The sequence below is a fragment of the Paraburkholderia sp. SECH2 genome (assembly GCF_030464795.1).
Lineage (GTDB): Bacteria > Pseudomonadota > Gammaproteobacteria > Burkholderiales > Burkholderiaceae > Paraburkholderia > Paraburkholderia aspalathi.
On the sequence record NZ_JALPRH010000005.1, the window covers coordinates 344,052 to 395,423 of the forward strand.

Genomic DNA, 51,372 nt, shown 5'->3' on the forward strand with positions numbered 1-51,372 from the left:
CACCAGAAAGACAACAATCGGCATCCCCGTCGAATACCCAACTGCATAGACCAGACCATCAAATCCGCTACTGAACACCAAAGCTGTCAGGCCAAGGAACGCACCGGCCGACATGAAGTCACCCGCGATTGCAAGACCATTCTGAAACGCCGTTATCTCGCCGCCAGCCGCGTAGAAATCATCGGTCGATCTGGTGCGCTTCGCGGCCCAGTAGGTAATAGCCAGTGTCGCAAGAACGAAGGCAAGAAAGAACACTATTGCGACGCCGTTCCCGTTACCGACGCCGCTTCCAGCGGCAAAGGATTCGGTGCTCACAACGCACATGGAAAATGACAGCGCGAGCAAAGCGCCACACCGATGAATAGTCATAGCAGGTCACCAGGTAATCAACGGATAACTTTCGGCTGTGTCGACACGAAATCTCGCGAGTCTGCGGCGTTTTCGATCAGTACGTACAACCCGATAAGCAGCACGCCTGCGACCAGAATTACTATTCCGTACAGAAACGCAAGCGTAATCTTTGACCCCTCTACCACTGGCGAAGCGAGCGTTGCCGGCGACGCGGCGGCAAGCGTAATGAATCCAAAAAACATCAACACCTCCACAAGCGTCAGGACTATTGCCAGCCCCACCCTCTCACGTCCGGTGTCGACACTGTCTACCTCCATCGTTGCTCCACTCATATCTCCTCCATATTTTTTGTACTACGTATTATTTAGCTCAAAGAACCTGCTTCTCATAGAAGCCTGAAATGACCGAACTTATGGCTTCGTCATATGGCCTATCGCCGCCGCATACATCTGAAACGCTGGCCGCCGGACGCGACGTCGGCGGAACGCAGAGGAAGTCCTTAACGCGAAATTTCGCGCGGCTATCCTGCGGATTTCTTGAAGTCCTCCCCATTGATCCGACTGGAAATGCTGATATTTTCAGCCGGATGTTCATGCAAAATCACGTTAATGATCTTCGGATCCGACCCGATCGAGTCGTGCGTGACCTGGATGATGTCCCTGATAAGTTGTTCACGTCGTTGATGCGTGAGACCGGTCTTGATATGGCATTCGATGAAAGGCATGATGGCTCTCCGGTAGTTCTATTTAAGACGCTCAATAAGTTCTTTGTCGTTCGCCGCACCCTCGACATATTCGGGAAGATGCTCACCGTGCTCGACGAAGTTGATTCCGCGTCCTTCGCGAATCACGAGAAAAATGTCGTTCTTCGTCTCGCCCGTCGCGGCGCTGACCACCCGGAGTAATCCGGCAGCAAGCAGTCGCTTCTGTTCGTCGGTCCGACCAAAACGCATGTCACAAGAAATGAGTGCCATATATATCTCCTAAAAATCTCTCTGGACTATTGAATCCCCGGATGCATAACCGGGAATCGTGGTTCAGGACTTACCTTCACCAAAATGGTCATCAACTCTTCAATTGACTGTTGCTCCAGCGTTGAAACCAGATCGATGATCTGATTTCGAAGCACCTGGTCCGCGTACTGTTCGCTCAACCAGTTGAATTTCTCGACGGTACGTTCCCACGTGAACGGGTTATCCAATCCGCCTTCGAAACCCACATGCTCCTCGGCCAGCACACGACCATCCTTGCATTTGATCGTCACACGCGTGTTTAGCTCGCGCGGATACTGCGCCGAGAATTCAGCATCAGGCTTCACAGTCACTCGCCTGAGCAACGCCTGTGCATCGGCAGCCTGTACACGCTCGGGCTCGAGCTGAGCCGGGCCAACCTGATCGTCAAGCAACGCTGCTGCGATCAGGTACTTGAGGTTGTAGTCCGCCTGCTCTTTAGTCTGCGGGTTATCCTTTGGGCCGAAGCTGCCGCCGCCGGCAATTTCAAATCCAGTCTGAAAGATGTCGCATTGGACTTCATCCACGTCACTGCCCTTCAAACCATGTTTGCGCTTTAACGCGAGCGTAGCTTCGAGAACGGGCTGACCGTGAATAAGCGAGCAGTATTTCTTCATGACCGTCTGGTGAACGACCTCGAGCCGCTGGTCTTCCCAATCGACTTCGAGCGGTTGGTCAAACATTCGCACCAGACCATTGGGACCCTCAAAAAGGCGCAGAGGGCCTGTAAAGCCACGCTTGGCAAGAGACGCTGAATAAACGGCTCTCATACCCGTGATACCGGGAGAAAAGCCCTTCCACTGCGAAACCGGTTCGGAATGCACACACGACAGCGAAATGTTGTCGATCGTCGCGATTGCAATCGCGTTTGCGATCTGATCGGCATCGAGACCGAACAGCTTTCCCGACCCTGCCGCGGCAGACATCGCCAACTGGATTGCGTGATTGAACCCCTTGGCCATAACGGGAACGATCGCCGTAATGCGGCAGCCAATTTCGTAGGACGTTGCCAATGCCAGCATGAACTCCTCACCACTTGCGGACGCATGTTCAGCAGCGGCCAGAATGGTTCCGAAGTTATCGCTTGGATGACAGAGTCCGCCAGGAGACATGTAGCTATCCAGCAGGTCGACGTACCTGACCAAACCCGTGTTGTACAACGCGGCCTGATCGGGCGAAGTCTTGCCGCCTCCAATCAATGAACAGGTCCCCGAGCCACGGTACTCGTCGAACTGATCGCGAAGCGCCTTGAACGGCTTACCTGGCAGCGCTGCTATGGCGCAACCCAGGCTGTCGAGAATATTCCGCTTGAAGATTGCCCTTGTGCCGGGCGTAAGATGCTCCGCGCGTGCGTCGTATGCAAAACGGCCGATACGCTGAGCAGTCGTAGGTGTACTCATTTGAAGTCTGTCCCTCCAAAAAAACCGGATCGCCTCGAATGGCAATCCAATTGTTTCCTCACCCTGATGTCGAGTTCAATGTGACATTGTGGTTCTCAATCCAGTAATACAAACTCGCACCGTTTGAGCCGAACATCAAGCGAAGGTATTACATACCGCTATCTATCCCAGAGATAACTCTGCCACACCAGGATCCTCGTTAGTGCGGTCGCTGCGCCAACGGACCCGCACAAAAGAGTCTGCTCGCTTGCCCCGGTTTTTGCTGTTTCTCAACGGCCAATAGTTTCCGGGACTATTTCGTCGCCGGAATCGAGCTATCTGGTTCGGTCTCAATCACAAACAGCCTCTACGCTGATGGCTTCAGACGCGGACGCAATGTACGCCTTACGGTTCGCGCCGCGCTCGGCTGCGTCGCAGGTCCAGCACTGCGTTTATCGACTCCTGCCGACGACCGGGAATCACTTGAATAGGCGAACCTGCTGAAATGAAACCGGTTTTGGATACGCTTAAATAAACACCAGAGTAGCCGCTCATCATCATGTGTTTGGCTGCGCGTACATATCCCATCACGGCGTTAAACTTGTAGCAGGGATTCCGGGGTGACTCGACGCGAAATTCGACGTCACCCATCAACATTCGGTCCCCAACCCAGAGCTGGGTTTCGAGCAGCCCGCACGTCGTCAAATTCTCTCCCACCGCGGCAAACGGCAGCGGATCGTCGGCACCCGCAACGCCCGCTTCCAGCCGGCGCTCCCGCCACCATTCGTAGTGTTCGACCGGATACATATACACAGCCTTCTCAAGGCCCCCATGCACACTAAGGTCTACCTGCTCATCGCCGACCAGGCCTAGCCTGCGAACCTCGATAGAAGCCTGGTTGTGAAGCGAGCTGACAGGGGTTTTGCGTATTCCGGAGTTAACTACCATCCCTTGCGACGCGCTCCCCACATCCAATGGGGCACTCGAACCCACGCTAACAGCGAGCAGCCGGGCGGCGGTTACGTTGATGATGTCACCGTCCTATTTTTCGCGTAAAGCGAGTAGCCAAGTATCGTGTCCATTTCCCTGACGATGTTTTCAACTATCAATCTGGCCGACAGCACATCGTGGATCAAGGCAGCAGATTCGCCCGCGATCACGGCAGCGGTGTCGTAGTCGTGATTCTCACGAGCACTCGCATACCTCGCCCGCTGCTCATGTATTTGCTGAAAGAGTTCGCGTTCACGCCCAGCCCACTTTTCGGAGAACTCGTTTCGCAGCACCCGGCCCGTGTACGGTGCCGGCCAAACGTTATCGCGCGCTATATCAAACAGAATCCCACGGATGGTTTGCTCACCGCCCGTACAGTCGACGATCCGTCGTTTGGCATCGTCGTGCCCGATCGCCTCCTCGCTTGCGTACATGCGGGTTCCTAACACGATGCCCGAGGCGCCAAGCGTAAGAGACGCTGCAAAACCCCTACCGTCGGCGATGCCGCCGGCAGCAACCACGGGCACCCTCTCACCCACAGCGTCCACAACGGCTGGAACAAGTGAGATCGTGCCGCAGGCAACGCCATGACCGCCGCCTTCTGCACCTTGAGCGACGATAATATCCGCGCCCTGGCTAACCGCCTCACGTGCCATCGCAACAGTCTGAACCTGGCAGATCGCGAGAATTCCTGCCTTCTTCGTTCGCTCGATATGTTTGCTCGCGTCACCGAACGAAAACATGATCGCGGCGGGTGAATGTTCAATGCAGACATCGATAAGGTGCGGTTGCCTGGATAGACTCCATGTAATGAACCCCACCCCGATCCGGGCCCCACGTGCTGCGGCAAACTGCTCCCGCAGCCACGTCTCGTCGCCGTACCCGCCACCTATTATTCCGAACCCGCCTGCGTCAGTGACCGCTGCGGCAAGCCTGCCGCCGGCCACCCGGTCCATCGGCGCAAGCAGTATCGGATGATCCACACCAAGTATCGATTTAAGTTGCTCGTATCGCTCAAACATCGTCGTCTCCTCGCTTTTTTCGTCAACGAATCTGTCTCGTCTGCAATCACAGGTGTAATACTGCTACTCAGATCGCAGCACAAGAAACGATTTGTTTTGATACCAGTAATCTCTTAGATAGATAGGGTGCAGTGAATGGTCGCAAACGCCCGCCGTTGGGGGTGAGACACGCTCGCCAGGCGTGTTTATCAGTTGTTGGTGCCTCCGGGCTCCGAGTACATCGCAGTCTGAAGAAATTGAAGCAGCTCTTTGTAAGCGCTGCTCTCATAGCTCGCTTGTGCAACCAGATACGTATCGATCGTGGCGAATTTCTGCGCGCAAATATCCATCGGAACACACTGCAAATCCAGAATGGACCTCGGGCAAAGTGCGAAACACGAACCCGCCGCAACGCTGGCCAGAATGGCGTGATACGAAACAAGCTCCGTGACTTTCCAGCCACCGCCCGTCTCCAGACCAGTGATGCCCAACCATTGCTCGAGTACGTTCCGATAGGCACAACCATCGGAAAAAGCGGCCAGCGTTTTGATCCTGAGATCCGTAGGCCGGTTTACCGTTGGATGGTTGGGCGGCAACACAAGCAGTAGATCCTCCCGGTATGCGCGCGTTGCGCGTAGCCCGCGCGCAGCGAACTTTGGTCGCGGATCGCGTGTGCCCGGAAAACTACTATCCGCGACAAAAACGCAGTCGAGATGTCCTCTCTCCACATCATCGACCAGTGAACGTGACGTACCGATCGAAATCTCCAGCCCGACCTGCGGCCACCTGCTGTGGTACTTCGAGAGCAGGGCCGGAAGGCGCGCCGCTGCCGTGCTTTCCATAGCGCCGATGCTCAATCGTCCGGGCTGCTGCTCCGGACTCATCGCAAGCCTCGCTTCTTCTGCGAGGTACAAGAGCCGTTGCGCATAGCCCAGCATTGTTCGGCCACTCGGCGTCAAGCTCATCCGTTTTCCACTTCTGGAAAAAAGCTGGACCTGCAACTCCTCTTCCAGTTGTTGCACGCGCATCGTTACATTGGACTGAACACGGGCCAGATGACGAGCCGCCCGGGTCACACTCTGTTCGGTGGCGACAGCACAAAATATTTCTAACGATGAGAAATTCATATCGCCCCCAATCTGATTCTCGCTCTGGAATACAACCTATACGAGTGTTCAGTTCGGCTGGACGTACCGTCAACCGGTGGGCGGGAAAAACTCTCTTTCCATCGTGGCGTAAATCTATGTCAAGGTACCGGGTTCAAAGTGCCGATTGCAGACCGGGCGTTTAACTCATTGCCCGGCCACGACTTCACACAAAGAAAAACGCCGCACCGTGCTGCGTGCGGCGTCCAATCACATGCCATGCCAGTTAGCCTACTTCGCCGTAGGCATTGCAAATTCGGCACCCTTTTCCGTGCTTTCCGGCCAGCGTTGCATGATCGACTTCTGCTTTGTATAGAAGCGAACACCTTCTTCGCCGTATGCGTGCGTATCGCCGAACAGGCTGCGCTTCCAGCCACCGAAACCATGCCAGGCCATCGGAACCGGAATGGGCACGTTGATTCCGACCATCCCTACTTCGATGCGCCGACCGAATTCGCGAGCGATGTGCCCGTCCCGCGTGTAGCACGCCACACCATTGCCAAACTCATGAGCATTGATCAGATCGACCGCTTCCGAGAAGTCCTTCACACGGACGCAGGCAAGCACGGGTCCAAAGATTTCTTCCTTGTAAATCCGCATCTCCGGCGTGACGTTGTCGAACAGCGTGCCGCCCGTGAAGAAACCGCCCTCGAAGCCGTCTACCTTAAGGCCGCGACCGTCAACAACCAGCTTTGCACCTTCGTCGACGCCAATCGCGATGTACCCTTCGATGCGTTCGAGCGCCTGTTGCGTAACTATTGGCCCCATTTCCGCATCGGGCTCCATGCCGTTCTTCACAATGAGACTGCGCGCACGCTCGGCAAGCTTCGGAATGATTTTGTCAGCAACATCGCCTACGAGAACAGCAACCGAAATAGCCATGCAACGCTCGCCGGCAGAACCGTACCCGGCACCAACCAGTGCGTCGACAGCTTGATCGATATCGGCATCGGGCATGACTACCATATGGTTCTTGGCGCCGCCCAGCGCCTGCACGCGCTTGCCGTTCCTCGCGCCCGTTTCGTAGATGTAGTTGGCGATCGGCGTCGATCCAACAAAACTCACCGCCTTCACATCCGGATGCGCAAGCAACGCATCGACTGCAACCTTGTCGCCCTGAACCACGTTGAAAATGCCATCGGGCAGGCCTGCCTCCTTCATCAGCCTTGCCATGAACAACGACGCCGACGGGTCCCGCTCGCTTGGCTTCAGAATGAATGCGTTGCCCGCCGCAATTGCAACAGGAAACATCCAGCAGGGCACCATGCACGGGAAGTTGAACGGCGTAATGCCTGCGACAACGCCTAGCGCCTGACGTACTGTCCAGTTGTCCATGCCGGTTGAAACCTGCTCCGTGTAGTCCCCCTTAAGCAGTTGCGGAATGCCACACGCGAATTCGATGACATCGATACCGCGCGCCACCTCGCCTTGAGCATCAGAGAAGACTTTTCCGTGTTCCGCTGTGATGATTGCAGCCAGCTCATCACGATGCCTGTTCATCAACTCAAGAAACCGCAGCATGACGCGAGCCCGGCGAATCGGCGGCGTATTGCTCCACTTCGGAAATGCAGCCTTGGCGCTTGCCACAGCGGCGTCAACATCTGCGACGTCGCCCAGCACAAGTTTGCGTGGCCGTTCGCCCGTGGCAGGATTGAAAATCGCCTGGGTACGCACGCCTGATCCACGTACTCGCTCGCCATGAATAAAGTGGGTGACGTCGGCTGTGTCATTGAACGCTTGCATCTCGATTCCTTGGTTGATGGGTGGTGAATGAAGTTTAGGAGTCTCCATTGCCCATGCAAAGACGCTAAGATTGAAATGATTGTTTTCAATGGTGAACAAAAAGCACATGAACACGCAAAAGGTTGAAAGCCTTTGGACGCATTTGCACTGGTTGACGGTTCTTGCCGAACAAGGCACGTACACCGCGGCGGCTGCTCGCCTTGGTGTGAGCAAAGCCGCAATGAGCCAGCGCATCGCGGAACTGGAGCGAGCCGCAGGCGTCGCACTGGTGCAACGTACCACCCGCAGCGTACGACTCACCGAAGCCGGGCAGCGGCTCGTCGACAACACGCGTCTGGAGTATGAGCATATTGCAACGAGCTTTGCGACGGTACGGGAGATGGCGGGCGTTGCACGCGGGTTGATCCGGGTAACGGCGCCGGTGGCGTTCACGCGGCAGCAGTTGGTACCGAGAATGTCTGCGTTTCTACGGGCAAATCCCGAAGTACGCGTACAACTTGAAGCGTCTGACCGTCTGAGTTCGATCACCACCGAGGGCTTCGATCTCGCCATCAGACACAGCGCCCAGGTTCCAGAGACTCATGTCGCATGGAAGCTGTGCGAGACGCAATCTGTGATCGTCGCGACAGCCGCTTACCTGAAGCGTCGAGGCCTGCCTGAATCACCCGCGGATCTTTCCGCTCACGATTGCCTGTTTTACCCTCGTGCGTTAGGGTCTGGAATCTGGTCGTTCGAACGCAGAACAGCGCGACGCACGCACTCCGCTCCTCTGATGATCACGGTAAACGGCCCTCTTTCCGCTAACAATAGCGAAGCATTGAGAGACGCCGCCCTTGACGATCTGGGCATCGCGTTACTACCCGATTTCACGGCACAGGCCGCGATTCAATCGGGGAAATTTGTCGTTCTCCTGCCCGATTGGCGACCAATAGGCACCTTTGCCGAACAACTCTATGTGGTTCGGCCATACACCCCGCACGTACCACGCGCTGTCGAACTGTTTGTCGCCTATCTGAGGGAAACTTTCGCCGCAGGCTTTCCGCCATAACATCCCGATACGCTTTCACGAGAACCCCGTAGATTTCGAAACGGATTCCCAGGCATCAATTTCGCGGCTCAATGCGGATATTTTGTCCCGGACCACGCGTAATGCGTCATCGCCCAGCACGAGGTGGACCGGCGGGTCATCCTCGTCGATCAGGTCCAGCAGGACCCTCGCCGCTTTAGCCGGGTCCCCCGGTTGCTTCCCGTCTTTCGCCAAACGGGCACGGCGGATCGGCGCAAACACCGTATCGTAGTCGTCGATGCTGTGCTCCGTACGCACCATCGATCTCCCAGCCCAATCTGTTCGAAACGCGCCCGGCGCGACGGCCGTCACCTTGATACCGAAGCTGCGTACTTCCTGCTCCAGGGCTTCCGATATCCCTTCAAGCGCGAATTTGCTACCGCAGTAGTATGAGATGCCGGGAAATGTAACGAGCCCCGCCATCGACGTGATATTGATGATGTGACCCGTGCGCCGTATTCGCATTGACGGGAGCACGGCCTTGATCATCGCCACGGCGCCGAACACGTTCACATCAAACTGTCGACGCAGTTCCTCCAGCGGTGATTCTTCGAGAATGCCTTCATGACCGTATCCCGCGCTATTCACGAGAACGTCGATCAGGCCGACGCGCTGGGCGACTTCATTGATCGCGGCATCGATGGAATCGAAATCTGACACGTCGAGGAGTACGCCGTGCGCATGGTTCGCATGCAATCCCTCAAATTCAACTTTCGCGGGATGGTTTCTTACCGTACCGATCACAATGTTGCCGGCGGCCAATGCGGCTTTCGCCAAAGCACGGCCAAACCCGGAGCTTGCACCGGTAATCAAAAAAATCCGCTGGGCGGTTTTGCTCACGATTGAAACCTCGCTTTGGGTAAACTTCGAATTGCCAGAACCACTTCCTCCGCGCCTCAGCTCAACTCAAGCAGGCTGAATTCGCGGATCGAAGTCGAACTCAAGTCTGATGCCGCCCGGTTCGTACACCATCGTGTGACGCTTGGGTCCTTCGCCCAGGTTCTCCGGTGCGAACTCAACCACTACACCTGGCCATGCGGAAACCTGCGCGAAAATGGCGTCGAGCGCCTCCTGACTGCCAACCCGCAGCGCGAGGTGATGTAGACCGACATTCGCCTTGCGGTCAAACTCCACACGATTCGCCAGATCCTTGACCTCCCAGAGTGTCAGCATGACGCGCCCGTCGGACACAAAAGCGGCCGGATAGGCTGGTCTTTCACCAACCTGCGTCCAGCCCAGGGCGTTGACGAAAAAGTCCCGAGTGACGTTCAAATTCCGGACCGTCAAGCCGACATGGTCGATGCCAAGTGTTAGAGGTGCAGCAGCCATCGCAATCTCTCCTTTCAAACTCAGACAATATTAGCCAGCGCCGAAATGGCCTCGCATGTACGTACTATGCAGGGGAAGCAGGAAGTGCGTTTGCGAAAATCGCAGGTCGTCCCTTACGCCGCCGCCATCAAAGGCCCGAGCGCCGAGCGCGACACCTCGACGAAAGCACGCATGGCACTCGAAATGTAGGCGTCATGCCGTCGGATGAAAAGCGTCTCGACACCAGCTTTCTCGGGCGAGATCTCATGGATCGCAACGATATCCTGCTGCGCTGCCACCGCGACCACGCCCCGCGGCAGCAACGTGATTCCTATACCGGCCGCCACACACGCGATGATTGCGTCCAGCGAGCCGAACTCGAGCGCCGTCACGAGAATTCCCCTCTCCAGAAGCAGCGCATCCAGCTGATGCCGATACGAGCAGCCCACGCGAAACACAATCGTCTTCAGGTGCGGGATCGACGTCAAAGACTCCAGTGAGAATATGCTGCGAGGCGTCACCAGCACCAGCTCTTCACGGAAAATGGTCTCGCTGTGAAGCTCCGGGTGGTCGAGCGGACCTGCTATGAACGCCCCATCCAGACGGCATTCCGCGACATCCACCGCGAGGCTGCGGCTGGTTCCAGTTGTCAGCGACAGCCTGACCTGCGGATACATCCGCGCGAAGTTGCTTACTATCGGCGAGAGCCGCAGAGCCGCTGCGGTTTCCATGGTTCCCAGCACCAGGGAACCGCGCGGCGGACCGTCGTCCATGGCCGCCACGCGGGCGTCGGCAACGAGCTTGGCAATTCGCGCCGCGTACGGAAGCATGCGCTGACCCGCCGGCGTCATACTCACACCGCGGACATGCCGCTGAAAGAGCGCTACACCCACTTCTCTTTCCAGTGAACGGATCCTGGCCGTTACGTTGGACTGAACAGTATGCAACTCGACGGCCGCCCTGTTCATGCTCCCGTGGCGAGCAACCGCTTCAAATGCCTTGAGATCGGCAACATCCATAACACTGTCCTGTCAAAAAGGCGCCTGTTTCAGCGTTAGCCGAATCGCGAATGCTTGCCCTCCAGATGCCGCACGATGGCGTTTCGGTCGCGATCGGAATGCCTCGTATTCTGGACGAGCTTCGACGCGAAATTATTGCAGTCAGTGGCAATTCAATTGTTCCTGGGCGTCACATATGCGTCAGCGCAGTGCGGACTCAAACGTGGTGCGATAGGCAAACAGCGAAGGCGTCCCCCCACTCATGAGAAACAGAACTTTTTGTCCCGCACCGAATATTCCGTTCTCGATGCTCTGGATCAGACCCGCGAACGCTTTGCCGCTATATACCGGGTCTAGTAGAAGACCTTCCTGGCTGGCCAAAAGCGTAACTGCCCGGCGCATTGAACTGGTAGGTAACCCGTAGCCGTTCCCGAGCTGATCACCATGGAGAACAATGTCGTCGCTGGAAACCGTGAGGCCTGATTCAATCAGGTCAAGCGTTTGCTGCGCTTTTTCAAAAGTCGTGGCATAAGCTTTTTCGAGCGGCGCAAGAACCGTATACCCCACCACTTTCGTTGGCGACACACCAGCAGCGATAGCACCGGCCACAAGCCCCGCTTGCATGCCTCCGCTGCCGTTCGCAACGACAATATGGTCGAAGAGAATGCCGCTTTTCGTGGACTGGTCGAGAATCTCAAGTGCACAGGAAACATAGCCCAAACAGCCTACCGGGCTCGATCCACCGAGCGGACACACATAAACTTTTCGTCCCTCGCCGCGCAACGTTGCGGCTCGTTCCTCCGCAACCTGCAGTGCGCTAACGTTTCCTGGAATGTCGTGAATGAGTGCGCCAAAGAGACGATCCAGCACCACATTGCCATTTTCGACGTAGTCGTCGTCTTCGATCGGAACCAGCCTTGAGAGCACCAGTTCACATTTCATTCCTACGCGCGCGGCCGCCGCTGCTGTCAACCGAGCATGGTTTGACTGCCGGCCGCCGACCGTGATGATCGTGTCCGCGCCGGCCGCCTGCGCCTCACCGATCAGAAATTCAAGTTTGCGCAGCTTGTTGCCTCCGCCCCCAAGGCCGTCAACGTCCTCTCGTTTGACATAGATTTCAGCGCCGCCCAAGTGCTGGCTCAATCTTGGGAGCGCCACAATCGGTGAAGGTCCGTCGCGCAATTGCGCTTTGGGATACCGGGAAAGGTCGGGCACTCGTAATGTCATTTAATCGCTCCACAAGTTGGCTGATCGTTCAGCCCGGATTGGAATTGTCGAAGTTGCCTCGCCTGCAATAGATTGCCGATCCATTGCTTGCGATTGCTATTCGGCCGCCAATAGCGCATGGACTTCCGACACTACAGCAGCCCCCTCCCCGACGGCGGATGCGACGCGCTTGATCGACGTCGAGCGCACGTCGCCGATTGCAAAAACGCCTGGAACACTTGTCTGGAAGGCGAAGCGGGCGAGCGCCGACTCCGTCGAACCCGTGCGGCCGGTTATGACGAAACCTTTGTCATCAACTTCCACGCCGCAGCCACGTAGCCAGCCGGTGGCTGGATCAGCGCCGGTAAAAAGGAAGAGGTGGCGAGTCGGGATTCGCGTGCAACTCCCAGTCGAGCAGAAATGAACCTCCGTCAGGCCGTCCTCGTCAGACACGATAGACTCGATGACGGCATTATTATGAATCGTCACGTTGGCGATCGAGCTTACGCGATCGATCAAATACCTCGACATGGTGTCGCGCAAGCTCTCGCGTCGAATCAGCACATGTACATGTGCTGCATAGCTCGCCAGGAAGACGATTGCCTGTCCAGCGGAATTTCCCCCTCCCACAAGCACGATTTCCGAGCCTTGACAGAGGCGCCCCTCGATCGACGACGCCCAAAAGTTGACACCATGAATCCCATGCTCATCTAAACCCTTAATCTGCGGGCGGCGATAGGCGGCACCGGATGCTATAACGACCGTCTTCGCTCGCGCGCACCGCCCATCGCGGAGTTCGACCTTCAAGGGCGATTCCGTGCAGTGCAGTTTTGCCACTTCGGTAGGTATGACGATTTCCGCTCCGAATTTAACCGCCTGCTCAAATGCGCGGCTCACGAGAACGTGACCGGAAATGCCGGTTGGAAACCCAAAATAATTTTCGATCCTGGCGCTTGCACCGGCCTGTCCGCCAAACCCCTTTGAATCGAAAACCAGCACGGATAGCCCCTCTGACGCTGCGTACACGGCTGCTGCAAGTCCGGCTGGACCGGCGCCAACAATAACGACATCGTACGTGTCAGCTTCATCGAAGCCGCACAGGAGACCAAGCTTCGACGCGAGGAGTGTTTCGTCAGGATTGTGCAGGATAGCGCCATCAACCAGCACGGCCAGTGGCATCTTTCCTTCTACGTACGGTGTTTTCGAAAGGAAATCGCGAGCCTCGTCGTCCGTGACCGGATCAAGAATCCGATGCGGGTGATTGGTGCGTCGTAGCATATCCGCGAGGACGATGAGTCTCGGATCGGTTGAGGCCCCTAGCAGGATCGGACCACTACCGTCCTGAATCAATCCGACGCGTCGCAGAATAAACGCGCGCATGATCTCCGAGCCAAGCTGAGCTTCCGCAATCAGAAGCGACCGGAGTTGCTCAGGCGAGATGAGGAACGCGTCGACGTCAGTGATGGCAATCGCATCGACGAGGTAGGGTTTGCCGCTGAGGGTTGCCGTCTCCCCGAGAAAGTGTCCCTCACTGACCTCCTGAAAAAGGTGAGACTGGCCGAACCCGTTTCGTACGATCAGATGGACCGTCCCACGCGTCAGGATTCTCATGCCTTCGCTCTGCTCTCCAGCGCGAAACATAACGTCGCCGGCCTTCCAATGTTCCGTCGTCCCGAAGCGAGCCGCCTTGGCTATCCGCGCTTCCGTCAAACGGGGGTACATCTGATACCGGCGTCGTTCAATCTGGGTACGTTGTGCTGCCTCGACGGTTTTGTAGTCTTCAGGCGTGACACGGCCCCCTGATACACCGTCTTTCAATGTCATGGGAGTGTCCTTACCATCAGTTGACGGCTCGCGATGAGACAACGGACCATTTTCGCCATCGTTCAAATTTGAGTTCACGGTCGCAGTCGCATTTGAAAGCAGGCTGCGCGATGATCTCAGGCCGCTGTTAGCGTGCGCTCAGCGCTGCGGCCCAAGGGTTGTGAAATCGTCGCGATCTCATTGGGGATATTTCGGGCCCCCGAGCGAAAAAACTCCGTGCAGAAGTCAACGAAATTCCTGAGTCTTGCAGGAAGCAGTTCGCGGTGTGAGTAGAACAGGCATATCTCGACACCGCTTTCTGAGGTGGAACACTGCGGCAAGATGTGCGTGAGATGCCCGGTGGCAATGTCTTCCCGAACCATCGCTTCAGGTAAGCTCGCGATGCCAGTACCTGTAAGCGCTGTCGCCCGAAGCAGCACTTCGTTACCGTCCATGGACGACATTGGGAGCACACTCACGCTTTTCCCGTTTTCCAGCAGATCGATGAAATTCGTGCCCTTCTGCCTCGAGGCGGGGTCCACCAGAAGGAAATGTGCGGCCAAATGCGAAGCGGTCTCGGGTGTACCGCATTGTTCAAGGTAACCCGGTGCAGCAACGAAAATGTGCGATGACGTGGATAACGTACGGCGAATGACCGCAGACTGCTCGACAAGATGAGGTGGAAGAATCGCCACGTCGAAATGGCCGTCATACAGATTCACAGCTCCCTCCTGAACGGAGATCATGAGGTTCACGTTCGGAGCGATAGCGTGATAGTTCGACACAAGTCGAGAGAGCGTCTTGCTCACCAGCATCGGGTGCACAACGAGTCGCAATCTTCCGCTGTCGATTTCACGCTCCTGCGCAATGCGGCGATTTGCTTCGTCAAGTTCTTCGAGGAGACGGCAGCAACTCAGATAGTACGACTGCGCCGCGTCTGTCACCGAAACAGTTCGAGTTGTTCTATACAGAACCCGCGTCTGGATACTCGCTTCGAGTCTTGTGATGGCTTTGGAGATCGAGCCGGTGGTCACGCCCAACGACGCGGCAGCCTTGCTAAAGCTTCGATGCTGTACGACTGCAACGAAAGTCCGCAACATGTATAGCTGGTCCATCTCCTACCTCGCTGATAGATTCACAAAGCGAACATCCCCCGTGACCGGGACTGTCGCGGATGCAAAAATCCGGCGGCTGCCATCATCGCTGATGGTCCCATCGAAAGTCCGACGGACCCAATGGCGGCGTTCGTACGTTCGGGTTGCTGACGTATCACGTAGGAGAACAGCTTAGCAATGTTTCCAGAACGCACAGGCGGTTTGTCGCGATAGGGGTATCGCAAAAGTAGATAGCCACGAGACGTCGCCCCACGTCATGCCGCGCGTTGCATGTCAGTGAACGCGTGACTGTGCTGATAGAGGCCAGAAACAACATCGGCCTGGGTCATCATCCCGACGAGCCGGCCATGAGAGTCGACAACGGGTATGTGGTGATGTCCGTGCTTCGCGAACATCGGCACAACCGTTATCAATAATGTTCCAGCTTCGACAGTCTCCGGCGGAGTTGTCATTAAACTATCGACTAGCGTCTCCTGATTGCGAACAGTCCCGCGCTCGATACACCGATCGCAGGTCTCAGCAATGCAAGCGGTTTCTTCACATCCACGAACATCCGCCCGCGTGACAATGCCAATGACCCGGTCCGATTCGTCGGTTACCGGAAGCGCTTTAATGCTATGTCTAAGTAAAATGTCATGTGCTGCTTTGACCGAGGTCCTGGTTGGTATGTAGATGGCCGGGCGCGACATGACGTCACCACATGTCAGTTCGCTGAAGCTGCGCGCGTAAGCCAGCATCTGTACTTCCTGCAGTAGCGAGGCAAGATCGTCGGTGCCGATATCGAGGAGTTCCCCGTGTCGGCGTAAGGCGGACTCCAGTTCAACGCGGGAGATCCCTCGGCGCGACTCGCCGGGGTCGTTTGTGGCACTGCTGTCGTGCCGGGTATGGGGATAACGGTGTCCGGTGAGCGCGTGATAGACAATCGCACACGCTAGCATGATCAAAGATTGCACAGCGATCGGCGCGAACACGAAGCCATATCCGAGAGCGTGAACGTTAGCTCCTCCCAACACGGCCGTGAGCGCGACGGCGCCAGAAGGAGGATGCACACATCTGAACGCGAACATCGCGCATAGCGCAAACGCGATTGCAGCAGCTGCCGCGAGGACGGGGTCAGAGATAAATTGCGAGCAGGTCACGCCAATCGTGGCGGAAATCAGATTCCCGCCAACGAACGACCAAGGCTGAGCGATTGGACTTGCCGGCACGGCGAAGAGCAAGACTGCCGACGCACCCATAGGGGCGACCAGGAATGGCACCAATGCACCGCTCTGATTGAAGCTGCGCATGGTGATGCCGGTGATCGTAATGCCGATCAGCGCTCCCACGCACGAACGAATACGCTCGGACCAGCTTACCGAAATGGGCGACGGAATGAAGCGGCTAAGCCAGTCGATCATGGGCCTTCCACGGGCCCTCAGCCCGGTTTGCTTCCCCGCTGCCTGCGATACTCGTCTACCGGCAGCCCACCCCAGCCCCAGTTCTCCGTTTCCACTTCCTCGATGACAACAAACGTCGCGTCGAGAGGTTTGCTTAGTACGTCGAGCAGCAGGTGACTGACACCTTTGATCAAGCGGGCTTTTTCTTCCGCCGTGACCGAAGTTGTGCCGGGCGTGGTCCCCTCGCGGGTGATCTGAATCGTAACAATAGGCATGTCTTTCCGCCTTACGGTGATTGACGCAAAGGAGCACCGGCCAGCGGCGCTGATATATGGTGAATCCTAGGCTCGCTGCCATCGCGTTTGAATACCCGCCGAGGACAAACACTCTTGCCCGGTTAGAACAAGTCAGGCGTGTCTGTTCGTAGAGACGGGATGCATCCAGATAAGCATCATTGATGCGTAATGGGTCCAATTCCGGATCTCTTCTTCCCATCTGGAAAGACTGATATTCCGGCGACGAGTTGCTTGCGACGCACATGTCGCATATTCTTGCTCGCGAAATGCGATCGTTCCAGTTCCAGGCAGTGGACTTTTAGTCACCGAAATCAACAGGAAAGCCCGTATGTCTATCGAGAAAATGCCCGCGCTTGTCAAAGCCGTCGATCTTTACTTCCAGGCGCTGCACGAGTGCGATCTGGAAAAATTTGATCGGGTCTTCCACACAAGTTGCAGTCTGTTTGACACAGACGATGGAAAACTGACCGTCGTCCCGATTGCCGACTACCGCCGCGTGATCGCCGAACGTGTGTCGCCAATGAGCAAGGGTCAACCGCGTGACGACACCTTGATCTCCGCAGACTTTCTGTCAGCCGATACTTCGGTCACCAAGGTTCGCCTGCGCATTCACGACAAGGTTTTTATCGATCACTTGAACTGGGCGTATGTCGACGGCTCCTTCATGATTGTGGCCAAGCTGTGGCACGACATTTCGGTAGCGTGATGCACCACGTCGACAGGATGCAGGCAATGCATCGGGTGCTCGCGTTTATTCTCTTTGCGGCATGAAGGGAGTCTCCTCCTAACCCTGCCCTTCTGTTGTCGCGGCGCACGCTCTCGGACGTGCGCCTTTTTTCGGCTATTCGACTGTCACCGAAGTTGCCAGTCCGCGATGGAGGAAATACGATCTACCTCCCGTCAAATTCACGAAGCCCGCGCCGCCGCGATTGCGTCGTCCAGCATCGGAGTTCCAATCAGCGCACCGTGAATTCCGATAACACTGGCAATTTCGACAGTCTCGATGATTTCTTCGGCAGTTGCCCCATGGCGAATTGCGTTGCGCATATGGATCTTGATGCCCGGCTTGTAAAGATGCGTGGCGGCGATATCGAGCGCACACAGCACCAGCTCCTTGACCTTCGGCGCGAGCACACCGGTCTGCCACGGAACCGAAGAGAACTCGAGATACGCTTCAAAGAAATCCGGATCGAGTGCCAGCGCACCGTCCCATATGGGATCCCAATACCCTTGTACTTCGGTGAAACGCCGCTTCAACGCTTGACGGCGGCTATCGTCAGACCCCGCCGGCTTTCGCAGACCTTCTTCCTGAAGCACCTCGGCGAGAATGGGCATCGCCACGTTCGAAGCGTGAATACCGACCGTACTGGTCAACTCGAGCACCTCCATCAGTTCTTCACGTGTAGCGCCAAAATCCAGCGCCGCTTTCAGATGCATCTGGATGCCGGGAGCGAAGAGGTGCGTCGAGGATGCATTGACGGCAATGTAGATGAACTCCTTGACCTTGTCCTCAAGACGGTTGTGCGACAGCGGTACGGCTGAGAGCTTCAGGTAAGCGTGAAGGAAATCGCAGTCGTTGCGAAGAATACTTTCCCACTGCGGTGCCCAGGTATTGCGCACACGAATGAACTCATCCTTGATCGATTGTTGTCTGGTGGTAAGCGTCATCACTTCTCCGTTAGGGATAGGCATACATAGTCTGACTAACCGCTAAGGCAATCCGCGTTTGCCCAATACTTCAGCGAAGACCCATCACATCGTCCATGCGGTCAGGAGCATGATCAACGTCCCACCCTCGCACCGTTTTGCACGCTTAACAAGCGAAGAGAAAATATACGGCTATCTGTTTGGCAGATAACAACCACCGTGAGAAACCATGCAGCGTCAATTTGATGACCTCCTTGTAGGCAGTATCGAACTGTTCTGTCTGGCAGCTGAATTGGGTAGTTTTACTGTCGCTGCGAACGCCGCAAGCGTTACACCTGCAGCCGTCAGCCGTGCGGTGGCGCGTCTCGAGAAACGACTCGGTGCACGCCTGTTTGTCCGAACCACGCGGCAGATCCGGCTGACCGACGTGGGGAGCCGGTACTTCGAGCAGTGTCGGCTGGCGCTAAGTCATCTCGTGGATGCAGAACGAGAAGCTACCGGGCAACAGACAACGCCGGCGGGTGTGCTGCGAATCAGCATGCCAACGCCGTACGGTCACTATCGCGTCCTTCCCCTTTTGGCAGACTTCCATGAGCGCTACCCGGAGGTCACCGTCGAAACGCATCTGAGCAACCGTAACATCGACTTTGCGGACGAACCATTCGATCTGGCAATCCGGGGTCGTACTCCACGGGACTCGAGTCTGATTGCCCGAAAACTCGAAGACGCGGAAACGGTAGTCGTGGCATCACCGGCTTATCTGCGAAAAGCGGCCAAACTGGAAACGCCGGACGATTTAATCAATCACAACTGCATCCAGTTCGAGTTACCGAGCACCGGCCGCAACCTGCCCTGGGTATTCAATCGAGATGGCGAACTCGACGAGATCACTACGCACGGCCGTCGTGGATCATCGGGCGATGCGCTTGCCGGCGTCACCCTGGCGCGCCATGGAGCAGGCGTGTTTCATACCTATCGGTTCATCGTAGAGAAAGACATAGCTGACGGAACGCTCAAGGAAATGCTCAAGCCGTATGGCGGATGTTCGCGACCGTTCATCCTGCTATATCCGCACGGCCGCCATCTGTCGTCACGTGTGCGCTGTTTCGTGGACTTCCTGATGGAGAAACTAGGCGCATAGTGGCACTTGCGCCCATCCCACGTTACTAACGAAAAACCATGACCTATCGATGGCGGAATACAGGAGCGCGCTTGGCAAGGAATGCGTACATGCCTTCCTTTTGACCTTCGGTCGCAAACGCGGCGTGGAAGAGCCGGCGCTCATGCAGAACACCCTCTTTCAACGGCGTCTCGAATGCCCGATTGACGGCCTCCTTTGCAAGCCGTACGGCAGGCAGGTTGTAACCGGCGATGGTGTGCGCTGTCTCGAGCGCCGTTTGCAGCAAGTCGGTCGAGGGAACCACGCGCGCAACGAGACCGGCTGCAAGTGCTTCATCAGCGCGCAAGTTCCGGCCCGTGAGGATCAGGTCCATTGCAAGCGACTTTCCGACCGCACGCGTCAAGCGCTGCGAACCGCCAATACCTGGCGGAATTCCGAGCTTGATTTCCGGCTGGCCGAATTGAGCATCATGGGCCGCAATGATGAAATCGCACGCCATCGCCAGTTCGCATCCGCCGCCGAGGGCATAGCCACCCACAGCCGCGATGATGGGCTTCGAAATCGTCGCAATGCGGTCCCACTCGGCGAAAAGATCTTTCGCGTGCCAGTCGGCGAAGGACTTGTCGACCATTTCCTCGATGTCCGCCCCTGCCGCAAAAGCGCGCCCATTGCCGGTGATCACGATGGCGCCAATTCCGTCGTCCTGGTCAAAAGCTGTAAGCGCTGCGAGCACTTCGCGTGACATCTGAACGTTGAGCGCGTTCAGGTTCTTCGGGCGATAGAGCGTGATCAGACCGACGCGCTCCCTTCGGTCGATCTTGATGGTTTCGTACGTACCGTTTTCCGACGTGGCCCCTGCGGTATCGGCATTCGCGTCGATCACTTGCACGCTGGTTTGTTTAGCGGATGCGCCACGCACTGCTGAAACATCGTTCGACATATTTTCACCTGTCAGTTCAAATGTGAGGCGTTATGCGGGAAGGCTTATCGAGCGCTTCAAAGGATCGTTGTCTGATTCAGCATCCGCTTGCGACGCATAGGCGCCTGATGAAGCCATCAACTCAGCCAGAATTGCTTCGCGATGCTCGTCCACCGCCGGCGCTTTTCTGACTACCGTGACGTCCTCATCGGGTGAGGTACTCATCTTGACCGGATTGCCGGCCGTTTTCACTTTCCGCTCGGATTTGCCCTGAACATGAATGAACATGTTGCGCGCGTGCAGTTGCGGATGTTCGATGACCTTGTCGATCGTGTTGATCGGCGCACAGGGCACCCCAGCCTCGTTCAGCTTATCGAGCCAAACGCTGACCGGTGCTGAGCGGGTCACCCGCTCAACGGTCTCGATCATGACGGGCCGGTTTTGCACGCGGAGATCATTGGTCAGGAACAGCGGGTCGAGCGCCACTTCCGGCACGCCCAAGGCATCGGCCATCAACAGGAAAAGCTGATCGTTCCCCGCGGCGATAATGAATCGGCCATCCTGCGCAGCAAAGCTTTCGAACGGCGCGAGCGAGGGATGGGCGTCGCCAGTCCTCGTGGGCACCTTTGCTTCGACGTCAAATCTTGCAAACGCCGTTTCCATCAACGCCGCCTGACAATCGAGCATCGCGATGTCCACGTGCGTGCCTTGTGCGTCTTTAGAGCGCTTATATAGCCCCGCCAGGATGCCAATCACGGCAAATAGTGCGGCGCCGAGATCGCCGAACGCAGTACCCACGCGCGCCGGTTGATTGTCGGGCCATCCCGTCAGACTCATGACGCCGCCCATGGCCTGCACGACGGTGTCATAGCCGGGCAGATCCTTGAACGGGCCGCTGTGGCCAAAGCCCGAAATCGAGGCATAGACAATGTGCGGATGCGTCCTTGCCAATTGCTCGGGGCCGTAGCCGAGCCGCTCCATCACGCCGGGCCGAAAGTTCTCGACCACCACGTCCGCCTTATCCAGCAGGCGCTCGAGAAGTTCGCGGTCACGTGGAGACTTGAAGTCGAGCGCAATGCTTTCCTTTCCGCGGTTGAAGCACATGAAGTACGCCGATTCATTGTCGACGAACGGACCGAACGCGCGCGTATCGTCTCCGGTGCCTACACGCTCGATCTTGATGACGCGTGCCCCAAGGTCAGCCAGCGTCATCGCGCAATACGGTCCGGACAGCACACGCGAAAAATCGACAACCGTTATTCCTTCGAGGGGCAAGCGCCTCTTCACCCCGGGTTTGTTCTCAGCCATAGCCAGTTCCTGGTTGAATTAGGTCAAACGCCTTCTTGAATCCAGTGCGAAGCTTTCTCGGCGATCATCATCGTCGGGCAGCTCGTATTGCCGCTGGTGATCGTGGGCATCACACTCGCGTCCACCACACGAAGTCCTGCAACGCCGCGCACGCGCAGATGGCTGTCGACAACGACATTCGGATCCGCTAACGTGCCCATCCGAACCGTACCGACGGGATGGAAGATCGTGGTGGCGATGTCCCCGGCCAGCTTCATGAGTTCGGCGTCGGACTCGTATTGCGCGCCCGGCTTGTACTCTTGCGGGCGGTATTTCGCGAGCGCCGCCTGGCTCGCAATGCGTCGCGTCAGGCGAAGGCCATCTACAGCGACTTTCCGATCGTCTTCCGTACTGAGGTAGTTCGGCGCAATGGCCGGCGCATCCTCAAAGTTGCCGCTCTTGATGTGCACCGTGCCCCGGCTCGTCGGGTTCACGTTGGCAACACTTGCGGTGAACGCCGGAAACGTGTGCAGCGGCTGCCCGAAAGCGTCGAGACTCAGCGGCTGCACGTGATACTCGATGTTTGCGTGCTTCCTTGACGGATCGCTTCTGGCAAAGGCCCCGAGCTGGGAGGGCGCCATACTCATCGGGCCGGATCGGTGCAGCGCATATTCAAGGCCGATCTTCGCCTTGCCGAGCATGTTCGAGGCAAGAACGTTCAACGTGTCGCAGTTTTCAACCTTATAGACCGCGCGAATCTGCAGGTGATCCTGCAGATTTTCGCCGACGCCAGGTGTGTGTTGAACAATATCGATGCCGTGCTTTTTCAATAGAGATGCCGAACCAATCCCCGAGTGCTGCAGAATGTGCGGCGATCCGATCGCACCCGCGCTAAGCACGACTTCGCGGGCGGCATTCACCGACACAAGCTCGCCATTGCGAACGATTTCCGCGCCGGTGCAACGCAGCGCACCGTTACTGTCGCGTTCGATGTTGAGCTTCTTCACGTGGGCGTCAGTCCACGTCGTGAGATTCGAGCGGTGTTTGATCGGACGCAGGAAAGCCTTTGACGTATTCCAGCGCCAACCGTTTTTCTGCGTGACATTAAAGTAGCTCACGCCGAAATTGTCGCCCTTGTTGAAATCGTCGATGATCGGAATGCCGGCCTGCTCCGCTGCTTCGGCAAACGCATCAAGAATTTCCCACCTGAGACGCTGCTTTTCGACACGCCACTCACCGCCGCTTCCGTGAATCTTTGCAATCGCCTCGGCATTGGCGTTCAGCCGTTCGTGCTGGCTCGGATCGAGTTTGTAGAAGTCTTCGTGAGCCTTGAAGTCCTTCAATGAGTTGTTCCATGTCCATTCCGGATTATCAGTCAGCTCGGCCCATTGGTCGTAGTCGCGCGCCTGGCCACGCATGTAGATCATCCCGTTGATACTGGAGCATCCGCCCAGCGTTTTGCCGCGCGGATAAAGGATCTGCCGGCCGTTGAGTCCTTTGTCCGGCTCGGTGCGGAATTGCCAGTCCGTGCGCGGATTGTCGATGCAATACAAATAGCCGACGGGGATATGAATCCACATGTAATCGTCACTACCGCCCGCCTCCACCAGAAGGACATTCCGGGTCTTGTCAGCACTCAGGCGATTCGCGAGCAGGCTGCCGGCAGAACCGGCGCCAATAACAATAAAGTCAAATGTCGTACTTTCCATTTGCATCCCATTTACCCTCGCGAGCGTTTTCATCGCTGCCGACATAAATTAGACCGATCGTCTATTTAAATAGAAAAAAAACGGCGCTAACCCAGCCCGGCGAAAAAACCGTCCGCGAAAATGTGCAACGCTTCAGGGCCGCCTTCGAGCTTTGCCCTCAACACTGCGCCTTCCCAGCCGATCCAGAAGAACGCCGCAAGTTTCGAACAATCGGCCCCTTCCGCAATCTCGCCGGCCGCCTGCGCTTCCTTCAGACACCTTGCCGTGCGAGCTTCCCAGTCGGCGAAAACCTCGCGCAACCGTATGCAATGACTCTCCGGAAGTACCGCAATTTCCTGCCCGAGATTACCGACCAGACACCCACGCCGAAAGCTGTAGCGTTTCATCCCTGCTTCCGCATCCGCGACAAAATCGTGGAAGCGCTGCAGCGGTGATTTCGATTTGTCCGTGAAAAACCAGTTTAGCTTTCTCGCGAAATACGCAGCGTAGCGGTCGATCAATTCGAGGCCGAATTCTTCCTTGCTTCCGAAGTAGTGATAGAACGAGCCCTTTGGCACATTCACGCTGCGCAAGATCTCGTCGATACCCGTGGCGGAAAAACCTTTTTCCGTGAGCGCAGCAACGCCCGCCCGCACGAGAATCTCCCGGGTTTCGCTGTGGCCCGCGAGGTCCTTCGGTGGGCGCCCTCGACGGCGCGGAGCTGTATGCATGTCCATACAGCCGATATTAGACCGTCCGTCTACAAAATTCAACGTGAAGCGGCGTGTTGTTACAGATTGGCGCAACTCGCAGCGGGACAGGCCCTGCAGGTCGCCAGGCGCACGGCGACCTGCAACCGGTCGAACCGGATTGCGGCTTAGACGAGCGTCAGCGTAACGTCAATGTTGTTACGCGTTGCGTTCGAATAGGGGCACACAATATGAGCTCTGTTGATGAAGTCCTGAGCCGCTTCGCGTGCCATGCCCGGCAACGAAATCTTCAACTCGACTTCGATGCCGAAACCATTGGGAATGGGACCGATACCCACGATTCCGTTGATCGATACATCAGCAGGGATAGCGATTTTGTCGCGCGCAGCAACGAATTGCATGGCACCGATAAAACACGCGCTGTAACCGGCAGCAAAAAGCTCTTCGGGGTTGGTGCCTTTCTCGCCCTTCCCGCCCAATCCCTTCGGCCTCGTCAGCTTCAGGTCAAGTCCGCCTTCCGGCGCCACGGCGCGGCCTTCGCGGCCTCCGGTAACTTCAGCGTGTGCACGGTACAGGACGTTTTCTATCGACATAGTCAGCTCCTTATTGATGATTCAGATAACGGGCGCAACCAGTAGCGCCCCCCGTGTTGCCTTAGTGCCCAGCGCTCTGACCGCCGTCGACGTGCAGAATTTCGCCCGTCACGAACGGCGCCGAGTCCAGATACAGGATCGCGTTGACGATGTCGCTCATCTCGCCCATATGGCCCATCGGATGGAGTGCGCCGAGTGCCCCGTGCGTTTCGGGGGCGTGCATCGGCGACTTGATGATGCCGGGAGCAACCGCGTTCGCGCGGATACCGCGCTTCGCATATTCGATTGCGAGTGACTTGGTGGCTGCGTTCAAACCGCCTTTAGTCAGCGACGCCAGTACCGACGGCACACCGTCGATGGCGTGGTCGATCAGGCTGGTCGTGATGCTGACCACGTGGCCGCTGTTGTTCTTCTCCATTTCGGCGATCGCCAACTGCGTGATGTAGAAGAAACCGTTCAGATTCACGCCCGTCACCGAAGCGTAGTCTTCAGACGTATAACCGGTGAACGGCTTGGCGATGAAAACACCGGCGTTGTTGATCAGCGTGTCGATGCGGCCGAAGCGTGCCACGCCCTCGGCAATCACGCGACGCGCCGTTGCCGGATCAGCGATGTCACCCGCCACTGTCACGATGTTGGGATCTTCGGACGGCTTGATGCTGCGTGCCGTTGCGACGATGCGGTAATCAAGCTTGCGAAATGCTTTGACGGTCTCGGCACCAATGCCTTGCGATGCGCCAGTAACAACTACGACCTTTTGCGACGTGCTCATGGAATACCTCGAATATTGGATTGGGCTTTCTTGCCCACCGGGCCGGTGGCTCCGATAGGTGCCTAATCTAGGTGTATTCACGCGCTGAGCAAACACCCGCTATGGACAAACTATTTTGCGTGAGCGGAACAAATCGGATCGAGGTTCGGGGATTGATGGGCCGGCACGGGTCAAGCAACGGTTTGATTTCTTATCTTTGGCCGCCCGCCATGCGCTCGCCCGGCATCATCCTCTGTTCGCGAACGCAAGCACGACGGCGTCGCTCAGTTCGTCGGCGATTTGAATGTGTGGGGATGCCCCCGCCGCAGTGAAAATCGTGAACTCGACATCCGGCAACGAAGGCAAGCCGGCATCCGGCGGAATTACGCGCAAGCCGTGCACGAGTTGTGTCTGGACCACCGGCGTCACCGCAAAGCCAGCCTGCGCTGCGGCGCACAGACCGGCGCCGCTCGAGCACACCAGCGCTATCCGGTAATCGCGGCCAGCCCGGGCGAGTGCGGCCAATGCCACCTCACGATATGGGCACGGCTCGGGCAATACCGCGAGCGGCACTGGAACGCCGGGCGTGAGCGCAGCCCACTCGGCGCCCGCCCACACGAGCGGTTCGCGCCAGAGAACCCGTCCAGAACGGCCACCCTCGCAGCGGCCGCCGATCACCATGTCGAGTTCGGCCTGATCCATCGCGTGCAGCAGTTCGGCGGGAATGCCGACCCTGACACTGAAGGCGATGCGCGGGTAGCGCACTGCGAACGCATGCATGACATTCATCAGTCTGACGTTGGCGAGGTCGTCGGAGAGACCGACCCGGATTGCTCCCTCGCTGGGTCCGCGAAGCATCTGTGCCCGTGCGTCACGGTTGAGCGCGAGGATGGCCCGCGCGTAACCCAGCAGCAGCTCGCCGTCCGCCGTGAGCGTAATCGAGCGCGTGGTGCGCGCGAGCAGCTCGCGGCCGGTCTGTTTTTCCAGACGCCGCAGATGCGCACTGACGGCAGACTGCGTCAGATTGAGACGGGCGGCTGCGGCCGTGAAGCCGCCTTCCTGAACCACGGCCACGAAGGATCGCAGCAGCACGGTATCGAACATGGAATAGCCCTTTCCTATACAGTGCGATTCGAACTTAATCTGGCGATGATACTTCGTTTATATTTCGAATCGAAATATGTTGTGATGGCAACTTCCAACCCATTCGGAGTATCGTCATGTCTACCTTGCTGCACATTGAATCGTCTCCGCGTAAGAAGCGATCGGCTTCTCTCGACGTCGCTCGCGCGTATATGGACGCGTACCGCGACACGCATCCGGCTCATCGGATCGACGTGCTTGACCTCTGGTCAGTCGCGCTGCCGGAGTTCGACGGTGACGCGCTCGATGCCAAATATGCCGACCTGAGCGGCACACCGCTCAGCGAAGGCCAGCAGCAGGCGTGGACGAGCATCCGTGAACTCGCGCAGCGACTGCACGACGCCGATACGTTGCTGTTCTCCTTGCCGCTGTGGAATTTTTCCATTCCCTACAAGCTCAAGCATTTCATCGACGTCGTGTCGCAGCGCGGCATTCTGTTCTCATTCGATGAGCGTGGATTGCAGGGCTTGCTGAAAGAGAAGAAAGCGGTGGTCGTTTATGCGCGAGGTCTCGACTATTCAGTGGGCTCGAGCACACCCGCCCATTCGTTCGATTTTCAGCGGCCATATATGGAAGCGTGGCTGCGATCCGTCGGCGTGACCGACGTCAAGTCGATCGTCGTCGAGAAAACACTGCTTGGTCCCGAACTCGATCACGCGGCGAGACAGGCGGCACGCGAGCTGGCGGCGGCGCTGGCGCAGGAAAATTAATTCGGCAAACGAAATATTTCGCGGTGCACGGGGCGGCTCAAGCGCCCCGCAATTCGCGCACGCCCTTACCTATCCGCCGCCGCAGCAAGGTTCGCAAGGTGTGGCCGTCCGCATACCCGACCTGCTCCGCAATGCGATCAACCGTGAGCTTGGTCGTCTTTAGCAGATGAACGGCCCGCTCCACCCGAAGATCCTGAATGTACTCGACAGGCGTTTTACCGAGCACGCCATTCAGACGTCGCGTCAACGTCCGCGTGGTGGTCGCCAATGCATCGGCGACAACGTCGAGCGAAATTGTCGTGTCGAGGTGTTCACGTACCCAACGGTCGAAACGCTCGACGAGCGGGTCCGAATGGGAAAGGTGATCGGAAATCGCATAGGCAGACTGCGACAAGCGCGAATCGAATACGAGGTACCTGGCGACGAGCGCCGCAAGCTCAGGGCTGTAATTTCGGATCAACCAGAGGGCAAGGTCGACATGGCTCAAAGCCGCGCCTGCCGTTAGCGCGCTACCGCTCGGAACGACGATGCGATGCGCGTCCAGGTGCACCTTCGGGTAGCGCTGCCGGAACAGTGGCGAGAGCCACCAGGTAGTCGTAGCTTCGCCACCATCGAGCAAGCCGCTTTCAGCCAGCACGAACGTACCCGTACAGGCGGCCGCAACGCGGGCCCCGCCCTCACGCCATGAACGCAAAGCACCGAATGCATCGACCACATCGTTCCGGCCGAGCACGGGCACGAGATCTTCGCCCGTCATGCGGTTGAGCGCCGGTAACACAACCCAGTCCGGCGCAGGAGCGTCGCTCATATCGTGAACGGGCACTTGCATCCCAAGTGCGGTACGCACCTCGGGCCGGATCCCCACGATAGTGATGTCAAAGCGCGTTGTGGCCATCCCCATCGTGCACGCAAGACCGTTGGCCATCGTCAGGCTATCGAGCACCGTGGTGAGACCTGTGTCGAACACTCCCTCGAGTGCGAGGACAAAAATTCGCATGGCAGGATTGGTACCAATATTGTCGATTTAGACAGTATTCCGCAGCGCACTCTGTTTGTACAGTGTCGTTCACCGCATGAATTCATCACGCGGACAACGGAGAACAGAGATGATCAGGACCGCGTTATTTGTCCGACTTGAAGCCAAACCGGGAAAGGAGCAGGAACTCGCAGACTTCCTTGCCGCCGGTCTGGAAATGGCAGGCCAGGAAGCGACTACGCCGATCTGGTTCGCCCTCAAACTATCGCCGACCACATTCGCCATCTTCGACGCGTTTGCCAGTGAAGAGGATCGCCAGGCACACCTGCAGGGTGATATTGCCAAAGCCCTGATGGCGCACGCCGACGAGTTGCTGGCAAGCCCTCCGTCGATCGAGGCGATCGATGTTCTGGGCATGAAGAATCAACTGGCGTGAGTTGCTTGCGCCTCGGTAGCGCACCAATCCAACCCATCCAGCCGCACAAGATGCTTGTTGCAGACGTGACGTCCGCCAGCGTCTGACATTCCGATTCAATCACATTCATATAGATGGAGTAACTCGTGTCGATTCATTACAAATTAGGTGCTCTGTTTGCCGCCCTTACGCTTTCGGGCGCATCTTTTGCGCAAACGCCTGACGTCAAACCGGAACGGATTCGCGGCGATGTTGTGTCCTGCAAGGGCGAAATTCTGACCGTACACCGGAACAGTGGCGACACCGTGTCTGTCGACGTCAAACCGGACGTCGGGGTATCGGCGTTCAAACCCGCCAAGCTTTCCGACGCCAAAGTCGGTTCATACGTGGGGACGCCGGCGATCACGGGCAGCGATGGAAAATTGACGGCCACTTCGATGATCGTTTTTCCTGAGGCCGCACGCGGTACGGCCGAAGGGCATTTCGCTTACGACTTCGGTCCTAACAGCACGATGACGAATGCAAACGTAGTGTCGGTTGTCACTGGCACCAGCGGCCGCGAGCTGAATCTGTCATACAAGGGCGGCAGCAGCACGGTAACCGTACCGGCAAACGTGCCCGTCGTGACACCAGTTCCGGCAAGCAAGACGGATCTGACGGCAGGAAAGAAGGTATTCATTGTGGTTACACCGGGTGCGAACGGCGTTTATGACGCGCACGTGCTGTTCGTCGAAAAGGACGGCGTGGCGCCGCAGTTCTAACGCATTACGTCGCCGACATTGCGTGTCGTCTTTTCCATTCATTCAACAATCCTAATCGACTGTTGCGTTTTCAATATTCAAGGATTTACATGCGCTTTCCGACGTTACGATCCACCGCCGCGCAAGCCGCTGCTGCGCTCTGCCTGCTTACTGTTGCCGCCGCGCCTGCTTTTGCCGCACCCGTCAAGAACATCGTAGTCGTCCACGGCGCATTCGCCGATGCTGCAGGCTGGCGTCCCGTCTACAACATTCTGACGAAGGACGGCTACCACGTCACGCTGGTGCAACAACCTCTGACGTCGTTTAACGACGACGTGACCGCCACAAAACGCGTGCTCGATAGCCTCGACGGCCCGTGCGTACTTGTCGGCCACAGCTATGCCGGCGCGATCATTAGCGAAGCCGGGAACGACGAGCACGTGAAGTCGCTGGTCTACATCGCCGCGCATGCGCTCGACGCCGGTGAAACCATCGGTGAGAACGGCAAGAAGTACCCGGGCGGTCCGCTGTCCATCGTCGGCACATCGGACAATTTTGTTTACCTGAAACCGGCTGACTATCCGTTGCAGTTCGCGCCCGACCTGCCCCGTGCGCAAGCCGAGTTCGAGGCGCATGCGCAGATCCCGCTTGCGGCGTCCGAGTTCTCAGCGCAGGTTTCCGACCCGGCATGGAAGACAAAGCCGAGCTGGTACATGGTCGCTAAAGCCGACAAGATCATCAATCCGGAGCTCGAACGCATGTATGCATCGCGTGCTCACGCGACTACGGTCGAAATCAACGGTGCAAGCCATGCAGTGTTTGAATCCCATCCGCGGGAAGTCGCCGCCATGATCGAACAGGCAGCGCAGCAATCCGGCCAGTAAGCCACGGTGTGCATGCCCGTGACTGGAAAGGCAGCGCGTTGGCGCTCTTCCTGCCGCGGGCAACCTGATCAACTACGAGATCGCTTTGAGCCACGTAACGATTCAACCCGCCTGGGTCCGCATCACGCACTGGATTAACGCGCTCGCCGTTGTACTGATGGTAATGAGCGGCTGGCAGGTGTATGACGCCTCGCCCATCTTTCCAGTCTTGCGATTTCCTTCCTCCATCACCTTGGGTACCTGGCTTGGCGGCGCGCTACTGTGGCACTTTGCGGTCATGTGGCTGCTGGTGACGAATTTCCTCGTTTACGTCGGGCTGAATTTAGCTTCCGGACGTCTGCGTCGCAAACTGCTGCCGCTCAGCTTCAAGTCACTTGCAACCGATCTCGCCGCCGCGCTGCGTGGCAAGCTCGGGCATGAGGACCTCAGCCATTACAACGCCATTCAGAAACTCGCCTACCTGGTGGTAATCGTCGATATCACGCTACTGGTGCTCTCAGGTCTGGCCGTGTGGAAGTCGGTGCAATTTCCGTTGCTGCGCACGCTGATCGGCGGGTACGACAATGCGCGCGTCGTGCATTTCTTTGCGATGAGCGTGCTGGTTGCGTTCTTCTTCGTACACGTCGTCATGGTCGCTCTGGTGCCGCGCTCGCTGCTTCTGATGATTCGCGGACGGTAGTCCATGACTTTTCGAAAACGACCTGTGAAGCCAGATACGTTTCTTTCGTCTCACGCCGAATCCATCATCAAGGATGCACGCAACGAACTGAAAGATCCGGCGCGCCGCCTGCTCGGCAAACGAATTCTCACGCTCGGCGGTATTGCGCTGCTGTCAGGCTGCGATTTGTCCAACGACAAGTCGGTGAACACCATGCTGCGCAAGATGTCGTTCTTCAACGATGATGTGCAAGCCCTGCTGTTCAATCCGAAAGAGATGGCCCCGACCTATCCGGAGTCGATGATCACCCGGCCGTTTCCGTTCAACGCGTTTTACGGCATCGACGATGTGCCCGAAGTCGACGCGGCGACCTACCGCCTCCAGGTGAGTGGCCTCGCGAATGGCAAACGCGTCTGGACACTCGACGAGCTGCGCGCATTGCCGCAGGAAAGCCAGATTACGCGGCATATCTGCATCGAAGGATGGAGCGCGATTGGCCGCTGGGGTGGCGTGCGCTTCTCCGAGTTCATGAAGCGTGCGGGCATGGACATGACGGCGAAGTACGTGTCATTGCATTGCGCGGACAACTATTGGACCAGCATCGACATGCCAACGGCGTTGCATGCGCAGACCCTGCTCACCCTGACCTATGACGGTGCGGTGCTGCCGCCGAAATACGGCTTCCCGATGAAGCTGCGTATGCCGACCAAGCTCGGCTACAAGAATCCGAAGCATATCGTCGCGATCAGTGTGACGAACGAATATCCCGGCGGTTACTGGGAGAACCAGGGCTACAACTGGTTCGGCGGCTCCTGAACAGCGCCTGAATGGCTTCTGAGCAGCGCAAGCCCGCCGCTTGCATCGCTGCGCTCGCCCCTATCAGCCCTCACCGCCAGACAACGCGGCATTGAACACCAACGAAAGCGTGCCAACCAGAATGAGGCTCGACGCCCAGACTGCGTCCAGGTTGAACCAGCTCCGTGACACGAACTTGAGCCCCAGGTAGCGATAGACCAACCAGGCCAGCAGTCCACCAACCGCGATCATGGCGGTGGCATGGACGCCTGAGACAAGCAGCGCCATCCCCAGATTGGAGTCGATCAGTGCGCGTGCGGCCTGATGCCCCCGGTCCATGTCGTACGACCGGCACAGCCCGAGGTAGATCGGCACCAGCATCAGTCCGGCGCCGTGCGCGATGGCAACGGCGAAGGACCAGAGCGCAAGCCGCGACGGCGGGATACGCGCGAGGACACGCGGATGGCGCCGCCAGATCAGAAGGCAGACACCAAAGCCGATGACCAGCACACTCGCGCCGATCTGGATCTCGCGCTGCCAGGTGAGCAGCATTGCAAGCATGGCGAAGGGCACGATCACCACGAACATCGCCAGTACGTGCCCAGCCGCGAGATACAGGAGCGCGGAGAACAGCGCCCGCGCACGTTTTTCCATCAGCCCGCTAGAAACAGCGAGCGGCCATCCCATCGCCGGGTTAAGCCCGTGATAGAGGCCGCTCGCCGCGACGGCTAGCCAAAGGCCGATCTGCGGCCAGCCACTCCCAATCAAGTCCCCACCGACGGGTAGCAGAACGAATCCGTCGAGCAGTCCCCGCCTTCGAGCCGGATCTGGTGAGCCCGGTATCCGTCGGGAAAGTCGACCCAGTACTCCTCGGCCAGTGCAAGGCCGCCGCCCGGTTCAGCCCGCGCCATGACCTGTGCCGCCGGCACACCGGCCGGGTAGAACTGGTCGTCCCACGTCGAGTAGAGCGAGTTGGTCCAGTAGACGCGCTTCCCGTCACGACTGATCTCGACCATCTGCGGACCACCCGCGAAGGTCTGACCGTTCGGGTGAGGCGTGCGCCGTACGATCCCGCCGATGTGCACCGATCCCGTGAGTTTCGGCTTGCGGGGTTCCGTCACGTCGTATTGGCGCATTTCGCCGGTTCCCCAGCAGGCGACGTACAGGAATTTGTCGTCGATGGAGAGATCAATATCGGTGACGAGCGGCGGCACCGCGCCGAATCCCTGCAGCAAGGGCGGAAGCAGTTCCGGATCTGCGGGCTCGGGCGGAATCGTCGCGGTCTTCTCGATGTGAAACTTTCCATCCTCCCGCCACCAGGTCCAGACCGATCCTTCAAGGTTCGTCGTATCCACCACCACGCCGATGAAACCGTATTCGCGGCTGGGATCGTGCGCGGGCCGCACTTCGAGCGCCATCTGATGGTTGGCGCCGAGGTCGATCGTTTGCACGTTGCGCCGCGCCCGCAGATCCCAGAAGTGGATGCGGTGCCCGTACTTGTTCGAGAGAAGATCTTCGGGGACGATCCCGTTCTCAAATTGCGGCGGCAACGCCCACTCGCTCGACACCATGTAATCGCGCGGCAGGTTCCACCAGAAATCGTAGTGTTTCTCCTGCGGCCCACGGTCGATTTCCCAGCGGCCGAGGACCTCGAAAGTCTCGCAGTCCATGATGAAGATTCCCGGCGGCCCGTCTGTGCCATCCTTCCCAGCGCCGCCGAGCGTGCTGACGTAGATGCCTTCCGGTCCGCAATGAACCGTGTGGGGACGCGAGTAGCCCGTCTTGCGGAAGATTTCCTCGGGTTCGATGATCTTGTGGATCTTCGCCTGAGTCGGATGGGGCTTGGTATCCACGATGTAGATGCGCGAGGAGCGCATCCCCGGAATGATCAGATAACGCCGTTCGAGAAAGGCGTGGCCGGTCAGCGGCGAGAGTGACGACGAGCAGGCGTTCCAGCCGAAGTGGTGAAACTCGTCCCCCTTGTTCGGCACCGGCACCGTATGAACCACCTGGCTGTAGGTTGGCGATCCAGGCTTCACGTCTATCACAGCGAGTGCATCGGGCTGCGAGAAATCGGGGCTGAGCAGCAGCGTATAAGCGAAGTCTTCCGCTGGCGCATCCATGGCGAGTTTCGGCGATGCGTGAAACGTAGGATCTGGGCGCATTCCCATGACGGGGTCTCCTGTCGATCTGGTTCGGGGCCGGTAGCGGATGGAGCGACCGGTTGTTTCGCGAACTTCAGCGCGCTTCCCATTTCGTCATACTTAAGCGCGTTACCGTACCCTCATTGTCGCGACATTGGACCGTTAGTGCTGCACGCCCCAACGCCGCACGGTCACGCGTTCGAGCGTATCGAACACCAGATGCTCGATCAGCAGGCCAATCACGATGACGGCAGCCAGCCCCGCGAAAACGCGATCCGTATACAACTCGTTGCGATTCTGAAAGATATACCACCCCAGCCCACCGCTGCCGGAACTCGCACCGAATACGAGTTCGGCGGCGATCAGCGTGCGCCACGCAAAGGCCCAGCCCACGCGCAGGCCGGCAAGAATCGACGGCAAGGCGGCCGGCACCAGGATCAACAACACATGGCGCATACCGGTGAGGCCGTAGTTACGTCCCGTCATGCGCAGCGTCGCCGGCACCGATTGAAAACCGGAGTACGTGTTGAGCGCAAGCGGCCACAGCACCGAGTGCACCAGCACGAACAGCAGGCTGCCGGTGCCAAGGCCGAACCAGAGCAAAGCGAGCGGCAACAGCGCGATGGAAGGCAACGGGTTGAACATCGCGGTCAGCATCGAGAGTAAATCGCGGCCTATGCGCGTCGATACTGCAAGCGAGGTCAGAACAAAGGCGAGTGCGGCGCCAAGCAGATAGCCGCGCAGCAGCACGGACATCGACACCGCCGTTTTCTGCAGCAGTTCGCCCGACCAGACACCTTGTACGAAGGCGCTGAACGTCGCGCCGAAAGTCGGCAGCAGCAGATCGTTGTCGACCGCACGCGCGGCGATTTCCCATATCGCGATCAACACCAGCGCAATCAGCGTCTTGCGCAACCAGCTTTGCGCAAAGAGGCGCTTGCCGAGCGGAAGCGGTGCTTCGAGAACAAGTTCACCGAGCGGTTCGAGCGGACGCTCATACTCTTCGCGAACCGGCGGTAGCAGGACGGTGGGCGTACTCATTGAACGGCCTCCGTTTGTTCGAACAACAGGTGATGGATGCGCGCAACGCTGTGCTGAAAGTCGCTGCGTCCGAAACTATCCTGCGAATACTGGTGACTGTTCAGCTCGGCGCGTACGCGGCCTGGATGCGGCGACAGCAACAGAATCCGGTTGCCGACCACGAGCGCCTCTTCGATTGAATGCGTGACGAACAGCAGCGTGAAGTTCACCTCTTCCCACAAGCGCAGCAGTTCCTCCTGCATCTTGCGGCGAGTCAGCGCATCGAGCGCGGCAAACGGTTCGTCCATCAGCAGCACGCGCGGTTGCATCGCCAACGCGCGGGCAATTGCAACGCGCTGCTTCATACCGCCCGACAACGTATGCGGATAGGCATTGGCAAACGAAGCCAGCCCCACCTTGTCGAGATAATGCAGCGCACGTTCTTTGGCTTCTGCGCGTGAAAGCTTCTTCGCCACCTGCAGCGGGAAAGCCACGTTCTGCAGAACCGTTTTCCACGGCGGCAACTGGTCGAATTCCTGAAACACGACAATACGATCGGCGCCTGGGCCGCGCACAGCAACGCCGTCAAGCGAGATGCTGCCCGACGTCGGCTGGATAAAACCGGCCACGGCTTTGAGCAGCGTCGACTTGCCGCAACCCGAGGGGCCAAGCAGCACGAAGCGGTCGCCGCCATACACGTCGAAACTCACATCGTGGGTCGCGCGAACGATCCGTTCACGCGTGCGGTATTCGAGGTTGACGTGTTCGACCGCGAGCAGTCTTTCGCTGGTCGCCGGAGCGGCCTGCTTAGCATCGTTCGGAAACAGCAAGGTAGGATTGGCCACCATCAGATCGCTCCCTGTAAGCCGACCGCGCGCGCCGATGAATAGCCGGCGAAGCTCGAGAAGAAGATCACGCTTAACTTCCCGCCGCGGTTGCCGGATCGTCGAAGAAATAATCCTTCCACGACTTCGGCTCGTTTTTGATGACGCCGACGCGATACATGAACTGCGCGAGTCCAAACGTGTTCTGCGGCGCGACCTTGAACTGCACTTGCGGGTCCTTGATGACCTTCAGCAGCAGATTGCGGTCGATTTTCGACTGGTTCGTGCGGATGTAGATATCGGCTGCGGCATCGGGATTCGCCGAGATAAATCGTGCGGCATCCGCCAGCGCATCGACGAACGCGCGATAGGTCTTCGGATTGTTGTCGCGGAATTTTTCTGTCGCGTACAGCACAGTTGCGGAGCTCGGACCACCCAGCACGTCGTACGAATTCAGCACGATGTGCGCCTTCGGATTGCCGGCGAGTTCCTGCTCCTGAAACGGCGGATTGCCAAAGTGCCCGGTGATTTCCGTGCCGCCCGCGATGATCGCCGCCGCGGCATCGGGATGCGGCAGCGCCTGCGTGAACTTGTCGAGGCGGTTGTAATCCTTGTCGCCCCAGCGCTTCGCCGCCGCGTATTGCAGCACGCGCGATTGCACAGACACATTGACCGCCGGCAGCGCGATACGGTCCTTCTCGGCAAAGTCGGCGATCGTCTTGACATTGGGATTGTTGCTGACGAGGTAGTACGGCAGATTACCGAGCGACGCCACGCCCTTCACGTTCTGCTTGCCATGTGTGCGGTCCCAGATCGTCAGCAACGGGCCAACGCCGGCACCGGCGACATCCACCGCGCCGGAGAGCAGCGCGTCGTTGACCGCGGAGCCGCCCGAGAGCTTCACCCAGTCAACCTTGATATCGAGGCCCTGCTTGCGCCCTTCTTTCTCGACGAATTGCTGGTCGCGCGCCACGTTCAGCAGCAGATAGACGATGCCGAACTGTTCGGCGATGCGGATCTGCCCTTCGGCGTGCGCGGGTACGGATGCGCCGAAGCCGGCGACACCCATCGATAAAGTAAGCAGCGTGGCGGTCAAACGACGGGAAAGAGACGACCGAAGAGCGGTCGGGTGAAACCTGGCAAGCATCGGAACTCCGGTCAGCATGTGATAGTGGTTATAGCGGGCGGCGTTGCCGTCAGAACGGCACGTCGCCTTCAATCGTCGTGCGATACAGTTTGCGGCGCAGATGATCCGGCGTGCCAGCCGCGAGATGCATCAGCGAGCGGTTGTCCCAGAACACCATGTCGTGTTCGGACCATTGATGCCGGTACAGATGCTCGGGGCGCACACTGTGCGCGAAAATCTCTTCGAGCAGCGATTTGCTCTCGTCTTCCGGCAAGCCGATCACACGGGTCGTGAAATGCTCGCTGACGAAGAGCGCGCGCCGCCCGGTCTCAGGATGGGTGCGCACGATCGGCTGGACCACCGGTTTCACCTGTGCGATCTGCTCCGCCGACAGATTCGGCCGCCACGGGCTGCGCTTCTGCAGTTCCGCGTATTTCGCTAGATACGTGTGTTCCGCCGAACGCCCTTCCACTGCGCTGCGCAAGTGCTCCGGCAATGTGTCCCACGCAAGGTGCATGTTGGCGAACAACGTGTCGCCGCCTTCCGAAGGCAGCTCCTGCGCATGCAGAAGCGAACCGAGGCTCGGCTTCTCCTTGTACGACAGATCGGAATGCCAGTAATGACCGGCGTCGCCGAGACCGATCGGCTGGCCGTTCTCGACGATGTTCGAGACGACCAGCACCTCCGGATAACCCGGCAACTGGAATTGATGCAGCACGTGAATCTGCAGCGGGCCGAAGCGGCGACTGAAGGCAATCTGCTGATCCGGCGTAATGCGTTGATCGCGAAACACCAGCACGTGATGATCCAGATGCGCGCGGTGAATGCGTGCGAAATCCTCCTGACCTAACGGCTTGCTGAGATCGAGCCCCAGAACTTCAGCGCCGACGGGACCGTCGAAAGCGCGAATTTCGATGTGCTGGGCTTGATTGGCATGGCCAGCGGCGCTGGCGGCGGTGGGTGTAATAGCAGTCGTCACAGGAAGCTCTTCGTCGAATCTGTTCGAAGGACGCCGGCAAAGGCGAAGTCAGACGAATTTACCGGTGCATACGCGCGACGACAACGAAGCAAATCCCATACGGTTATCTGCTGGAGTGATAAACCCGATGCTTTAACGCGCTGCGGGCCGCGTTCGGCCCTAAGCCCCTGTTCGCTGCAGGGCCTATCCACCAGAAGCTGTGGTCGGAGTGGTGGTCGAAACGGCCGCTGTTTCGGCCCGCTTCGTGGTGAAGTTCCAGCGTTGCGCTGTGGCCGTATCGACTGGCGCCGGCAGAAGACCCGCTCGATAGAAGGTGTCGGCGATCTTTTGCTGCTCACCGAAATTCTGCGCGTCTACAGCGCGTACGGCATAGCTACGGCGTCCATTCGCACGCTCGATCGTCGCTGCGTCCAGGCCCCAGATCGGGGCGAGCAGCTTTGCCGCATCGTCAGGATGGCTGCGGACCCATCCCCCCGCCGACGTCAACTGCGCAACTACGATGCTGACCACATCCGGGTGAGCCGCGGCGAAGCTGCTGGACGCGAGGTAGTACCGTTGATAGGAGGCGAGGCCTTCACCGTTGGCGAGGATGCGCACGTCCGGCGCTTTGTCCACCGATGCGACATACGGATCCCAGGTGATCCAGGCATCCACGCTGCCGCGCTCGAATGCGGCACGTCCATCGGCGGGCGTCAGATAACTGATGCGCACATCAGCAGGTGCAAGGCCGGCTTTGGCGAGCGCGGCGAGCAGCAGATAATGGCTGCCGGCCGCCTTGGTCACCGCGATGCGCTGGCCTTTCAGGTCGGCAAGCGTATGCAGCGGCCCGTCGCGCTTCACGATGATGGCCTGGGCGCCAGGCGACGGCGCTTCCTGCGCGACATACACGAAACGTGCATGAGCGGCCTGGGCGAACACCGGGACTGTATCGGCGACATCGGCGCTAAAGTCGACCGCGTCGGCGTTGAGCGCTTCGGTCAGCGGCAAGCCGCTGGCAAACTCGTTCCAGCTAATGCTGACGCCTAGCGGCGCCAGCGCCTGCTCGAGCGAACCACGCACCTTCAGGATCGTGATGAGCGTTGAAGACTTTTGATAGCCGATCCGCAGTTTTATCGGAGCCGAAGAATTGGTGGCGGTCTGCGCGTGAGCGGTACTGATGACGAGCAACGAAGTCAGCGCCGCACGAGCGAGCAAACGAAAAATAGAAAAGGTCACGGCTCGAAATTCCGGTCTGGTCAATACGATCAAACCGCGATCGTAACAACGCCGAATCGCATGGATAAGCGAGCGTTTTAACTATGCTTAGCAGGCTAAGGCATAACGATGAAAAACGGCATTGAGAGCCAGTGCGTACTCCATGCTCTGCGAGGCGCTAACCGTCCACCGGCGCCTCGAGCCTTCTTCTGATCACGTCGATCAACGCGCGTACCTTTGCCGTCGGATAACGGGTAGGCGGAAACACCGCGTAGATGCCCTTGGGCTTTCCGGCCCAATCCGGCAACAGACGCACCAGTCGCCCCGCCGCCACATCGTCAGCGATCGAAAAATCCGTCAGCAATCCGAAGCCACCGCCCGCGAGCGTCGCCGCACGGGCGGAATCAGCCGTGTTCACCAGCAGGACATTCTCGCAGCGCACGCTTTGTTTTGCGCCTTTCGCACGCTGCAGCTCAAGCGTAAGTGGATGCTGCAAGACAGATAGCGCGACATGAGGCATGGGCGCGAGCGCAGCCGGCGTCTTCGGCTTACCCCATGTATTGATGAACTCCGGACTCGCGACGATCCATTTGACGAAACCACCCAGCTTCACAGCGCGGTAGCCCGAGTCGGCCAATTGCCCCAGACGGATGGCCACGTCGATGCCTTCCGCGATCAGATCGACATAGTGGTCGTTGCAGACCAGTTCGATGTCGAGTTCCGGATACGCACGGCGCATCTCCACCAACGCGGGTGTCACCACCAACGCTCCATAGTCGATCGGCGCATTCACGCGCAACGTGCCGCGCAACGGCGCCGATTCCCCTGTTACGGCCGATAGCGCTTCCTCCGCCGCCAGCAAGATCTTGCAACTTGCCTCGTAGAAGGCACGCCCGCTCTCGGTCACGCTGAGCCGCCTTGTGGTTCGGACCAGCAGACCCGCGCCGATTTCGCGCTCGAGCCGCTGCAGATGCGTGCTGACCATGGTTTTCGTGAGGCCGAGACGCGCCGCGGCGGCGGTAAACGAGCCCGCTTCCACCACGGCAACGAAAATCGCAAGGCGGTTCAGATTGACATCTTTTAGATCTGCCATTCGCCGATTGTCCATCTTTGATTGATTATGTTTTCTAGCTTAGCAGGCTTCTGCGCGGCGCCACGGACCGGTACGCTTACTCCATTCCAGTCGACGGTTGTCGGCTTTCCCCGCCCCAGGAGCTTTCAATGTCAGCCGCTAAACCCGCCCAGCCCATCCGCCTTCACACTACGCTTCTCTCCGGGCACGGACACCGCGTCAAGTTGTTCCTGACTTTGCTCGATCTGCCTTTTGAAGTGATCGAGCTGAACATGGCTGCCGGCGACAATCGTCGCCCGGAATACCTGAAGCTCAACCCGTTCGGCCAGGTGCCGACGATCGAAGACGGCGAGACGGTGCTGTTCGATTCCAACGCAATCCTCGTCTATCTGGCGAAACGCTATGGCGACCCGTCATGGCTGCCGGAAGACGCGCTCGGCGCCGCCACCGTGCAACGGTGGCTGTCGCTCGCAGCTGGGCAGATCGCATATGGACCGTGCGCCGCGCGGCTGGTCACCGTATTCGGTGCGCCGCTCAATCTCGACACCGCGCAGAAGATCGCGCTCAAGCTGTTCGACGTGCTCGACGCGGAGCTTGCCGACAAGAATTTCGCTACGGGCGACCACGTAAGCATTGCCGACATCGCCGCGCATACGTACATCGCCCATGCGCCGGAAGGCGGTGTCTCGCTCGAGCCGTACCCGAACATCCGGGCGTGGCTCCGCCGTGTTGAAGCGCTGCCGCGCTTCATCGCGATGCCTGCGACGAAGGCTGGACTGCTCGCCGCCTAACCAGAGAAGTGCACACGCTCTAATGGGCAGAGGCCGATATGTCCCAGCATTCTTCCAGCGCGCCGCGCGGCTGGGACGCCGCCGAGTCGCCGTTTCACGCCGCCGAACTCCTGGTGCAGCAACATGCCGGAGTGGACAAAGAGGCGGAATCGATCGGTCGTCGCGGCATCCGTCGCTATATGCCGGATCAGCATCGGCAGTTTTATGCCGAACAGCCTTTCATGGTGTTCGGCGGCCTCGATGCGAACGGCCAGCCGTGGGCAACGCTGCGCGCGGCCGAGCCGGGCTTTGTATCGTCCCCGGACCCGCGCACGTTGCGGATCGAAGGCGGCGTTTTACCGGGTGATCCGTTGGCTGGGTACTGGCAGCCCGGCATGATGATCGGTGGCCTGGGGCTGCAAGCGCAGACCCGCCGACGCAATCGCGTCAACGGCGTGGTGTCGTCGGTAGATGGCGATACGGTCACGCTCGAGGTCATGCAAAGCTTCGGCAACTGCGCAAAATATATTCAAAGTCGTACGCCGACTTTTGTTACGCGTGGTGCAACCGGCACTGGGACACCCGTTGAGACGTCGACTCAACTCAGCGACGCGGACCGCACATTGCTCGCCAACGCGGATACTTTCTTTATCGCCAGCGCGAACGTCAGTGAAGATGCGGGTCCGGCTCGCGGCGCCGATGTTTCGCATCGCGGCGGCATGCCGGGCTTCGTGCGTGTTGACGACGCGACTACCCTGACAACGCCCGATTTCAGCGGCAACCGCTTCTTCAACACACTGGGCAACCTGGTCCACGATCCACGCGCCGGCCTGCTGTTCGTAGACTTTGCGAGCGGCGACATGCTGTACATCGCGGCCCTCGCTGAGATCGTGTGGGACGGTCCGGAACTGGCCAGGTTTCCATTGGCCGAGCGGCTGGTGCGCTTTCGTATTACCGAAGTGCGGCGCAGCCGCCAGGCGTTACCGTTTCGTTGGTCGGAAGTCGGCTATGCGCCGCAGTTCGTGACGCAGGCTTCGGTGCCCGCTTCACTGCCAGCTTCACAACTCGAATCGCCGTGGAAAAAGCTCAAGATCGCCGCCGTGCGCGAAGAAACGCCCATGATCCGATCGTTCTATTTTGAATCGGCGGACGGCTCGCCGTTGCCGGCGTACGAGCCTGGGCAATACTTGCCGATCCGCGTCCCGGTCGACGGCTTGGACAAGCCGCTGACGCGCACTTATACGCTGTCCGACGCGAGCAACCGGCAGCAGTACCGAATCACCGTGAAACGCGACGGCGTCGGCTCCGCCTGGCTGCATGACCGCTTCGCCGCCGGCATGCAGATCGAAGCGATGGTGCCACGTGGCGCATTCACCTACGATTCAGCCAGCCCGCGCCCTGCCGTGTTCATTTCGGCGGGCATCGGCATCACGCCGATGATCACGATGCTGCATCACGCGATTGCCGCGCGCGAGCCGAATAGTCCGCCCAAGTCACTGTATTTTTTCCATGGCGCGCGACGCGACGGCGATCGGCCGTTCAGCGCGCACCTGCAGGAACTCTCGTCGCGCCATCCGGCGGTCTCGATGCACCTGTTCGACAGCACCGCCGATCCAGCCACCCAATCGCCTTACGGCGCCTTACCCGGTCGCGTGACCCTGGCTGAAATCAAACGCGCGCTGCCCTTCGACGACTACGACTTCTATCTGTGCGGACCCGAGTCGTTCATGCGTGAACTGTATGAAGGATTACGCGCGCTCAACGTCGCCGATAACAGAATTCGCTTTGAGGCGTTTGGACCGGCAACTGTCAAACGCACGCCGGCAATCCCACCGGTGGTGGCGGAAAACGGCCAAAGCTCGCGCCCCGCAAACGTGCCGGCAAGCGACGGCGCAGGCATACCCGTGACGTTCGCGCGCTCGCAGCGCACGGTTCAATGGCTGCCGGAGAACGGCACGCTTCTCGATCTCGCCGAGGCATCCGGGATCGCCGCGCCGTCGAGCTGCCGCTCCGGGATGTGCGGCACATGCTCCACGCGCGTGTTGAACGGGCGAGTCGCCTACGAAGCACCGACGGACGCCTCCATCGAGGAAGGCCATGCCCTCATCTGCATGGGCCGGCCGGTCGCCGACGACGTCGCCGCAACGGACGGACTGACGTTGGAACTCTGAATGACGGGCCCGCCGTCCTGACGCGAATTCTGACTACGCGCACGCGGCCACTCAAGCGACAATTATTTTCGACCGGTAAGATGGAACGGAGGCCCGGCATTTTCACAGCAAATGCTGGTTTTCCCACATACCGAAAGCTTAGGGCCAGTCATCCTGATGACTCAGGCGTGCGGCGGGAGGTTGTCATGTCGGTATATGTCGATGAAGGATTCAGGCCCTGTGTCACGGAATGCGCAACCGTCGCCTTCCGCGTCTGTTATGACGATCGGGTGCAGGTCTTCGAGGTCAGCGCCGAGGCGCTGATGACCTATTGCGGGGCCGCGAGCAAGCGGCGCACGGATTTGCTCGTCGCGTTCGAAGACGCGCAACTGGAAATACTGAAGGTGGTGGAGTGCAAGTGGCCGTTCAAAGAGACCGAGCCGGTGCGCCTGGGTCTCGACGAATTCCGAATGGTCAGACATTAGGTATGCCAGAATCGCGTCCATGACCTGGATCGCCGCCCTGCCGATGTACAACGTGACACCCGCGCTCGCCACTGTGTGGCGCGAGTGGCTGGACGACGTCCTGCGCATGGTGAGCCCGGCCTGCCGCATCGTCGAGCCCGACGAAGAATTGCATGGCTTCTGGCGGCGCCCCAACGTACTACTCTCGCAAACCTGCGGCTATCCCTTGGTGCATGGCTTGAACGAGCAGGTTCAGGTGATCGCCACGCCGCAATTCGATGCGCCGGGCTGCGCAGGCGCGGATTATTCGAGCGTGCTGGTCACGCGAGCGGAGTCGCAGTTCGATTCGCTCGCGGCGTGCCGCGGCGCGCGTGCCGCCTACAATCAGGACGATTCGAATAGCGGCATGAATGTGTTTCGCCATGCGGTGGCGCCGCTTGCACGCAAGGGCGCGTTTTTCAGCGCGGTGCTGCGCACCGGTTCGCATCTCGGATCATTGCGAGCGGTGGTCGACAATCGCGCGGACGTCGCCGCAATCGACTGCGTGACCTTCGCGTTTGTCTGCGATGAATTGCCGGAACTGGCGCAAAAGGTTCGGCAAATCGGCTTGACGGCGGCATCGCCAGGCTTGCCTTTGATTGCCTCCAACAACGTGCCGTCCGCGACGATCGAAACGCTGCGCGAGGCCCTCACCGAAGCGCACCGCGCCCAGCCGGAACGTGCCAAACGCCTGCGTTTGAAGGGCTTTTCCGCGTTGCCGCTCACCGACTACGAACGGATCGAGCAACTCGAAAATGAAGCGCGCGCCGCCGGCTACGCGCGCCTCGTTTAAGCACGGCCGTTACCGTTAGCCTACGTCCAGCACCAGAAGCTGTGCGCCATCGGCGACCTGATCGCCAACCGCATACAGCACTTCCGTTACCGTGCCTGCCGCCGGCGCACCGATGGTGTGCTCCATCTTCATCGCTTCCATCACGATCAGCGGCGTGCCCTTCTCCACCACCGCGCCCGGTTCGACCAGCACGGCGATCACCTTGCCCGGCATCGGTGCGGTCAAGCGGCCTTCGCCGCCTTCAGCATCCGCGGCATGCGCGAGCAGGTTCTGCCACTCGAACGCCAGCGCCTCGCCGAGGCAGAACACGTGGAACGTATCGCCGTCGATGAAAACACGCCCCGTGACTCGCGCATCGCCGATCGTCGCGCGGTATTCGTGCTGACCGGTGCCTTCCGACCAGGTGAAGCCTTCGCGCACGCCGTCGTGTTCGAGCGTTTGCGTGGCGCCGTCGCGAGCAAACGTGGCCGTGAAAACGCTTTCGTTTTCGACGTCACGCCAGCCGAGCGTCTGCGTATAGCCGCTGTTCAGACGCCAGTGCGAGAGTGCATCCCACGGCGACGCGCCGTGCGCCGTGCCGCCTTCACGCGTCAACAATGCTGCGCAAGCAAGCGCCAGCGCTTCCTTGAAGGGCTTTTTCACGGGCGCGAACAAGGCGTCGTGATGACGCTCGATCAAACCCGTATCGAGATCGCCCGTCGCAAACGGTTCGCTCGTGACGATGCGTTGCAGGAACTCGACGTTGGTGTGCGGACCGACCACTTCGCAGGCACGCAGCGCACGATTCATTCGCGCGAGCGCTTCTTCACGCGTCGCGCCGTGGACGATCAGCTTGGCAATCATCGGATCGTAGAACGGCGTGATGGCGTCGCCTTCGCGTACGCCGCTGTCGATACGCACCGGCGCCTTGCGGTCGGGCTCGCCTAGGGTGAATTCGACGCCTTCGGGCATGCGCAAATGCTTGAGCGTACCCGTCGACGGCAGGAAGCCGCGGGCAGGATGCTCCGCGTAAATGCGCGCTTCGATCGCATGGCCGTCGATTTTCAGTTGCTCTTGCGAGAGCGGCAACGGTTCGTCAGCGGCGACGCGCAGTTGCCACTCCACCAGATCCTGTCCCGTCACCATTTCCGTAACCGGATGCTCGACCTGCAGGCGCGTGTTCATCTCCATGAAGTAGAAGTCGCCCGTGCTGGTCATGATGAACTCGACCGTGCCCGCGCCCACGTAATTCACCGCGCGCGCGGCGGCCACGGCCGCTTCGCCCATCTCGCGTTTGACCTCTGCCGACAAGCCCGGCGCCGGCGCTTCTTCCAGCACCTTCTGGTGACGCCGTTGCACCGAGCAATCGCGGTCGAACAGATACACCGCGCCGCCGTGACGGTCCGCGAACACCTGCACTTCCACGTGACGCGGCCGCGTCAGATACTTTTCGATCAGCACGCGGTCATTGCCGAAACTGCTGGCCGCTTCGCGTTTGCACGACGCCAACGCCGCCGCGAAGTCTTCCGTGCGCTCGACCACGCGCATGCCTTTACCGCCGCCACCCGCGCTCGCCTTCAGCAAGACCGGATAACCGATCGCATCGGCTTCACGATGCAGCAACTCAGCGTCCTGATCGTCGCCGTGATAACCCGGCACGAGCGGCACGGCCGCCGCATGCATCAGCGCCTTCGCGGCCGCCTTTGAGCCCATGGCGGCGATCGCTTCGACCGGCGGTCCGATGAATACGATGCCGGCCGCTTCGCAGGCATGCGCGAAGTCTTCGTTTTCAGAGAGAAAACCGTAGCCCGGATGCACGGCCTGTGCGCCGGTCGCACGCGCGGCTTCGATGATGCGCTCGACCCGCAGATAGCTTTCCGCGGCGGTCGATCCGCCGATATGCACCGCCTCGTCGCATGCGGCTACGTGTTTTGCGTTGGCGTCCGCATCGGAATACACGGCCACACTCGCGATACCGAGCCGCTTGCAGGTCGCGGCGACGCGGCACGCAATCTCGCCTCGGTTGGCAATCAGGATCTTGTTGAACATGAGGTGTCTCGGTGAATGTCCCACTCGGGCTGTTGTTCTGATGAGGGCTGACGAGCGCCTCGGAATGTCTGCTTGAATGTCCGCTTACTTGCGCGTCAGTTGCGCCAGGAAGGCGTGCGTTTTTCGAGGAACGACGCGACGCCTTCGCGGCCTTCCGCGCCGGCTCGCGTGCGCGCGATGCGCGCCGCCGTGTCCTCGATCAGCGCCTCGTTCAACTCGCGGCCAGCGATATCCTGCACGAGTTGCTTGCAGGCACGCACCGCTTGCGGACCGTTTGCGCAAAGCGTCTCGGCGATCTGCTGCACGGTAGCGTCGAGTTGTTCCGCGCTGACTGCTTCGCTAACCAGGCCCAGACGGAATGCCGTCGCGCAATCGAACTGCTCAGCGGTCGCGAAGTAGCGGCGCGACGCCTGCTCCCCCAGCGCACGGATCACGTACGGCGCGATGGTCGCCGGGATCAGGCCGAGACGCGCTTCCGACAGGCAAAAACGCGCGCTCTCCACCGCGACGACGACATCGCACGCCGAGATCAGACCCATGCCGCCCGCGTAGGCGTCGCCGTTCACTCGTGCGATCACCGGTTTGCTGCAGCGGTAGATCGACGACAGCATGTTCGCCAGCAGCATTGCGTCGGCGCGGTTCTCGTCGTCCGAGTAACCGGCCATCTTCTTCATCCAGTTCAGATCGGCGCCCGCGCAGAATGCCTTGCCGTTCGCGGCGAGCACTACCGCACGCACGTCGTCGCGCGCGTTCAGGGCCGTGAAAACCGAGGTAATCTCGGCGATCATCGTTTCATTGAACGCGTTGCGCACGTCAGGCCGATTCAGCGTGACCGTGGCGATCTGCCCGGCGAAAGCGACATTCAGCGTTTCGTATTGCATCGTTACAGCTCCTTCGCGTTGCGCTCTGTCACATTCTGAACACGCCGAAACGCGTGTCTTCGATCGGTGCGTTCATCGTCGCCGAGAGGCCGAGGCCAAGCACATCGCGCGTTTGCGCCGGGTCGATCACGCCGTCGTCCCAGAGACGGGCGCTGGCATAGTACGGGTGGCCCTGATGCTCGTATTGATCGCGGATCGGTTGCTTGAACGCCTCTTCTTCTTCCGCGCTCCACGCACCGCCCTTGCCTTCGATGCCGTCGCGCTTGACCGTGGCCAGCACCGAGGCCGCCTGCTCGCCGCCCATCACCGAGATGCGCGCGTTCGGCCACATCCACAGGAAGCGCGGCGAATACGCGCGGCCACACATGCCATAGTTGCCCGCCCCGAACGAACCGCCGATGATCACCGTGAACTTCGGCACCTTCGCCGTGGCCACGGCCGTCACCATCTTCGCGCCGTTACGCGCGATGCCTTCGTTTTCGTATTTGCGGCCCACCATGAAGCCCGTGATGTTCTGCAGGAACACCAGCGGAATCTTGCGCTGGCAGCACAGTTCGATGAAGTGCGCGCCCTTGAGCGCCGACTCCGAAAAGAGAATGCCGTTGTTCGCGATGATGCCGACCGGGTGCCCCCAGATATGCGCGAAGCCGCATACAAGCGTGGTGCCGTAACGGGCCTTGAATTCGTCGAAAGCGGAATCGTCGACGATGCGCGCGATTACCTCGCGGATATCGAACGGCTTGCGCGTATCGACCGGAATCACCCCGTACATGCTCTTCACGTCATAGCGAGGCGGCTTCGGCTCCTGCAACGCCACCGGCACCTGCTTCGTGCGATTCAGATTGCCGACGATGCTGCGCGCAATACCCAACGCATGCGCGTCGTTCTGCGCGAGATGATCGACCACGCCCGACAGACGCGTATGCACGTCGCCGCCGCCGAGGTCTTCCGCGCTCACCACTTCACCGGTTGCGGCTTTGACGAGCGGCGGCCCGCCCAGAAAAATCGTCCCCTGATTCTTGACGATGATCGATTCGTCGCTCATGGCCGGCACGTAGGCGCCGCCTGCCGTGCACGAGCCCATCACGACGGCGATCTGCGGAATGCCTGCTGCGGACAGATTCGCTTGATTAAAGAAGATGCGACCGAAGTGATCGCGATCGGGGAACACGTCGTCCTGATTCGGCAGATTCGCCCCGCCCGAGTCGACCAGGTAGACACACGGCAGATGATTTTCGGCCGCGATTTCCTGCGCCCGCACGTGCTTTTTCACGGTGACGGGATAGTAGGTGCCGCCTTTGACCGTCGCGTCATTGCAGACGATCACGCACTCCTGCCCCGCGATACGGCCAATGCCGGTGATGACGCCCGCGCCAGGCGCATCGTTGTGGTACATGCCATAGGCTGCGAGTTGCGAGAACTCGAGAAATGGCGTGCCAGGATCGAGCAGTTTTTCGATGCGGTCGCGCGGCAACAGCTTGCCGCGACCCGTGTGTTTATCGCGCGCCGCTTGCCCGCCGCCCAGCGCGAGTTTCTCGACCTTCGCGCGAAGATCGGCGACCAGCGCTTCGAGCGCCGCCGCATTGGTGCGGAAGTCGTCCGAGCGCGGATTCAGTTTTGATTCGATGATCGGCATTGCTTGGAATCTCCTCTGTCGATCGGAGTTGGATGCAAAGCCCTTACTCCGATCCCATGCAAAGTGTGGCTCAAGCCGTCTCGGCGAACAGTTCACGGCCGATCAGCATGCGGCGGATTTCGCTCGTGCCCGCGCCGATTTCGTAGAGCTTCGCATCGCGCCACAGACGGCCGACCGGATACTCGTTGATATAGCCATTGCCGCCGAGAATCTGGATCGCCTCGCCGGCCATCCACGTTGCTTTTTCAGCGGTGTAGAGGATCACGCCCGCGCAGTCCTTACGCACCTGGCGCACGTGTTCCTTGCCAAGCGTATCGAGTTGCCGGCCCACCGCGTAGAGATACGCGCGGCACGCTTGCAGCGTGGTGTACAGATCGGCGACCTTGCCTTGAATCAGCTGGAATTCGCCGATCGGCTGACCGAATTGCTTGCGGTCGTGGATATACGGCACGACCGCGTCCATAACCGCGACCATGATGCCGGTCGGACCGCCGGCGAGCACCGCGCGTTCGTAATCGAGGCCGCTCATCAGCACCTTCGCGCCGCCGTTCAACTGGCCGAGGATATTTTCTTCCGGCACTTCGACGTCCTGGAACACCAGTTCGCCAGTGTGCGAACCGCGCATGCCGAGCTTGTCGAGTTTTTGCGCGACCGAGAAGCCCTTCATGCCCTTCTCGACGATAAACGCGGTAATGCCACGCGAATTCGCTTCGGGATCGGTTTTGGCATAGACCACCAGCGTGTCGCAATCCGGGCCGTTGGTGATCCACATTTTCGTGCCGTTCAGCACATAGTGATCGCCCTTCTTCTCCGCGCGCAGCTTCATGCTGACGACGTCCGAACCCGCGTTCGGTTCGCTCATGGCGAGAGCGCCGATGTGTTCGCCGGAGACCAGCTTGGGCAGATATTTTTCCTTCTGCGCTGCCGTGCCGTTGCGATGAATCTGGTTGACGCACAGATTCGAGTGCGCGCCGTACGAGAGACCGACCGATGCCGACGCGCGCGAGATTTCTTCCATCGCGATCATGTGCGCCGTGTAGCCCATATTCGCGCCGCCGTACTCCTCCGAGACCGTCATACCGAGCACGCCCAGGTCGCCGAATTTTCGCCACAGGTCCATGGGGAACTGATCCGTGCGATCGATTTCCGCGGCACGCGGGGCGATTTCTTTGGCGGCGAATCCGGCGATGCTGTCGCGCAGCATTTCGATTTCTTCGCCGAGCGGGAATTGCAAACCGGGCAGGTTGCTCATTGCAGTGTCTCCAGAGTTCGTTGGCGGACCGGGTTGCCTGGGTAGGCGCCGGCCCGTCTGAGTGCGGCTCAGCGGACGGCGGCGGCCTTATGGGCCGCTCTAGCCACGCCGCACGAGGCGCGAAACGTTCAAGGCGCATTTCACGCCAGATTTACGTAAGCGTCAAGTGGTATTTTTGAGTATCACTCAGAAACCGGTTGGCAGGCGTCTGGAGCCGCTATACAGTGATGGGATGGGTGTGACCGAGGCGATTGGCCTCACAAAACTGAACTGGACTCATATGACGGTTGCCATGAAGGCTGAGTTACCCGCCTCGCGCCGCCAGCCGGCGGGGCGCAAGTCTCAGCAGCGCGTGAAAGAGATCTTGCAGGCGGGGCGCGACGTGTTCTCCGAGAAGGGCTACGAGCGCGCGACGACGGCGGAGATTGCGCAGCGCCTGGGGATTTCCGAGGCGACGGTATTCAGTTATTTCCGCGGCAAGCGCGAGTTATGCGCGCGGGTGATTGGCGACTGGTACGACGAGATCATTGAAGCGATCGAGTCGGGGCTGCCGCGTGATGGCAGCGTGCGGCAGCAGTTTGCTTTTATTGTGCGGACGCATTTGCGGTTGATGCTGGTGAATGGCACGGACTTGTGTGCTTTGGTGTTGTCGGAGGGTCGGGCCCGGCATCATGAGTTGAGTGAGGCGCTGACGGAATTGCAGCGGCGGTATACGGCGCCGTTGATGAGGGTGTTGGCGCAGGGCCAGGAGACGGGGCAGATTCGGGCTGACATGCCGTTGAGGTTATTGCGGTCGATGGTGTTTGGGCCGATGGAACATGTGCTGTGGGACGCTACGCTGGCTAATCGGCATATTGATATTGACGCTACCGCGGGGCAGTTAATCGATGTTTTATGGGCGGCTTTGATGCCGCCGGATTTGGAGGTTAGTGCTTTGCAGCAGTTCAGGGCTGAGGTTGGGGAGGCTAACCGGAGGTTTGAAGAGGCGGCTCGGGGGGCTCGGGAGCCTCGCGGCGGATAGTGGTTTTGGTTTTTTTGTTTTTTTGCCTTTTGCGGCGGCATTGGCCGTGTTCTTAGGGCTTTGGCCTTTCCTTGTTCTGGCTTTCGTGCCTTTCCTTGTTCTGGCTTTGGTGCCTTTCCTTGTTTTGTTAGTGGTCTATTAGCGTTGCCCCTGT

General features: G+C 59.2%; 52 protein-coding genes (1 of these 52 cut by a window edge). 14 read left to right on the forward strand and 38 right to left on the reverse strand.

Annotated features, from left to right (window positions below; translation table 11 throughout):
* From actP to M0D66_RS12650, 9 genes are all read right to left on the reverse strand, one after another.
* Positions 1 to 369, reverse strand: the 5' end (the start) of a protein-coding gene (actP, locus tag M0D66_RS12610; RefSeq protein ID WP_211708075.1) for a cation/acetate symporter ActP. 1,278 nt of this gene lie to the left of the window's left edge; the window shows 369 of its 1,647 coding nt (coding positions 1–369); its start codon is at positions 367 to 369; the stop codon falls past the left edge of the window.
* Between the two features lie 17 nt (positions 370 to 386).
* The gene (locus M0D66_RS12615) at positions 387 to 683 is read right to left on the reverse strand and encodes a DUF485 domain-containing protein (protein WP_128576379.1); all 297 of its coding nucleotides are present in this window, start codon (positions 681 to 683) and stop codon (positions 387 to 389) included.
* 188 nt (positions 684 to 871) lie between these two features.
* Positions 872 to 1,075 (reverse strand): tautomerase family protein, encoded by a 204-nt coding sequence (locus M0D66_RS12620; RefSeq protein WP_093645835.1) that lies wholly within the window; start codon positions 1,073 to 1,075, stop codon positions 872 to 874.
* A gap of 18 nt (positions 1,076 to 1,093) precedes the next feature.
* A complete protein-coding gene (locus M0D66_RS12625; protein ID WP_054035934.1) occupies positions 1,094 to 1,324 on the reverse strand; it encodes a tautomerase family protein in 231 nt (76 codons plus the stop codon).
* Between the two features lie 26 nt (positions 1,325 to 1,350).
* Positions 1,351 to 2,760, reverse strand: a complete 1,410-nt coding sequence (locus M0D66_RS12630) for an MmgE/PrpD family protein (RefSeq protein ID WP_211708076.1) — start codon at positions 2,758 to 2,760, stop codon at positions 1,351 to 1,353.
* 384 nt (positions 2,761 to 3,144) lie between these two features.
* Positions 3,145 to 3,687, reverse strand: a complete 543-nt coding sequence (locus tag M0D66_RS12635; protein ID WP_128576377.1) for an MOSC domain-containing protein — start codon at positions 3,685 to 3,687, stop codon at positions 3,145 to 3,147.
* A gap of 71 nt (positions 3,688 to 3,758) precedes the next feature.
* Positions 3,759 to 4,751 (reverse strand): nitronate monooxygenase family protein, encoded by a 993-nt coding sequence (locus tag M0D66_RS12640; RefSeq protein ID WP_211708077.1) that lies wholly within the window; start codon positions 4,749 to 4,751, stop codon positions 3,759 to 3,761.
* Between the two features lie 188 nt (positions 4,752 to 4,939).
* Complete coding sequence (locus tag M0D66_RS12645) at positions 4,940 to 5,857, reverse strand: LysR family transcriptional regulator (protein WP_200621045.1); 918 nt, start codon at positions 5,855 to 5,857, stop codon at positions 4,940 to 4,942.
* A gap of 249 nt (positions 5,858 to 6,106) precedes the next feature.
* A complete protein-coding gene (locus M0D66_RS12650; protein WP_211708089.1) occupies positions 6,107 to 7,618 on the reverse strand; it encodes a CoA-acylating methylmalonate-semialdehyde dehydrogenase in 1,512 nt (503 codons plus the stop codon).
* 106 nt (positions 7,619 to 7,724) lie between these two features.
* Between M0D66_RS12650 and M0D66_RS12655 the strand changes: the two genes are divergently transcribed.
* On the forward strand, positions 7,725 to 8,666 hold the full coding sequence (locus M0D66_RS12655; protein ID WP_200651981.1) for a LysR family transcriptional regulator: 942 nt from the start codon (positions 7,725 to 7,727) through the stop codon (positions 8,664 to 8,666).
* Positions 8,667 to 8,681: 15 nt separating this feature from the next.
* On the opposite strand, the gene M0D66_RS12660 is transcribed toward M0D66_RS12655, so the two are convergent.
* The 8 genes from M0D66_RS12660 to M0D66_RS12695 form a co-directional block, all read right to left on the reverse strand.
* Positions 8,682 to 9,524, reverse strand: coding sequence for an oxidoreductase (locus M0D66_RS12660; protein WP_211708078.1), 843 nt, complete (start codon positions 9,522 to 9,524; stop codon positions 8,682 to 8,684).
* 66 nt (positions 9,525 to 9,590) lie between these two features.
* On the reverse strand, positions 9,591 to 10,013 hold the full coding sequence (locus M0D66_RS12665) for a VOC family protein (protein WP_211708079.1): 423 nt from the start codon (positions 10,011 to 10,013) through the stop codon (positions 9,591 to 9,593).
* Positions 10,014 to 10,126: 113 nt separating this feature from the next.
* Positions 10,127 to 11,011 carry a LysR substrate-binding domain-containing protein gene (locus tag M0D66_RS12670; protein WP_200621048.1) on the reverse strand — a complete coding sequence of 295 codons (885 nt, stop codon included), beginning with the start codon at positions 11,009 to 11,011 and terminating at the stop codon, positions 10,127 to 10,129.
* Between the two features lie 180 nt (positions 11,012 to 11,191).
* Entirely contained in the window at positions 11,192 to 12,217 is a 1,026-nt protein-coding gene (locus M0D66_RS12675; RefSeq protein WP_211708080.1) for a D-cysteine desulfhydrase family protein, read from the reverse strand.
* A 96-nt stretch (positions 12,218 to 12,313) separates the two neighbouring features.
* Complete coding sequence (locus M0D66_RS12680; RefSeq protein WP_211708081.1) at positions 12,314 to 14,020, reverse strand: FAD-dependent oxidoreductase; 1,707 nt, start codon at positions 14,018 to 14,020, stop codon at positions 12,314 to 12,316.
* A 116-nt stretch (positions 14,021 to 14,136) separates the two neighbouring features.
* Positions 14,137 to 15,114, reverse strand: coding sequence for a LysR family transcriptional regulator (locus M0D66_RS12685; RefSeq protein ID WP_200621051.1), 978 nt, complete (start codon positions 15,112 to 15,114; stop codon positions 14,137 to 14,139).
* Positions 15,115 to 15,368: 254 nt separating this feature from the next.
* Positions 15,369 to 16,514 carry an HPP family protein gene (locus tag M0D66_RS12690; RefSeq protein ID WP_200621052.1) on the reverse strand — a complete coding sequence of 382 codons (1,146 nt, stop codon included), beginning with the start codon at positions 16,512 to 16,514 and terminating at the stop codon, positions 15,369 to 15,371.
* Positions 16,515 to 16,531: 17 nt separating this feature from the next.
* Complete coding sequence (locus M0D66_RS12695; RefSeq protein WP_211708082.1) at positions 16,532 to 16,768, reverse strand: 4-oxalocrotonate tautomerase family protein; 237 nt, start codon at positions 16,766 to 16,768, stop codon at positions 16,532 to 16,534.
* Positions 16,769 to 17,132: 364 nt separating this feature from the next.
* On the opposite strand from M0D66_RS12695, the gene M0D66_RS12700 reads away from it, so the two are divergent.
* Positions 17,133 to 17,495, forward strand: coding sequence for a nuclear transport factor 2 family protein (locus tag M0D66_RS12700; RefSeq protein ID WP_211708083.1), 363 nt, complete (start codon positions 17,133 to 17,135; stop codon positions 17,493 to 17,495).
* 200 nt (positions 17,496 to 17,695) lie between these two features.
* On the opposite strand, the gene M0D66_RS12705 is transcribed toward M0D66_RS12700, so the two are convergent.
* Positions 17,696 to 18,457, reverse strand: coding sequence for a carboxymuconolactone decarboxylase family protein (locus M0D66_RS12705; protein WP_211708084.1), 762 nt, complete (start codon positions 18,455 to 18,457; stop codon positions 17,696 to 17,698).
* 208 nt (positions 18,458 to 18,665) lie between these two features.
* Here M0D66_RS12705 and M0D66_RS12710 point away from each other — a divergent pair, with 208 nt between their 5' ends.
* Positions 18,666 to 19,577, forward strand: coding sequence for a LysR family transcriptional regulator (locus M0D66_RS12710; RefSeq protein ID WP_266210787.1), 912 nt, complete (start codon positions 18,666 to 18,668; stop codon positions 19,575 to 19,577).
* 43 nt (positions 19,578 to 19,620) lie between these two features.
* Here the strand turns inward: M0D66_RS12710 and M0D66_RS12715 are convergent, their stop codons facing one another.
* The 7 genes from M0D66_RS12715 to M0D66_RS12745 all read right to left on the reverse strand — a co-directional run bounded on the left by M0D66_RS12715 (position 19,621) and on the right by M0D66_RS12745 (position 26,608).
* Positions 19,621 to 20,496: an enoyl-CoA hydratase-related protein gene (locus tag M0D66_RS12715; RefSeq protein WP_244869874.1), complete on the reverse strand. Its 876-nt coding sequence runs from the start codon at positions 20,494 to 20,496 to the stop codon at positions 19,621 to 19,623.
* A 30-nt stretch (positions 20,497 to 20,526) separates the two neighbouring features.
* Positions 20,527 to 21,783, reverse strand: coding sequence for a CaiB/BaiF CoA-transferase family protein (locus M0D66_RS12720; RefSeq protein WP_211708086.1), 1,257 nt, complete (start codon positions 21,781 to 21,783; stop codon positions 20,527 to 20,529).
* 23 nt (positions 21,784 to 21,806) lie between these two features.
* Complete coding sequence (locus tag M0D66_RS12725) at positions 21,807 to 23,471, reverse strand: GMC family oxidoreductase (RefSeq protein ID WP_266210788.1); 1,665 nt, start codon at positions 23,469 to 23,471, stop codon at positions 21,807 to 21,809.
* Between the two features lie 86 nt (positions 23,472 to 23,557).
* Positions 23,558 to 24,187 carry a TetR/AcrR family transcriptional regulator gene (locus M0D66_RS12730; protein ID WP_211706886.1) on the reverse strand — a complete coding sequence of 210 codons (630 nt, stop codon included), beginning with the start codon at positions 24,185 to 24,187 and terminating at the stop codon, positions 23,558 to 23,560.
* 140 nt (positions 24,188 to 24,327) lie between these two features.
* Positions 24,328 to 24,753 carry an organic hydroperoxide resistance protein gene (locus tag M0D66_RS12735; RefSeq protein WP_093645792.1) on the reverse strand — a complete coding sequence of 142 codons (426 nt, stop codon included), beginning with the start codon at positions 24,751 to 24,753 and terminating at the stop codon, positions 24,328 to 24,330.
* Between the two features lie 61 nt (positions 24,754 to 24,814).
* Positions 24,815 to 25,525, reverse strand: coding sequence for an SDR family NAD(P)-dependent oxidoreductase (locus tag M0D66_RS12740; protein WP_093645790.1), 711 nt, complete (start codon positions 25,523 to 25,525; stop codon positions 24,815 to 24,817).
* A gap of 225 nt (positions 25,526 to 25,750) precedes the next feature.
* Positions 25,751 to 26,608 (reverse strand): LysR family transcriptional regulator, encoded by an 858-nt coding sequence (locus tag M0D66_RS12745; protein ID WP_093645788.1) that lies wholly within the window; start codon positions 26,606 to 26,608, stop codon positions 25,751 to 25,753.
* Between the two features lie 116 nt (positions 26,609 to 26,724).
* On the opposite strand from M0D66_RS12745, the gene M0D66_RS12750 reads away from it, so the two are divergent.
* Positions 26,725 to 27,357, forward strand: a complete 633-nt coding sequence (locus tag M0D66_RS12750; protein ID WP_211706887.1) for an FMN-dependent NADH-azoreductase — start codon at positions 26,725 to 26,727, stop codon at positions 27,355 to 27,357.
* Between the two features lie 37 nt (positions 27,358 to 27,394).
* On the opposite strand, the gene M0D66_RS12755 is transcribed toward M0D66_RS12750, so the two are convergent.
* Entirely contained in the window at positions 27,395 to 28,354 is a 960-nt protein-coding gene (locus M0D66_RS12755) for a GlxA family transcriptional regulator (protein ID WP_093645784.1), read from the reverse strand.
* 109 nt (positions 28,355 to 28,463) lie between these two features.
* On the opposite strand from M0D66_RS12755, the gene M0D66_RS12760 reads away from it, so the two are divergent.
* From M0D66_RS12760 to M0D66_RS12780, 5 genes are all read left to right on the forward strand, one after another.
* On the forward strand, positions 28,464 to 28,769 hold the full coding sequence (locus M0D66_RS12760) for a putative quinol monooxygenase (protein ID WP_211706888.1): 306 nt from the start codon (positions 28,464 to 28,466) through the stop codon (positions 28,767 to 28,769).
* 125 nt (positions 28,770 to 28,894) lie between these two features.
* Complete coding sequence (locus M0D66_RS12765) at positions 28,895 to 29,509, forward strand: hypothetical protein (RefSeq protein WP_211706889.1); 615 nt, start codon at positions 28,895 to 28,897, stop codon at positions 29,507 to 29,509.
* 89 nt (positions 29,510 to 29,598) lie between these two features.
* Positions 29,599 to 30,372, forward strand: a complete 774-nt coding sequence (locus M0D66_RS12770; protein ID WP_211706890.1) for an alpha/beta hydrolase — start codon at positions 29,599 to 29,601, stop codon at positions 30,370 to 30,372.
* 85 nt (positions 30,373 to 30,457) lie between these two features.
* Complete coding sequence (locus M0D66_RS12775) at positions 30,458 to 31,051, forward strand: cytochrome b/b6 domain-containing protein (RefSeq protein WP_211706891.1); 594 nt, start codon at positions 30,458 to 30,460, stop codon at positions 31,049 to 31,051.
* Between the two features lie 3 nt (positions 31,052 to 31,054).
* Positions 31,055 to 31,846, forward strand: a complete 792-nt coding sequence (locus tag M0D66_RS12780; protein ID WP_211706892.1) for a molybdopterin-dependent oxidoreductase — start codon at positions 31,055 to 31,057, stop codon at positions 31,844 to 31,846.
* 63 nt (positions 31,847 to 31,909) lie between these two features.
* On the opposite strand, the gene M0D66_RS12785 is transcribed toward M0D66_RS12780, so the two are convergent.
* From M0D66_RS12785 to M0D66_RS12820, 8 genes are all read right to left on the reverse strand, one after another.
* A complete protein-coding gene (locus tag M0D66_RS12785) occupies positions 31,910 to 32,593 on the reverse strand; it encodes a hypothetical protein (RefSeq protein ID WP_211706893.1) in 684 nt (227 codons plus the stop codon).
* The gene (locus M0D66_RS12790) at positions 32,590 to 33,996 is read right to left on the reverse strand and encodes a selenium-binding family protein (protein WP_211706894.1); all 1,407 of its coding nucleotides are present in this window, start codon (positions 33,994 to 33,996) and stop codon (positions 32,590 to 32,592) included. Before M0D66_RS12790 ends, M0D66_RS12785 begins: the two co-directional genes overlap by 4 nt.
* Before the next feature lie 135 nt (positions 33,997 to 34,131).
* Positions 34,132 to 35,010, reverse strand: a complete 879-nt coding sequence (locus M0D66_RS12795) for an ABC transporter permease (RefSeq protein WP_200621158.1) — start codon at positions 35,008 to 35,010, stop codon at positions 34,132 to 34,134.
* Positions 35,007 to 35,837 (reverse strand): ABC transporter ATP-binding protein, encoded by an 831-nt coding sequence (locus M0D66_RS12800; protein ID WP_211706895.1) that lies wholly within the window; start codon positions 35,835 to 35,837, stop codon positions 35,007 to 35,009. Before M0D66_RS12800 ends, M0D66_RS12795 begins: the two co-directional genes overlap by 4 nt.
* A gap of 70 nt (positions 35,838 to 35,907) precedes the next feature.
* Complete coding sequence (locus tag M0D66_RS12805; protein WP_211706896.1) at positions 35,908 to 36,960, reverse strand: ABC transporter substrate-binding protein; 1,053 nt, start codon at positions 36,958 to 36,960, stop codon at positions 35,908 to 35,910.
* Positions 36,961 to 37,009: 49 nt separating this feature from the next.
* Positions 37,010 to 37,918 (reverse strand): TauD/TfdA family dioxygenase, encoded by a 909-nt coding sequence (locus M0D66_RS12810; protein WP_200621161.1) that lies wholly within the window; start codon positions 37,916 to 37,918, stop codon positions 37,010 to 37,012.
* Between the two features lie 183 nt (positions 37,919 to 38,101).
* Positions 38,102 to 39,085: an aliphatic sulfonate ABC transporter substrate-binding protein gene (locus M0D66_RS12815; RefSeq protein WP_244869787.1), complete on the reverse strand. Its 984-nt coding sequence runs from the start codon at positions 39,083 to 39,085 to the stop codon at positions 38,102 to 38,104.
* A 205-nt stretch (positions 39,086 to 39,290) separates the two neighbouring features.
* A complete protein-coding gene (locus M0D66_RS12820; RefSeq protein WP_200621162.1) occupies positions 39,291 to 40,205 on the reverse strand; it encodes a LysR family transcriptional regulator in 915 nt (304 codons plus the stop codon).
* A 128-nt stretch (positions 40,206 to 40,333) separates the two neighbouring features.
* Here M0D66_RS12820 and M0D66_RS12825 point away from each other — a divergent pair, with 128 nt between their 5' ends.
* The 4 genes from M0D66_RS12825 (at position 40,334) to M0D66_RS12840 (ending at position 44,400) form a co-directional block, all read left to right on the forward strand.
* The gene (locus M0D66_RS12825; RefSeq protein ID WP_093645759.1) at positions 40,334 to 40,975 is read left to right on the forward strand and encodes a glutathione S-transferase family protein; all 642 of its coding nucleotides are present in this window, start codon (positions 40,334 to 40,336) and stop codon (positions 40,973 to 40,975) included.
* Between the two features lie 38 nt (positions 40,976 to 41,013).
* A complete protein-coding gene (locus tag M0D66_RS12830; RefSeq protein WP_211706897.1) occupies positions 41,014 to 43,125 on the forward strand; it encodes a pyridoxamine 5'-phosphate oxidase family protein in 2,112 nt (703 codons plus the stop codon).
* 185 nt (positions 43,126 to 43,310) lie between these two features.
* Positions 43,311 to 43,589, forward strand: a complete 279-nt coding sequence (locus M0D66_RS12835) for a DUF1488 family protein (protein ID WP_093645755.1) — start codon at positions 43,311 to 43,313, stop codon at positions 43,587 to 43,589.
* Positions 43,590 to 43,608: 19 nt separating this feature from the next.
* Positions 43,609 to 44,400 carry a phosphate/phosphite/phosphonate ABC transporter substrate-binding protein gene (locus M0D66_RS12840; protein ID WP_211706898.1) on the forward strand — a complete coding sequence of 264 codons (792 nt, stop codon included), beginning with the start codon at positions 43,609 to 43,611 and terminating at the stop codon, positions 44,398 to 44,400.
* 15 nt (positions 44,401 to 44,415) lie between these two features.
* Here M0D66_RS12840 and M0D66_RS12845 read toward each other — a convergent pair whose 3' ends face one another.
* The 4 genes from M0D66_RS12845 to M0D66_RS12860 form a co-directional block, all read right to left on the reverse strand.
* Positions 44,416 to 46,428, reverse strand: coding sequence for an acetyl/propionyl/methylcrotonyl-CoA carboxylase subunit alpha (locus M0D66_RS12845; RefSeq protein ID WP_200621165.1), 2,013 nt, complete (start codon positions 46,426 to 46,428; stop codon positions 44,416 to 44,418).
* A 95-nt stretch (positions 46,429 to 46,523) separates the two neighbouring features.
* Positions 46,524 to 47,309 carry an enoyl-CoA hydratase/isomerase family protein gene (locus M0D66_RS12850; protein ID WP_211706899.1) on the reverse strand — a complete coding sequence of 262 codons (786 nt, stop codon included), beginning with the start codon at positions 47,307 to 47,309 and terminating at the stop codon, positions 46,524 to 46,526.
* Positions 47,310 to 47,337: 28 nt separating this feature from the next.
* On the reverse strand, positions 47,338 to 48,945 hold the full coding sequence (locus M0D66_RS12855) for a carboxyl transferase domain-containing protein (RefSeq protein WP_093645745.1): 1,608 nt from the start codon (positions 48,943 to 48,945) through the stop codon (positions 47,338 to 47,340).
* A 70-nt stretch (positions 48,946 to 49,015) separates the two neighbouring features.
* Positions 49,016 to 50,197 carry an isovaleryl-CoA dehydrogenase gene (locus M0D66_RS12860; protein WP_054035879.1) on the reverse strand — a complete coding sequence of 394 codons (1,182 nt, stop codon included), beginning with the start codon at positions 50,195 to 50,197 and terminating at the stop codon, positions 49,016 to 49,018.
* A gap of 280 nt (positions 50,198 to 50,477) precedes the next feature.
* Between M0D66_RS12860 and M0D66_RS12865 the strand changes: the two genes are divergently transcribed.
* Positions 50,478 to 51,218 carry a TetR/AcrR family transcriptional regulator gene (locus M0D66_RS12865; protein WP_200621179.1) on the forward strand — a complete coding sequence of 247 codons (741 nt, stop codon included), beginning with the start codon at positions 50,478 to 50,480 and terminating at the stop codon, positions 51,216 to 51,218.
* The last annotated feature ends 154 nt before the right edge of the window (positions 51,219 to 51,372 follow it).

What these genes read in the sequence shown, in the direction of transcription:
- M0D66_RS12865 (WP_200621179.1), top strand. Translation starts at nt 50,478, where the DNA reads ATGACGGTTGCCATGAAGGCTGAGTTACCCGCCTCGCGCCGCCAGCCG.
- M0D66_RS12745 (WP_093645788.1), bottom strand. Translation starts at nt 26,608, where the DNA reads ATGTTCGATACCGTGCTGCTGCGATCCTTCGTGGCCGTGGTTCAGGAA.
- M0D66_RS12855 (WP_093645745.1), bottom strand. Translation starts at nt 48,945, where the DNA reads ATGCCGATCATCGAATCAAAACTGAATCCGCGCTCGGACGACTTCCGC.
- M0D66_RS12665 (WP_211708079.1), bottom strand. Translation starts at nt 10,013, where the DNA reads ATGGCTGCTGCACCTCTAACACTTGGCATCGACCATGTCGGCTTGACG.
- M0D66_RS12695 (WP_211708082.1), bottom strand. Translation starts at nt 16,768, where the DNA reads ATGCCTATTGTTACGATTCAGATCACCCGCGAGGGGACCACGCCCGGC.
- M0D66_RS12740 (WP_093645790.1), bottom strand. Translation starts at nt 25,525, where the DNA reads ATGAGCACGTCGCAAAAGGTCGTAGTTGTTACTGGCGCATCGCAAGGC.
- M0D66_RS12805 (WP_211706896.1), bottom strand. Translation starts at nt 36,960, where the DNA reads ATGCTTGCCAGGTTTCACCCGACCGCTCTTCGGTCGTCTCTTTCCCGT.
- M0D66_RS12860 (WP_054035879.1), bottom strand. Translation starts at nt 50,197, where the DNA reads ATGAGCAACCTGCCCGGTTTGCAATTCCCGCTCGGCGAAGAAATCGAA.
- M0D66_RS12655 (WP_200651981.1), top strand. Translation starts at nt 7,725, where the DNA reads ATGAACACGCAAAAGGTTGAAAGCCTTTGGACGCATTTGCACTGGTTG.
- M0D66_RS12840 (WP_211706898.1), top strand. Translation starts at nt 43,609, where the DNA reads ATGACCTGGATCGCCGCCCTGCCGATGTACAACGTGACACCCGCGCTC.
- M0D66_RS12795 (WP_200621158.1), bottom strand. Translation starts at nt 35,010, where the DNA reads ATGAGTACGCCCACCGTCCTGCTACCGCCGGTTCGCGAAGAGTATGAG.
- M0D66_RS12800 (WP_211706895.1), bottom strand. Translation starts at nt 35,837, where the DNA reads ATGGTGGCCAATCCTACCTTGCTGTTTCCGAACGATGCTAAGCAGGCC.
- M0D66_RS12730 (WP_211706886.1), bottom strand. Translation starts at nt 24,187, where the DNA reads ATGGACATGCATACAGCTCCGCGCCGTCGAGGGCGCCCACCGAAGGAC.
- M0D66_RS12650 (WP_211708089.1), bottom strand. Translation starts at nt 7,618, where the DNA reads ATGCAAGCGTTCAATGACACAGCCGACGTCACCCACTTTATTCATGGC.
- M0D66_RS12700 (WP_211708083.1), top strand. Translation starts at nt 17,133, where the DNA reads ATGCCCGCGCTTGTCAAAGCCGTCGATCTTTACTTCCAGGCGCTGCAC.
- M0D66_RS12760 (WP_211706888.1), top strand. Translation starts at nt 28,464, where the DNA reads ATGATCAGGACCGCGTTATTTGTCCGACTTGAAGCCAAACCGGGAAAG.
- M0D66_RS12685 (WP_200621051.1), bottom strand. Translation starts at nt 15,114, where the DNA reads ATGGACCAGCTATACATGTTGCGGACTTTCGTTGCAGTCGTACAGCAT.
- M0D66_RS12625 (WP_054035934.1), bottom strand. Translation starts at nt 1,324, where the DNA reads ATGGCACTCATTTCTTGTGACATGCGTTTTGGTCGGACCGACGAACAG.
- M0D66_RS12830 (WP_211706897.1), top strand. Translation starts at nt 41,014, where the DNA reads ATGTCCCAGCATTCTTCCAGCGCGCCGCGCGGCTGGGACGCCGCCGAG.
- M0D66_RS12635 (WP_128576377.1), bottom strand. Translation starts at nt 3,687, where the DNA reads ATGGTAGTTAACTCCGGAATACGCAAAACCCCTGTCAGCTCGCTTCAC.
- M0D66_RS12770 (WP_211706890.1), top strand. Translation starts at nt 29,599, where the DNA reads ATGCGCTTTCCGACGTTACGATCCACCGCCGCGCAAGCCGCTGCTGCG.
- M0D66_RS12710 (WP_266210787.1), top strand. Translation starts at nt 18,666, where the DNA reads ATGCAGCGTCAATTTGATGACCTCCTTGTAGGCAGTATCGAACTGTTC.
- M0D66_RS12615 (WP_128576379.1), bottom strand. Translation starts at nt 683, where the DNA reads ATGAGTGGAGCAACGATGGAGGTAGACAGTGTCGACACCGGACGTGAG.
- M0D66_RS12630 (WP_211708076.1), bottom strand. Translation starts at nt 2,760, where the DNA reads ATGAGTACACCTACGACTGCTCAGCGTATCGGCCGTTTTGCATACGAC.
- M0D66_RS12690 (WP_200621052.1), bottom strand. Translation starts at nt 16,514, where the DNA reads ATGATCGACTGGCTTAGCCGCTTCATTCCGTCGCCCATTTCGGTAAGC.
- M0D66_RS12715 (WP_244869874.1), bottom strand. Translation starts at nt 20,496, where the DNA reads ATGTCGAACGATGTTTCAGCAGTGCGTGGCGCATCCGCTAAACAAACC.
- M0D66_RS12680 (WP_211708081.1), bottom strand. Translation starts at nt 14,020, where the DNA reads ATGACATTGAAAGACGGTGTATCAGGGGGCCGTGTCACGCCTGAAGAC.
- M0D66_RS12850 (WP_211706899.1), bottom strand. Translation starts at nt 47,309, where the DNA reads ATGCAATACGAAACGCTGAATGTCGCTTTCGCCGGGCAGATCGCCACG.
- M0D66_RS12670 (WP_200621048.1), bottom strand. Translation starts at nt 11,011, where the DNA reads ATGGATGTTGCCGATCTCAAGGCATTTGAAGCGGTTGCTCGCCACGGG.
- M0D66_RS12820 (WP_200621162.1), bottom strand. Translation starts at nt 40,205, where the DNA reads ATGGCAGATCTAAAAGATGTCAATCTGAACCGCCTTGCGATTTTCGTT.
- M0D66_RS12780 (WP_211706892.1), top strand. Translation starts at nt 31,055, where the DNA reads ATGACTTTTCGAAAACGACCTGTGAAGCCAGATACGTTTCTTTCGTCT.
- M0D66_RS12705 (WP_211708084.1), bottom strand. Translation starts at nt 18,457, where the DNA reads ATGACGCTTACCACCAGACAACAATCGATCAAGGATGAGTTCATTCGT.
- M0D66_RS12750 (WP_211706887.1), top strand. Translation starts at nt 26,725, where the DNA reads ATGTCTACCTTGCTGCACATTGAATCGTCTCCGCGTAAGAAGCGATCG.
- M0D66_RS12835 (WP_093645755.1), top strand. Translation starts at nt 43,311, where the DNA reads ATGTCGGTATATGTCGATGAAGGATTCAGGCCCTGTGTCACGGAATGC.
- M0D66_RS12675 (WP_211708080.1), bottom strand. Translation starts at nt 12,217, where the DNA reads ATGACATTACGAGTGCCCGACCTTTCCCGGTATCCCAAAGCGCAATTG.
- M0D66_RS12845 (WP_200621165.1), bottom strand. Translation starts at nt 46,428, where the DNA reads ATGTTCAACAAGATCCTGATTGCCAACCGAGGCGAGATTGCGTGCCGC.
- M0D66_RS12755 (WP_093645784.1), bottom strand. Translation starts at nt 28,354, where the DNA reads ATGCGAATTTTTGTCCTCGCACTCGAGGGAGTGTTCGACACAGGTCTC.
- M0D66_RS12620 (WP_093645835.1), bottom strand. Translation starts at nt 1,075, where the DNA reads ATGCCTTTCATCGAATGCCATATCAAGACCGGTCTCACGCATCAACGA.
- M0D66_RS12725 (WP_266210788.1), bottom strand. Translation starts at nt 23,471, where the DNA reads ATGGAAAGTACGACATTTGACTTTATTGTTATTGGCGCCGGTTCTGCC.
- M0D66_RS12735 (WP_093645792.1), bottom strand. Translation starts at nt 24,753, where the DNA reads ATGTCGATAGAAAACGTCCTGTACCGTGCACACGCTGAAGTTACCGGA.
- M0D66_RS12790 (WP_211706894.1), bottom strand. Translation starts at nt 33,996, where the DNA reads ATGGGAATGCGCCCAGATCCTACGTTTCACGCATCGCCGAAACTCGCC.
- M0D66_RS12645 (WP_200621045.1), bottom strand. Translation starts at nt 5,857, where the DNA reads ATGAATTTCTCATCGTTAGAAATATTTTGTGCTGTCGCCACCGAACAG.
- M0D66_RS12825 (WP_093645759.1), top strand. Translation starts at nt 40,334, where the DNA reads ATGTCAGCCGCTAAACCCGCCCAGCCCATCCGCCTTCACACTACGCTT.
- M0D66_RS12640 (WP_211708077.1), bottom strand. Translation starts at nt 4,751, where the DNA reads ATGTTTGAGCGATACGAGCAACTTAAATCGATACTTGGTGTGGATCAT.
- M0D66_RS12720 (WP_211708086.1), bottom strand. Translation starts at nt 21,783, where the DNA reads ATGGCTGAGAACAAACCCGGGGTGAAGAGGCGCTTGCCCCTCGAAGGA.